Origin of the sequence: Sphingomonas parapaucimobilis NBRC 15100, from assembly GCF_000787715.1 — a bacterium.
Classification (GTDB): Bacteria; Pseudomonadota; Alphaproteobacteria; order Sphingomonadales; family Sphingomonadaceae; genus Sphingomonas; species Sphingomonas parapaucimobilis.
Genome location: NZ_BBPI01000034.1, coordinates 57,672 through 115,342, shown reverse-complemented (window position 1 = coordinate 115,342; position 57,671 = coordinate 57,672). Strand labels below are relative to the sequence as shown.

41 protein-coding genes and 1 tRNA gene (1 of these 42 only partly in view) are annotated in these 57,671 nt (G+C 67.5%); 17 read left to right on the top strand and 25 right to left on the bottom strand.

The window, feature by feature from the left end; genetic code table 11:
* Positions 1–283: 283 nt before the first annotated feature.
* Entirely contained in the window at positions 284–1,699 is a 1,416-nt protein-coding gene (locus SP5_RS06040) for a DEAD/DEAH box helicase (RefSeq protein WP_042485522.1), read from the top strand.
* 4 nt (positions 1,700–1,703) lie between these two features.
* Positions 1,704–1,925, top strand: coding sequence for a DUF1289 domain-containing protein (locus SP5_RS06035; protein ID WP_042485521.1), 222 nt, complete (start codon positions 1,704–1,706; stop codon positions 1,923–1,925).
* A 148-nt stretch (positions 1,926–2,073) separates the two neighbouring features.
* On the opposite strand, the gene SP5_RS06030 is transcribed toward SP5_RS06035, so the two are convergent.
* The gene (locus SP5_RS06030; protein ID WP_042485517.1) at positions 2,074–2,841 is read right to left on the bottom strand and encodes an enoyl-CoA hydratase/isomerase family protein; all 768 of its coding nucleotides are present in this window, start codon (positions 2,839–2,841) and stop codon (positions 2,074–2,076) included.
* A 372-nt stretch (positions 2,842–3,213) separates the two neighbouring features.
* Here SP5_RS06030 and SP5_RS06025 point away from each other — a divergent pair, with 372 nt between their 5' ends.
* The gene (locus tag SP5_RS06025) at positions 3,214–3,993 is read left to right on the top strand and encodes an SDR family NAD(P)-dependent oxidoreductase (RefSeq protein WP_052811438.1); all 780 of its coding nucleotides are present in this window, start codon (positions 3,214–3,216) and stop codon (positions 3,991–3,993) included.
* Between the two features lie 150 nt (positions 3,994–4,143).
* Here the strand turns inward: SP5_RS06025 and rarD are convergent, their stop codons facing one another.
* From rarD to SP5_RS05990, 7 genes are all read right to left on the bottom strand, one after another.
* Positions 4,144–5,028, bottom strand: a complete 885-nt coding sequence (rarD, locus tag SP5_RS06020; RefSeq protein WP_042485513.1) for an EamA family transporter RarD — start codon at positions 5,026–5,028, stop codon at positions 4,144–4,146.
* A 45-nt stretch (positions 5,029–5,073) separates the two neighbouring features.
* A complete protein-coding gene (locus SP5_RS06015; protein ID WP_042485510.1) occupies positions 5,074–5,304 on the bottom strand; it encodes a hypothetical protein in 231 nt (76 codons plus the stop codon).
* A gap of 161 nt (positions 5,305–5,465) precedes the next feature.
* On the bottom strand, positions 5,466–6,776 hold the full coding sequence (locus tag SP5_RS06010; RefSeq protein WP_042485506.1) for a dihydrolipoamide acetyltransferase family protein: 1,311 nt from the start codon (positions 6,774–6,776) through the stop codon (positions 5,466–5,468).
* Between the two features lies 1 nt (position 6,777).
* Complete coding sequence (locus SP5_RS06005) at positions 6,778–7,785, bottom strand: alpha-ketoacid dehydrogenase subunit beta (RefSeq protein WP_042485779.1); 1,008 nt, start codon at positions 7,783–7,785, stop codon at positions 6,778–6,780.
* Positions 7,786–7,963: 178 nt separating this feature from the next.
* Positions 7,964–9,259, bottom strand: coding sequence for a 3-methyl-2-oxobutanoate dehydrogenase (2-methylpropanoyl-transferring) subunit alpha (locus SP5_RS06000; protein ID WP_042485504.1), 1,296 nt, complete (start codon positions 9,257–9,259; stop codon positions 7,964–7,966).
* A 256-nt stretch (positions 9,260–9,515) separates the two neighbouring features.
* Entirely contained in the window at positions 9,516–11,450 is a 1,935-nt protein-coding gene (locus SP5_RS05995; RefSeq protein ID WP_042485502.1) for a sialate O-acetylesterase, read from the bottom strand.
* A gap of 270 nt (positions 11,451–11,720) precedes the next feature.
* A complete protein-coding gene (locus SP5_RS05990; RefSeq protein WP_052811426.1) occupies positions 11,721–12,590 on the bottom strand; it encodes an endonuclease/exonuclease/phosphatase family protein in 870 nt (289 codons plus the stop codon).
* Between the two features lie 175 nt (positions 12,591–12,765).
* On the opposite strand from SP5_RS05990, the gene SP5_RS05985 reads away from it, so the two are divergent.
* Positions 12,766–14,862, top strand: a complete 2,097-nt coding sequence (locus tag SP5_RS05985; RefSeq protein ID WP_245613421.1) for a TonB-dependent siderophore receptor — start codon at positions 12,766–12,768, stop codon at positions 14,860–14,862.
* Between the two features lie 126 nt (positions 14,863–14,988).
* Here SP5_RS05985 and SP5_RS05980 read toward each other — a convergent pair whose 3' ends face one another.
* From SP5_RS05980 to SP5_RS05955, 6 genes are read right to left on the bottom strand one after another with little or no spacing between them, the layout of a single operon-like run.
* A complete protein-coding gene (locus SP5_RS05980; RefSeq protein WP_245613420.1) occupies positions 14,989–15,951 on the bottom strand; it encodes an FAD:protein FMN transferase in 963 nt (320 codons plus the stop codon).
* The gene (locus tag SP5_RS05975) at positions 15,948–16,793 is read right to left on the bottom strand and encodes a DUF4198 domain-containing protein (protein ID WP_042485499.1); all 846 of its coding nucleotides are present in this window, start codon (positions 16,791–16,793) and stop codon (positions 15,948–15,950) included. Before SP5_RS05975 ends, SP5_RS05980 begins: the two co-directional genes overlap by 4 nt.
* A gap of 17 nt (positions 16,794–16,810) precedes the next feature.
* A complete protein-coding gene (locus tag SP5_RS05970) occupies positions 16,811–17,293 on the bottom strand; it encodes a DUF2271 domain-containing protein (RefSeq protein ID WP_174435513.1) in 483 nt (160 codons plus the stop codon).
* Between the two features lie 14 nt (positions 17,294–17,307).
* Positions 17,308–17,946 carry a PepSY-associated TM helix domain-containing protein gene (locus SP5_RS05965; RefSeq protein ID WP_042485493.1) on the bottom strand — a complete coding sequence of 213 codons (639 nt, stop codon included), beginning with the start codon at positions 17,944–17,946 and terminating at the stop codon, positions 17,308–17,310.
* Complete coding sequence (locus tag SP5_RS05960; protein WP_042485490.1) at positions 17,943–18,626, bottom strand: Fe2+-dependent dioxygenase; 684 nt, start codon at positions 18,624–18,626, stop codon at positions 17,943–17,945. Before SP5_RS05960 ends, SP5_RS05965 begins: the two co-directional genes overlap by 4 nt.
* 18 nt (positions 18,627–18,644) lie before the next feature.
* A complete protein-coding gene (locus SP5_RS05955; protein WP_042485488.1) occupies positions 18,645–21,029 on the bottom strand; it encodes a TonB-dependent receptor in 2,385 nt (794 codons plus the stop codon).
* 252 nt (positions 21,030–21,281) lie between these two features.
* On the opposite strand from SP5_RS05955, the gene SP5_RS05950 reads away from it, so the two are divergent.
* The 3 genes from SP5_RS05950 (at position 21,282) to SP5_RS05940 (ending at position 24,721) form a co-directional block, all read left to right on the top strand.
* On the top strand, positions 21,282–22,562 hold the full coding sequence (locus tag SP5_RS05950) for a cyclic di-GMP phosphodiesterase (RefSeq protein WP_042485483.1): 1,281 nt from the start codon (positions 21,282–21,284) through the stop codon (positions 22,560–22,562).
* 174 nt (positions 22,563–22,736) lie between these two features.
* The gene (locus SP5_RS05945) at positions 22,737–24,353 is read left to right on the top strand and encodes an NAD(P)/FAD-dependent oxidoreductase (protein ID WP_042485768.1); all 1,617 of its coding nucleotides are present in this window, start codon (positions 22,737–22,739) and stop codon (positions 24,351–24,353) included.
* Positions 24,350–24,721, top strand: coding sequence for a reverse transcriptase-like protein (locus SP5_RS05940; RefSeq protein ID WP_245613419.1), 372 nt, complete (start codon positions 24,350–24,352; stop codon positions 24,719–24,721). The genes SP5_RS05945 and SP5_RS05940 overlap by 4 nt, the downstream gene beginning before the upstream one ends.
* A 191-nt stretch (positions 24,722–24,912) precedes the next feature.
* On the opposite strand, the gene SP5_RS18710 is transcribed toward SP5_RS05940, so the two are convergent.
* On the bottom strand, positions 24,913–25,347 hold the full coding sequence (locus SP5_RS18710) for a nuclear transport factor 2 family protein (protein WP_084220582.1): 435 nt from the start codon (positions 25,345–25,347) through the stop codon (positions 24,913–24,915).
* Between the two features lie 79 nt (positions 25,348–25,426).
* Entirely contained in the window at positions 25,427–26,326 is a 900-nt protein-coding gene (locus tag SP5_RS05935) for an alpha/beta hydrolase family protein (RefSeq protein WP_245613418.1), read from the bottom strand.
* 145 nt (positions 26,327–26,471) lie between these two features.
* Here SP5_RS05935 and SP5_RS05930 point away from each other — a divergent pair, with 145 nt between their 5' ends.
* The gene (locus SP5_RS05930) at positions 26,472–27,320 is read left to right on the top strand and encodes a LytTR family DNA-binding domain-containing protein (protein WP_084220581.1); all 849 of its coding nucleotides are present in this window, start codon (positions 26,472–26,474) and stop codon (positions 27,318–27,320) included.
* A gap of 603 nt (positions 27,321–27,923) precedes the next feature.
* Positions 27,924–28,094, top strand: a complete 171-nt coding sequence (locus SP5_RS19460; RefSeq protein ID WP_167334681.1) for a hypothetical protein — start codon at positions 27,924–27,926, stop codon at positions 28,092–28,094.
* Between the two features lie 53 nt (positions 28,095–28,147).
* Here the strand turns inward: SP5_RS19460 and SP5_RS05925 are convergent, their stop codons facing one another.
* The 4 genes from SP5_RS05925 to SP5_RS05910 are packed head-to-tail and all read right to left on the bottom strand — an operon-like array spanning position 28,148 to position 34,816.
* Positions 28,148–29,488 (bottom strand): chloride channel protein, encoded by a 1,341-nt coding sequence (locus SP5_RS05925; RefSeq protein WP_042485476.1) that lies wholly within the window; start codon positions 29,486–29,488, stop codon positions 28,148–28,150.
* A 56-nt stretch (positions 29,489–29,544) separates the two neighbouring features.
* Positions 29,545–32,502, bottom strand: coding sequence for a DUF2135 domain-containing protein (locus SP5_RS05920; RefSeq protein WP_042485473.1), 2,958 nt, complete (start codon positions 32,500–32,502; stop codon positions 29,545–29,547).
* Positions 32,503–32,555: 53 nt separating this feature from the next.
* The gene (locus SP5_RS05915) at positions 32,556–33,266 is read right to left on the bottom strand and encodes a SapC family protein (protein WP_042485471.1); all 711 of its coding nucleotides are present in this window, start codon (positions 33,264–33,266) and stop codon (positions 32,556–32,558) included.
* The gene (locus SP5_RS05910) at positions 33,263–34,816 is read right to left on the bottom strand and encodes a tryptophan halogenase family protein (RefSeq protein ID WP_439645603.1); all 1,554 of its coding nucleotides are present in this window, start codon (positions 34,814–34,816) and stop codon (positions 33,263–33,265) included. The genes SP5_RS05915 and SP5_RS05910 overlap by 4 nt, the downstream gene beginning before the upstream one ends.
* 148 nt (positions 34,817–34,964) lie before the next feature.
* Here SP5_RS05910 and SP5_RS05905 point away from each other — a divergent pair, with 148 nt between their 5' ends.
* Both SP5_RS05905 and SP5_RS05900 read left to right on the top strand, forming a co-directional pair.
* Complete coding sequence (locus tag SP5_RS05905; protein ID WP_052811425.1) at positions 34,965–37,796, top strand: TonB-dependent receptor; 2,832 nt, start codon at positions 34,965–34,967, stop codon at positions 37,794–37,796.
* A gap of 118 nt (positions 37,797–37,914) precedes the next feature.
* Positions 37,915–40,395 (top strand): glycoside hydrolase family 95 protein, encoded by a 2,481-nt coding sequence (locus SP5_RS05900; protein ID WP_217995680.1) that lies wholly within the window; start codon positions 37,915–37,917, stop codon positions 40,393–40,395.
* Between the two features lie 162 nt (positions 40,396–40,557).
* On the opposite strand, the gene SP5_RS05895 is transcribed toward SP5_RS05900, so the two are convergent.
* Genes SP5_RS05895 through SP5_RS05885 form a run of 3 tightly spaced genes read right to left on the bottom strand, consistent with a single transcriptional unit; the run spans position 40,558 to position 46,667 of the window.
* Complete coding sequence (locus tag SP5_RS05895) at positions 40,558–43,158, bottom strand: carbohydrate-binding protein (protein WP_084220580.1); 2,601 nt, start codon at positions 43,156–43,158, stop codon at positions 40,558–40,560.
* A gap of 20 nt (positions 43,159–43,178) precedes the next feature.
* Positions 43,179–44,573 carry an MFS transporter gene (locus SP5_RS05890; RefSeq protein WP_042485468.1) on the bottom strand — a complete coding sequence of 465 codons (1,395 nt, stop codon included), beginning with the start codon at positions 44,571–44,573 and terminating at the stop codon, positions 43,179–43,181.
* Positions 44,574–44,618: 45 nt separating this feature from the next.
* Positions 44,619–46,667 (bottom strand): glycoside hydrolase family 31 protein, encoded by a 2,049-nt coding sequence (locus SP5_RS05885; RefSeq protein ID WP_042485465.1) that lies wholly within the window; start codon positions 46,665–46,667, stop codon positions 44,619–44,621.
* A 147-nt stretch (positions 46,668–46,814) separates the two neighbouring features.
* Here SP5_RS05885 and SP5_RS05880 point away from each other — a divergent pair, with 147 nt between their 5' ends.
* Positions 46,815–47,840, top strand: a complete 1,026-nt coding sequence (locus SP5_RS05880) for a LacI family DNA-binding transcriptional regulator (RefSeq protein ID WP_042485462.1) — start codon at positions 46,815–46,817, stop codon at positions 47,838–47,840.
* A gap of 18 nt (positions 47,841–47,858) precedes the next feature.
* On the opposite strand, the gene SP5_RS05875 is transcribed toward SP5_RS05880, so the two are convergent.
* Positions 47,859–47,949: transfer RNA gene (locus tag SP5_RS05875), tRNA-Ser, on the bottom strand.
* 96 nt (positions 47,950–48,045) lie between these two features.
* Between SP5_RS05875 and SP5_RS05870 the strand changes: the two genes are divergently transcribed.
* Positions 48,046–48,912 carry a peptidylprolyl isomerase gene (locus tag SP5_RS05870; protein WP_042485460.1) on the top strand — a complete coding sequence of 289 codons (867 nt, stop codon included), beginning with the start codon at positions 48,046–48,048 and terminating at the stop codon, positions 48,910–48,912.
* 148 nt (positions 48,913–49,060) lie between these two features.
* Here SP5_RS05870 and acs read toward each other — a convergent pair whose 3' ends face one another.
* Positions 49,061–51,013, bottom strand: coding sequence for an acetate--CoA ligase (gene acs / locus SP5_RS05865; RefSeq protein ID WP_042485457.1), 1,953 nt, complete (start codon positions 51,011–51,013; stop codon positions 49,061–49,063).
* 287 nt (positions 51,014–51,300) lie between these two features.
* On the opposite strand from acs, the gene SP5_RS05860 reads away from it, so the two are divergent.
* The 4 genes from SP5_RS05860 to SP5_RS05845 form a co-directional block, all read left to right on the top strand.
* Positions 51,301–53,829, top strand: a complete 2,529-nt coding sequence (locus SP5_RS05860) for a PAS domain-containing hybrid sensor histidine kinase/response regulator family protein (RefSeq protein WP_042485455.1) — start codon at positions 51,301–51,303, stop codon at positions 53,827–53,829.
* A 163-nt stretch (positions 53,830–53,992) separates the two neighbouring features.
* Positions 53,993–55,645 carry an MFS transporter gene (locus SP5_RS05855; RefSeq protein WP_042485453.1) on the top strand — a complete coding sequence of 551 codons (1,653 nt, stop codon included), beginning with the start codon at positions 53,993–53,995 and terminating at the stop codon, positions 55,643–55,645.
* Positions 55,642–56,814: an HlyD family secretion protein gene (locus SP5_RS05850; RefSeq protein ID WP_042485451.1), complete on the top strand. Its 1,173-nt coding sequence runs from the start codon at positions 55,642–55,644 to the stop codon at positions 56,812–56,814. The genes SP5_RS05855 and SP5_RS05850 overlap by 4 nt, the downstream gene beginning before the upstream one ends.
* Positions 56,811–57,671, top strand: the 5' portion of a protein-coding gene (locus SP5_RS05845; RefSeq protein WP_042485449.1) for an efflux transporter outer membrane subunit. Its footprint extends 528 nt past the window's final position; 861 of the gene's 1,389 nt are visible here — the first part of the coding sequence; its start codon is at positions 56,811–56,813; its stop codon lies beyond the right edge, outside the window. The genes SP5_RS05850 and SP5_RS05845 overlap by 4 nt, the downstream gene beginning before the upstream one ends.

Genomic DNA, 57,671 nt, shown 5'->3' with positions numbered 1-57,671 from the left:
CGCTGGAATTAGCACTGGCTCTCGCCACAAGCACGCCCCTCCCGCAGGCGGGAGGGGATGGGGGAGGGAAGGCCACAGGCGACAGGCTCGGTGAGACCCCCTGCCCTTCCCCGGCCCCTCCCGCCTGCGGGAGGGGAGGAAGAAGAAAAAGGCGGGAATTTGCGGGACTGCCATCCCTCCCCCATGTGGAAAACTTGACTTTTGCCCCCAAATCCGCAAGCGGCATAAGCTGCTGGGCGCGTGCGGGGCGATTCCCATTCCGCACCAAATTCCGGAAAATTGCATGAGCTTTGCCGATCTCGGCCTCTCCGATGAACTTCTCAAGACGGTCACCGACGCCGGCTATACCGAGCCGACGCCGATCCAGGCCTCCGCCATCCCCTCCGTGCTGATGATGCGCGACATCATCGGCATCGCGCAGACGGGCACGGGCAAGACCGCCGCCTTTGTCCTGCCGATGATCGACATCCTGGCGCATGGCCGCAGTCGCGCACGGATGCCGCGCAGCCTGATCCTGGAGCCGACGCGCGAACTCGCCGCGCAGGTGGCCGAGAATTTCGAGAAATACGGCGCTGGCCAAAAGCTCTCGATGGCGCTGCTGATCGGCGGCGTCTCGATGGGCGACCAGATCAAGGCGCTCGAAAAGGGCGTCGACGTGCTGATCGCGACGCCGGGCCGGTTGATGGACCTGTTCCAGCGCGGCAACATCCTGCTGACCGGTTGTTCGATGCTGGTCATCGACGAGGCGGACCGGATGCTCGACATGGGCTTCATCCCCGATATCGAGGAAATCTGCACCAAGCTGCCCAAGCAGCGCCAGACGCTGCTGTTTTCCGCGACGATGCCGCCGCCGATCAAGAAGCTGGCCGACAAGTTCCTGGAAAATCCCAAGACGATCGAGGTCGCGCGTCCCGCCTCGACCAACATCAACATCGCCCAGTTCGTGGTGCCCGTCGCCCCCCAGTCGTTCGAGAAGCGCAAGCGCCTGCGCCAGCTGCTCGGTCAGGAAGAGGTTCGCAACGCGATCATCTTCTGCAACCGCAAGACGACGGTGCGCGAGCTGAACAAATCGCTCAAGCAGCACGGTTTCCGCTCGGGCGAAATCCATGGCGACATGGAACAGCCGCAACGCCTGGCCGAGCTGGAGCTGTTCAAGCGCGGCGACATCAACATCCTGGTCGCCTCCGACGTCGCGGCGCGCGGGCTGGACATCAAGGGCGTCAGCCACGTCTTCAACTTCGACGCACCCTGGCACCCGGACGATTATGTCCACCGCATCGGCCGCACCGGCCGCGGCGGCGCGACCGGCACCGCCTATACCTTCGTCGCGCCCGATGACGCCGAGAATCTCGAGAATATCGAGAAGCTGACGGGGCAGAAGATCGACCGCCTCGAACTCCCCGCCCCCGCCGAAGAGGAACGCCCCGCCCGGCGCACGCGCCGCGATCGCAGCGTCCGCCCGGCCGAGATCGAGACGGTGGAAGCGGAAACCGAGACCGTCGAGGAAGCCCCCCGCGCCCGTCCTGCCCGGACGCGTGGCGAAGAGCCGCGCCGCGAACAGCCTCGCTTCGAAGAGCCGCGGGCACCGCGTCGGGACGATCGCCGCGATCGTCGCCGTTCCAATGCAGACGAAGCACCCGATGATGGCGGCTGGAACGGCCCGATCCCGGACTTCCTGAAGGTCTCGTTCGGGATCTGATCCGATGTCGCTCGACATCATCAGCTTCGTCGAGCCGCAACCGACGAGCCTCGCCAGCCCATGCGTCCTGGTCTGCACGATGGACAAGGCGACCGGCTGGTGCCTGGGCTGCGCGCGCACCATCCGCGAGATTTCGAACTGGAGCGCCAAGCCCGCCGAGGAACGCCGCGCGATTCTGGCGGCCCTGCCCGCGCGTCAGGCTGAAATGGCGACGCGCAAGGGCTGAGGCCTTCCCGGCCCCCGTTCAGCCTGAGCGAAGTCGAAGGCCAAGGGAAAACCTCGCCGAGAGGGATTTGGGCTTGGCCGCTATGGGGCAGCGTGGCCTTCGACTTCGCTCAGGCTGAACGGAGGGCGGTCATAGGGACGGGGGGCTTTTACCGCCCCACGAACCGCCCCGGCCGCCGCTCGGTCACCGCGCGCACGCCTTCGGTAAAATCCTCGGTCCGCATCAGCTTGGCCTGCTCGGCCAGTTCATGATCGGTCGTCGCCTCGACCAGCGCGCGCAGATCGCCGCGCAGGGTCCGCCGCGTCGACGCCACCGCCAACGGCGCGGCGGCGGCGATCTCCTGCGCCAGCGCCAATGCGGTCGCCTGCAGCGCTTCGGCCGATACCAGCTGGTCGACCAGCCCCCAGCGCTCGGCCTCCTCGCCCCGGATGCGCCGCCCGGTCAGCAGCATCATCGCCGCGCGCTGGCGCCCGATCACCCGTTCCAGCACCGCCGAGATGCCAAAGCCCGGATGCAGCCCGAGCTGGACGAAGTTCGCCACGAAACGCGCCTCGGGCGTCGCGATACGGAAATCGGCGACCAGCGCCAGCCCCAGTCCGGCCCCGACCGCCGCGCCTTGCACCGCCGCGACCACCGGCGTCGCTACGCCGAACAGCCGCGCCGCCGCCATGTAGAAGGGGCTGCGCTTGCCCGGCGGCAACGGCTCGGCGACCGGGTTCGCATGGACCAGGTCGGCGCCTGCGCAGAATACCCGACCCTCTGATCGAAGCAGGATCGCACGAATCGCGGGGTCCGAATCCACATCGTCGAACGCATCCGCCAATTGCGAAATGGTTCCCAGCCCCAGGTGATTATTGGGCGGATTCCGTAACGTCAGGATGGCGACAGGCCCGTCATGGCGGATTTCGATAGTCATGACCTTCTATTAGACCGGCTTCGGCACCAGAGGCCAGCGCCATACCCGTTGCTCGAAAGACACAGCAACGAAGCATAGTGCGGGCGGGCAGGAAGAGGTACTTGAGCCCGTCCCCCCGACCGGACTAGACAATGGCCATGTCAGGTGATCGGCCGATAACGGGACGACGCCTAGGCGTCGGGAGCCCTCGGGCTCCGTGCCGGGAGGGGATGCCGGGCGGCCTGGAAAACGGGCCGCCCTTTCCCCCATTCTCGCCCCGCCCGATCTCCCCATGTCATCCGATGGAACCCGTCCGCCAGATGCGGATTGCTAAGGACCTGGATTGACCGGCGGCTGGCCGAAGGGATGGCCGCCCCTTTTGGGGATATGGCGATGCCCGACACCATCCTGATTACCGGCGCCTCCGCCGGGCTGGGCGCGGATTTCGCGCGGGCGCTGGCCCGCAAGCCGGCGACGCTGGTGCTGACCGCCCGGCGAACGGACCGGCTGGCGGCCCTGGCACAGGAACTGGGCGCGCGGCCGGATGTCGAGGTGCATGTCATCTCCGCCGATCTGGGGCGGCCCGAAGGGGTCAAGACGCTGCTCGACGGGATCGCCGACCGGGGCCTGGTTGTGGACACGCTCATCAACAATGCCGGCTTTGGCGCGCTGGATGACTTTGCCGACAGCGATCTGGCGACGCAGACGGGGATGATCGACCTCAATGTGCGGGCGCTGGTGATGCTGACCCACGCCATGCTGCCGCCGATGCTGGCACGCGGGCGCGGGCGTGTGCTGAACGTCGCCTCGACCGCCGCGTTTCAGCCGGGGCCGTATATGGCGGTCTATTATGCCAGCAAGGCGTTCGTGCTGCACTTTTCCGAGGCGCTGCATGAGGAGGTGAAAGGGCGTGGCGTAGCGGTGACGGCGTTGTGCCCTGGGCCGACCAGGACCGAGTTCGCCGATGTGGCGGGCATGGCCGAGACACCGCTGTTCGAGCGCTTCGCCGCCGGGTCGGAACAGGTGGTGCGCGACGGCCTTGCCGCGCTGGAGCGGGGGCAGGCGGTGATGGTGTCGGGGCTGCTCAACCGACTGACCGCCGCCAGCACGCGGGTTGCGCCGCGCGGGGTGCTGCGGCGGGCCGTCGCCAGGCTTCAAAGCGGGCGCAAATAGGTTTTGTTCGCGCGGAGGCGCGGAGGACGCAGAGATGTCTGGAAGAGACACACCAGCCTCCGCCCTATCGATCGGCAGACAAAGCCGCGCCGATGAAAAAGGAAGGCAGTTCGCGACTGGGCGATCTCTCCCTGCGTCGTCTGCGCGAACCTATTGGTCGCTGCGGCTGCCCCGCACGCTGTCGAAGGCGTAGAGCCCGCACCCCAACCAGATCAGCACGAAAGTGACGATATGGACCGGCTTGAGCGGCTCGCCGAACAGCAGCACCGCCTGCGCGAATTGCAGGGTCGGGGCGATATATTGCAGCAGGCCGAGCGTCGTGTAACGCATCCGCCGCGCGGCCGCCGCGAACATCAGGAGGGGGGCCGCCGTCACCGCGCCCGCCAGGATCAGCAGCATGTCGAGATGCCGGTCCACCCCGAATGCCGCCGTGCCATCGCCGCTCGCCTGGAACAGCACGAACAGCGCAGGCGCGGCGAGCAACAATGTCTCGACCGTCAGGCCGCCCAGCGCATCGATCGCCGCGATCTTGCGGACGAAACCATAGAAACCGAAGGACAGCGCCAGTGCGAGCGAAATACCGATCGCGCCGCCGCCATTGATCGCCAGCACCGCCACGCCGGCGCCTGCGATGCCGACCGCGATCGCCTGCCCCCGCCGGATTCGCTCGCCGAGCAGGGTGACGCCCAGCACGACATTGACCAGCGGGTTGATGAAATAGCCCAGGCTGGCTTCCAGAACATGGTTGTTCTGCACCGACCAGATATAGACCAGCCAGTTGAGCGCGATCAGCGCCGCGCTGGCGCAGAGCAGCAGCAAGGTACGGCCACGCGCCGCCGCGACGATGGCCTTGCCGCGTCGCGCGACCAGCACGACGACCGCGAGCAGAAGGAGCGACCACAGGATGCGGTGCGCCAGCACCTGAAGCGCGGGCACGCCCTTCAGCAGCTTGAGATAGAGCGGCAATATGCCCCAGCTGACATAGGCGCCGATGCCCAGCAACAGGCCGGTGCGCGCGGGTTGAGCGGTCGTCATGCCGCCCCCTCTTCACGCTTGGGGGACCGATGGCAAGCCGGGGGGTTAGCCCGCGACCATCCCGTCGACCTCGACCGCGCCGCCCAGATTGACGACCCGGCCCGATACCATGCCGGTGATCCGCACCGATGCGCCGCGCTCGACGATGACGTCGCCTGCGACCATGCCCTTGATCGTGGCGTGGACACCGGAGGCGACGAGAACGTCACCGCCGACCATTCCGCGCACCGTCCCGTCCGACGTCATTTCCAGCGATCCCGCCGTCATTCCGCGCATGGCGTCCTCCTGTTTCGGGGGGAGGACGCATGCCTGGCGGATAGGTTCACTCATGGCCTTCGACTTCGCTCAGGCTGAACGGATGTTGGGAAAAAACACCAACAGCCGTTCACGCTGAGCGAAGTCGAAGCGCACGCCCCGCCTTCGCCCAGCGCGCAACCTCAATCCGCGAACAGCATCACCGGCGTTTCCAGCAACTTCTTCAACGCCTGGACATAGCTCGCCGCATCGTAACCATCGACGACCCGGTGGTCGCAGCTGATCGACAGGTTCATCAGCTTGGCGCGCGCGATCGTCTCGCCGCCGCGCCCGTCGGAGCGGAAAACGGGCCGCTCGACGATGCGGTTGGGGCCGATGATCGCGACCTCGGGCCGGTTGATGACCGGCGTCGTCGCGATCCCGCCGAGCGGCCCGAGCGAGGTCAGGGTGATCGTGCCGCCGCCCATGTCGCCGCTGGCGATGCTACCCGCGCGCGCCGCTTCGGCGAGACGGCCGATCTCGGTCGCGAGTTGCCAGACATTGCGGCTCTCGGCGTTGCGGATGACCGGGACCATCAGCCCGGCGGGAGTCTGCGTCGCCATGCCCATATGGACGGCCCCCGAGCGGTTCACCACGCCCGCCTCGTCGTCATAGCGCGCGTTGAGCATCGGGAAGTCGGGCAGGGTCTTGCAGATCGCGACGATCAGCAGCGGCAGCATCGTCAGCTTGGGCCGGTTGCCGCGCCCTGCGTTCAGCTGTGCGCGTGTCTCCTCCAGCGCGGTGACGTCGATTTCCTCGACATAGGTGAAGTGCGGGATGGCACGCTTGGAGGCGGCCATATTCTCGGCGATGCGGCGGCGCATCCCGATGACGCGCACCGCTTCGTCGGCGCGGGGGGCACGGGCGGGGGTGTAGCCCTGGCCCGCCCCATAGCGCAGGAAAGCGTCGAGGTCCGCATGGCGCACCCGGTCGCCCTCGGCGGGCTTTACGCTGGCGAGGTCGACGCCCAGATCCAACGCGCGCGCCCGGACGGCGGGCGAGGCCAGCACCTTCTTCTCCTGCTCCCTCTCCCCTTGTGGGAGAGGGTCGGGGTGAGGGGTGGCGACAGGGGATTCGGCAGGGGGCGTAGCTTGCGACGCCCCCTCACCCCGGCCCTCTCCCACGAGGGGAGAGGGAGTGGGCGCTTCTTCGACGCCGGGGTTTTCGGCTTCCAGCACCGCCTCTTGCGTCGCGGGTGAAGCCTCTTCCACCGCATCGGTTTCGATCACCATCAGCGCCGATCCGATCGGCACCTGGTCGCCGACCTCGCCCGCCAGTTCGACGACGGTGCCCGACACGGGGGATTCCATCTCGACCGTGGCCTTGTCGGTCATCATGTCGGCGACCGACTGATCCTCCTCGACCCGGTCGCCGAGTTGCACGTGCCAGGCGACGATCTCGGCCTCGGAAATGCCTTCGCCGATATCGGGCAGGCGGAAGGTGAAACGAGCCATGTCAGGCGTCCTTCAACAAGGTCTTGAGCGCCTGGCCGATACGGACCGGGCCGGGGAAATAGGCCCATTCCAGGCTGTGCGGATAGGGCGTGTCGAAGCCGGTCACGCGCGCGATCGGCGCTTCGAGATGGTAAAAACAGCGTTCCTGGACCAGCGCGGACAGCTCGGCGCCGTAACCGCCGGTGCGCGTCGCCTCGTGAACGATCATGCAGCGGCCAGTCTTCTTCACCGACGCCTCGATCGCCTCGATGTCGAGCGGGACGAGGGTGCGCAGGTCGATGATCTCGGCATCGACGCCCAGATCGGCGACCACGGCGGCGCAGACATGGACCATCGTGCCATAGCACAGGATCGTCACCGCTTCCCCTGCGCGCACCGTCGCCGCCTTGCCCAGCGGGATCTTGTAATAGCCGGTGGGGACCTCGCCACCGGGATGCTTCGACCAATTCTCCGCCGGGCGATCCCAATGGCCGTTGAAGGGGCCGTTATAGATGCGCTTCGGCTCGAAGAAGAGGACGGGGTCATTGTCCTCTATCGCGGCGATCAGCAGGCCCTTGGCGTCATAGGGCGTGGCGGGGATCACCGTCTTGATGCCCGAGACATGGGTGAAGATGCCCTCTGGCGACTGGCTGTGCGTCTGGCCGCCGAAGATGCCGCCGCCGAAGGGCGAGCGTACCGTGATCGGCGCGGTGAACTCGCCTGCCGAGCGATAGCGCAGGCGTGCCGCCTCCGACACGAGTTGGTCGAGCGCGGGATAGATATAGTCAGCGAACTGAATCTCCGGCACCGGGCGCAGGCCGTACGCCCCCATGCCGACCGCGACGCCGATGATGCCGCATTCGGTGATCGGCGTGTCGAACACGCGCGTCTTGCCATATTTCTTCTGCAAGCCAGCGGTGGCGCGGAAGACGCCGCCGAAATAGCCGACATCCTCGCCCATCACGACCACATCCGGGTCGCGCGCCATGACCACGTCCATGGCGGAGTTGATCGCCTGGATCATGTTCATGCGGGTGGTTTCGCCCGTTTCCGGGGCGGTTTGGGTGCTGAGATCGCTCATCGTTTGTCTTCCGCCCCGGCGAAGGCCGGGGTCCAGGTGCGAGACGACAGGAGGCGCGCGATGCCTTGCGGTCGCGAGGACGGGGCGACTGGACCCCGGCCTTCGCCGGGGTGGTGCTGGATGGGGTTCATTTCCGCGCCCATGGCCGTCCGCTCGCTTGCTCTTCGTCGAGCATCTGCTGGCGCTGCTCGCGCAAATGCCAGGGCATCTCCTCGAACACGCCGTCGAACAGGCTGTCGAGCGGCTGGTGCAGACCGTGGCCGAGAATGCCGTTCGCCTCGGCCGCCTTTTGCGCGGCGCGGACTTCCTCGGCGACTTCCCGGTCCTGGGTCGCGTGGCGCTCTTCGTCCCACTCGCCCAGGCCGACCAGGTGATCCTTCAACCGCCGGATCGGATCGCCCAGCGGCCAGGCGGTCGGCTCGCCCGCCGAGCGATATTGGGTCGGATCGTCCGAGGTCGAATGGCCTTCGGTGCGATAGGTGAAATGCTCGATCAGCGTCGGCCCCTGGTTGGTCCGCGCCCGCTCGGCCGCCCATTGCGTGGCGGCATAGACCGCCAGCGCGTCGTTACCATCGACCCGCAGGCCCGCAATGCCATAGCCGATCGCGCGCGCGGCGAAGGTCGTCGCCTCCGCGCCCGCGAAGCCGGAGAAGCTGGAGATCGCCCACTGGTTGTTGACGACGTTCATCACGACGGGCGCGCGATAGACGGCGGCGAAGGTACAGGCCGAGTGGAAGTCGCCCTCCGCCGTCGAGCCCTCGCCGCACCACACCGCCGCGATCCGGGTATCGCCCTTGGCGGCGGAGGCCATCGCCCAGCCCACGGCTTGCGGATATTGCGTCGTCAGATTGCCCGAGATCGAGAAGAACCCGGCTTCCTTGGCGGAGTACATGATGGGTAGTTGCTTGCCGCCCAGCCGATCCGCGCTGTTGGAATAGATCTGGTTCATCATGTCGACCAGCGACCAGTCGCGCGCGATGAGCAGCCCCTGCTGGCGGTAGGACGGGAAGCACATATCCTCATAATCCAGCGCATGGGCGGCGGCGACGGCGACCGCCTCCTCGCCCAGCGCCTTCATGTAGAAGCTGGTCTTGCCCTGCCGCTGCGCGCGGAACATCCGTTCGTCGAACGCGCGGAGCAGCACCATGTGGCGCAGCATCCGGCGCAGGCCATCAGGCGAGAGCTTGGGGTCCCAGGGACCGACCGCGCGGCCCTCGTTATCCAGTACGCGCACCAGCGTATAGGCGAGTTCATGGAAGCTGTCGGCGGGCGCGGCGGTATCCGGGCGGCGCTGGGCACCGGCGGGCGGAACCTCGACACTGGCGAAGTCGACCGCATCGCCCGGCCGGAATTTCGGCTCGGGAACGTGCAGTTGCAACGGGGCCAGGTTGGCGCGCGAAATGCCTTCTGGCGGCACGGCCATGCTCTCTCCTCAACGCTTCGCCCGATTCCGCTCGGGTCGTTGCTATCTTTCAACCGGATGACATTTTATTTCAAGCGCATTTTGGGGGCGTTGGTCGGTCGAACGCGTCGGGTGGTGGTGTTTTTCCCACTTTTCCTCCCCTGCAAGGGGAGGTGGCAGGCGAAGCCTGACGGAGGGGTGTCCCGCTCTCGATAGGGGTGACACCCCTCCATCAGCTTCGCTGGTCCCCCTCCCCTTACAGGGGAGGAATTTTAGGTCAGTTCCCCGTGATCGCCATCTCGAACGGCACCACGGGATGCGGCGCTTCGTCATAGAAATTGACCACTGGGGCATCGGCCCAGGCATAGCGCACGCGCACATCGCCGGGCTTCGCATCGGCCAGCCGTACCTCCGCCCCGTTCACCGTCGCATTGGCATAACGACAGGCGGAGGCGTCGCACAGCTCGAACCCGATCGGCGAGTCTGCGCTCCACGCATGAAGCGCCCCCTGCACCCCGTTGAAACGCAGCAGCACCTCACCCCCCGCGCGGGTGGCCGAGGCGATCATCGGCCCGGACGCATTGGCGCGGTCGCCCGCCTCCAGACGGGCTTGCGCAAAGACCAGCCGCTTGGCGAGTTCGTTCTTGTCCGCCGGGTGGATGTCGTTGCGCACGCCGATATCGATCGTCGTCGCGAGCGCCGCATGGGCATCGCGCAACACCGCCAGCCGCTGCGTCTCGCGCAAGGCCGCCCAGCCGCTGTCGCCGATCTTGACCGGCGGCGATCCGAAATTGGCCAGTTGCACGATCAGGAAAGGCAGGTCCTGGCTCTGGAACTGCCGCCGCCAGCCGGTCATCAGTGCCGCAAGACGATCGCCATAGCTGGCCAGGCCGACATCCGACTCACCCTGATACCAGGCCACGCCCTTCAACCCGATCGGCCCCAAAGGCGCGATCATGCCATTATACAGCGTACCCAACCCGGCATGGCTTTCCCAGGGGCTGCGCGGATAACTCTGGTCGTTCGCCTTGTAGATGGAATAGCGCCAGCTGGTGCCGAGCGGGATCGGCGCACCGCCCGCAGGGGTGAACCGGATCCGGTCGGCCGGACCGAACATGCCGCCCGGACCATAGGTATCGCCCAGCCCGACAAGGATCTCGTTGCGGCCCTTCTTCAGCGCCGAGCGCGGCACGGTATAGCGCCGCCAGTCGCCCCAGCCGAAGGTCGCCCCGACGACCACGCCATTGACCCAGACGGTATCCAGCTCGTCGATGCCCGCCAGCTCGATCACGCCATCGCCGGTCGGCGCGGTCGGCAGGTCGAAGCCCTGACGGAACCAGACCAGCCCGTTATAATCGGCGAGCGCGGGCACGCCCCATTCCTCCCAGGGAGAAAATTTGGGCACCGGGGTCCAGCTCAGCCGGTCGGGGGCGTTCCACGGCTCCTGCCCGCGTTTCGTCCCGCTCGCCTTGCGCCACCAGTCGCCCCAGCGCTCGCCGAAGCTACGCAGCCCCGCCGCATGATCGCGCGCATAGAGCGCCAGCAGGTCGGCATCGGCGCTCAGGCCGGGCAGCTTGCGCGCGTCGATCGCGTCGATCCAGGGCAGGATCTTGGTCCCGCCCCAGCTCGAATCGATCGCACCCATCGGCACATTCGCCTTGGCCGCCAGGTCCTTGACCATCAGGTAACAGGCCGCGGAGAAATCGGCGACGCTGGCGGGCGAGGCGGCGGCCCAGACCGGGCGCTTCTCCAGCGGCTCGTCGGCGGACAGGCCGACATGATGCGCCACGTCGAGCAGGCGGATACGGTCATTGGCCGCGCCCTGGACCAACCCCTCGCCGTTCAGCGCCTGCTTGGTCGGATATTCCATGTTGGACTGGCCCGAACACAGCCAGACATCGCCGACCAGCAGGTCGCCCATCGTGTCGGCCGTACCGTCCCTGCCGGTGGCGGTCAGGGTCAGCGGCGTCGCGGTCGCCGCCATGGCGGGCAGCGTCGCGCGCCAATGGCCCTTGCCATCGGCGGTCGCGGTGGCGCTGGCGCCGCCCAGCGTCACGGTGACGCCCTCGCCCGCCCCGGCCGCGCCCTCGACGATGATCGGGCGGTCGCGTTGCAGGACGGCGTGTGCGCTCATCGGGGTCAGGATTCGCGGCCGCGCCTCCGCCATGGCGGGCCACGCCGCCGCCGTGCCCAGCAACACCATCAAACCCATGCGCCGTCCGACGCCGGACCATGAATGCCCCATCCGCATCTCATCCCTCTCCTATGCCCGCGGCCGCGCGATTCCGCGCCGCGATCAACTGTCTCGTGGACCATAGGAGCGAGCAAATGATAACGCTATCGGGAAACGATTCTCATCATTCCTCCCCTGCAAGGGGAGGTGGCAGGGCGAAGCCCTGACGGAGGGGTGTCACCCTCTCGATAGCGGGACACCCCTCCGACGCGCTGCGCGCGCCACCTCCCCTTACAGGGGAGGAATAGCTTACTTAGCAAACGTCAGCGTCGCCTCGATCGGGAAGTGATCCGATGGGTACGTCCCGCCCTGATGATAGGTATCGGTCGCAATCGCGTCCGCCTTGAACCCGCGCAGGAACAGATAATCGATCCGCCGGTCGGGCGTGCCGGTGAAGTCGTGGAAGGTCATCTCCGGCCCCTCGCGTCGCGCGGCGGCGGGCCAGGCGTCGGTCATCGCCGCCGCAAAGCGGCGATAGGCCGCCGTGTCGGGCCGCGCGTTCATGTCGCCCGCCACCACGACCGGCAGGCCCTTCGCCAGCGCAGGGAGCCGCGCCAGGATCAGCGCCGCCGCCTTGTCGCGCGCCTCGGCATCCTCGTCACGGTGCGCCAGATGGGTGTCGAGGAACAGGAAGCGATGCGGCTTCGCCCCCTTCGTCTCGAACACCGCCCAGTTCGCCATGCGCGGCAGGTCGGTGCCCCAGCTCTGGCTGCCGACGACGTCCGGCGTCTCGGACAGCCAGAAGTCGCCATGCTCGACCAGGGTCAGCCGGTCGGGACGATAGAGAATGCCCATATGCTCATTGGCATGCCCGCCCATCCGGTCGCGCCCGAACCAGCGATAGCCGGGGAGCGCACGGGTCAGGTCGTCGCCCTGCCGCTGGAGCAGTTCCTGCGTCCCGATCACATCGGGCGCGGCACGGCGGATCAGCGCCACCATCACCGGCCGCCGCACGGCCCAGCGCGTCGCGCCCTCGTCCGAGGCATAGCGGACATTGAAGGTCATGACCTTGATCGGCCCAGTGAGGGGCTGGGCCATCGCCCCTGCCGCCGCCAGCAACCCCGCCGCTGCCAGAGCCACACCACGAATCGTCCGCCGCACCACCGTCATTTCGATCATCCTTCATAGACTTATGCCAAGGCGCAACGCCGCCCGAGGCCCATGGCTGCGTCGCATGGCAGGCGCGTGACACGCTACGTCATCCCACCGACCAAACCAAAACAGATCCAATTTCCGATTGAGAGTTATTAGCATTATCGATATTGGCCGCGTCGAAATCGATTGGGGGCCGTATATGTCGAAGGTGATCTGGCGGGCGATGCTGCTGGCCGGGGTGGCGATGAGCCAGGATGCGGCGGCGCAGACGCTGGCCGCCCCGGTCGATGGCGGCAGCGACGCGCAGAAGGATATCGTCGTCACGGCCTTGCGCGATGCCAATGCCAGCATCACCGGCACCGACACGCCCCCCAACCGCTATCCGCAGTCCCTGCGCGTCATCGACCGTGCGATCATCGACCGGACCGGCGCGACGCGGCTGGACGACACGATCGACCTGGCGGGCGGCGTGTCGCGGCAGAACGACTTTGGCGGGCTGTGGGACAAATATGCCATTCGCGGCTTTGCAGGGAACGAGAATAGCGGCCCCGACATCCTCATCAACCGCTTCAGCAGCAATCTGGGCTTCAACGCCCCGGTCGATGTCGCCACGGTCGAGCGCTTCGAGTTCCTGAAGGGCGCCGCCGCCGCGCTGTCGGGCATGGGCGAGCCGGGCGGGTCGCTGAACATCGTCACCAAGGCGCCGACGCCCACGCCACGGGGCGAAGCGTCGCTCAGCTATGGCAGCTGGAACCGGGTGCGCGCGACGGGCGATATCAGCGGCCCGGTGACAAGCACCCTGTCCGCGCGACTGATCGGCGTGGCGGAGGAAGGCGACAGCTTCCGCGACCATGTCCACACCGACCGCCTGCTGATCGCACCCTCGGTCTCGTTCACCCCGACGCAGGACCTGCGCTTCCTCTATCAGGGCGAGTTCATGCGCAACCGCGCGCCGATCGATCGCGGCGTGGCGGCGATCAGGGGCGATGCGCGCGCCATGGACCGCGACACCTTTCTGGGCGAGCCCGCCGATGGCCGCATGACCCAGCGCATGCTGTGGCAACAGGGCAGCGTCTTTGCCGCGCTGACCGACCGCATCTCGCTGGAGGCCGGGCTGTCGAGCCGTGACGGCTTCCTGACCGGCTATGCCACGCAAGTCGATTTCGGCGCGCGCGGGGTGCAGGCCGATGGCCGGACGATCGGTCGGTCGCGCCGTTTCCACGATTTCCGCTGGCAGGACCTGACGGCGCGGGCCGAGCTGACCGCCAAGGTCGACTGGCTGGGCCTGTCGCACGACATCCGTGTCGGGGTCGACCGGGTGCGGCATGGCCTGGACTTCCGCATGGACCAGGCGCGCGGGCGACCGGGCGCGCCGATCCTGACCATCGACGCCTTCAACCCCGTCTATGGCCAGCCGCTGCCGGTGCCGACCGCGTTCCAGGACCGTCACCACGCGTTCCGCAGCGAGAGCGTCTATGCGCAGGACCTGATCCGCTTCGGCGACTTCACCGCGCTGATCGGCGCGCGCTGGAACAATTTCCGCGAGACGATGACCAATTATGCGCGCGGCAACCTGGTGCTGAATACGGTCGATCGCGGCATCACCCCGCGCGCGGCGCTGACCTGGGCGGCGAGCCCGCACGTCTCGCTCTTCACCAGCTGGGGCCAGTCGCTGCGGCTCAACCCCCCGGACGGGGTCAGCAGCTTCGATGCCGAGCGCAGCAGCTCGACCGAGGTCGGCGCGAAGTACAGCCTGTTCGGCGGCGCGCTGACCGGCCAGACCGCGCTGTTCACCATGACCAAGCGCAACGTGCTGAACCCCAATGCCATCGACGTCTTCGTCAAGACGCAGATCGGTCGCCAGCGGTCACGGGGCGTCGAGACGGTCGCCGACCTGCATTTGGCCAGCGGCCTGACCGGCACCGCGACCTATAGCTATACCGATGCGACGGTGCGCAACGACAAGAATGCGGCGCTGATCGGCACGATGCTGTCCAATGTGCCCAGGCATCTGGCGGCGCTCGACCTGCATCAGCGGCTGGGCGTGGTGACGCTGGGCGGCGGGGTGACCCATGTGGGTGCGCGCAATGGCGATCCCTTCGCCAGCGGCTATCGCCTGCCCGCCTATACGGTGGCGCGACTGGATGCGAGCTGGGCGGTCAACCCGCGCTTCGACGTGCGGCTCGACCTCGATAACCTGTTCGATACCTATTACATCGCCAGCAGCTATGCCGATGTGTGGACGATGCCCGGCGCGCCGCGCAATGTGCGCGTGACGCTCAGGGGGCGGTTCTGAACCAAATTCCTCCCCTGCAAGGGGAGGTGGCAGTCCGCAGGACTGACGGAGGGGTGTCGCGCCATCGAGAGGGGGGACACCCCTCCACCAGCTTCGCTGGTCCCCCTCCTCTTACAGGGGGGAAAGTCAGGCGAGCATTGTCCGAAGCGGCTTCGTCAAAATTTCCTCCACTCCATCCCCCCTACGCACCACGACCCGCGCCGCCACCTGCATCGGCGCCAGCGCGGACAGGTCGGGGAACAGCACCGCGACGGCGGTCGCCAGCGCATCGGCCAGCATCGCGGTTTCGGCGACGACATGGACGGCGATCACCCCGTTCGTCGGCGCATACCCGGCACGCGGATCGAGGCCGTGCTCGCCCTTGCGATAGGTCCCGCTGCCCGCCACTGCCATCTGGTGCAGCGCCACCCGCATCGGCGGCAGATCGACGCCCGGCGGTGTTTCCAGATCGACCCACCAGGGATCGCCATCGGGCCGTGTGCCGCGCCCGACCAGTTCGCCGCCCACCTCGACCAGGCAGTGTCGAAAGCCCAAGCCTGCCAGCGTGTCGGCGACCGCATCGGCGGCATAGCCCTTGGCGATGCCTGACAGGTCGAGCGCGATGCCGCCCGGCTGCCACAGCGTCGCCCCTTCGGCATTCCAGCGCAGGTGCCGCCAGCCACTCACGGACCGGGCCTGCTCGATCGCCGCCGCATCGGGCACGGGCTGCGGCCCCTTCGGCCCATGGCCCCAGAGATCGACCAGATGCCCGATCGCCGGATCGAACGCGCCGTCGCTCAGCGCTGCGACGCGCAGGGCCGTGTCGATCACCGCTGCGAAATCGGGCGGCAGCGCGCTCCAGCTGCCCGGTGCCGAACGATTGAATCGCACCAGCTCCGAGTCGGTCGCCCAGTGGCTCATCTGCGCGACCAGATCGTCCAGTCGCGCCTGCACCGCCACACCCACGCCTTGCGCGCCGGGCACGTCGCGGGTGGCGTAGAGCACCCGCCACATCGTCCCCATCGTCTCGCCGCCCAATGTCACGACCGCCGCCGGATCGCCGTTCGCCACGGCAGCCGGGTCGATCCGGGGCGGCAGGACGATCCTCACGGAGTCATGACTTCCAATGTGGTGGTATAGCTCATCCGCCGCTGCGTGGCGCGCGGGGCGGTAGGCTTGTCGTCGGTCAGCGTGGCGTTCAGCCAGTACATGCCCGCCGCGGGCCAGGCATAGCTCAGCACGCCTTGCGCATCGGTCGTCACCTCCTTGGCGCCCTCGGCATCGCGGTAGCGCTTGCCGCCAGGGACGATCGTGACCTTCAGGTTCGGCGCGGGCTTGCCGTCGACCAGAAAGCGGAACCTCGCCGTCTCGCCCGCGACCAGCTCGTCCGGGTGGGTGACGGGATCGAGTTCCAGTCCCTTGCCCGTGGGTTTCAGGACGGTGCGGGTCGGCTCGCCCGCCGTGACGAAGATTTCGTTGCGCGCGCTCGTCTCGGTCAGCGTCACGTCGGTCGCATTGGCGGGAATGTCGGCGACGGTCAGCGGCGGCTGGCGCACGCCGTTCGGCCCTGGCGGGCCGCCGCGACCGCCGACGCGCTTCTCGACGCCGTCGACCTTGAAACTGCCCATGATGCCCGACATGGCACTGCTGATCTTCCAGGTGCCGGGCTTGTCGAGCTGCACGTCGAAGACCGAGCGATAGCGCCCCGTGGAGCCGTTCTGGATCCGCCCGGGCGTGCCGTCGGGCTGCCACACCTTCACCCATTCGATCCGGCCGGGCTGGTGGTCGGCATAGAACAGGTCGTTGGAGACGGCACTGTCGACCGTCACCCAGCTATCGGCCCCCGAAAAGATCGTGCCCGAGGGCAGCAGCCACATGCGATGCGCCGAGGCGAGGCCGGGGATCGCCAGCAGCGCGGCGGCGGCGAGCAGCTTGATGCGGTGGTTCTTCATGATGATCCTCCCCTGTGTCAGCGTGCCGAGACGGTCACGGCGCCCAGTTCATGGCTGCCGCTCGCTCGCGCGTTCGGATTGGGTATGGTCAGCGGCACCTGCACGAGTTCGCGTCCGCCGGTCTCGCGTGCGGCCTCGACGTTCAGGACATATTGGCCGGGCTTCAGGTCGGTGGGCAGCGGGATCGCATGGATGCCGGGCGCGCGGGTCGCGCCGCTGATGCCGCTGGCGGGCATCGCCATGCTCCGCCCGCCTTTCCGCCACCAGGCGCGCAGGTCGGACAGCCATTTGGTGCCCGGCTCGCCGCCCGTCTTCTTGACGTCGTACCAGATGGCGAGCGTGCGCGCCGGGCCGCCGGTCGCAGGCTCCAGCCAGACCGCGACATAGGGCTTGTGATATTCGGCGACGTTGAGGCGCGGAATGGTGACGTTCACCGTCGCGGCGCTCGCCGCCCCCGGCAGTGCCACCGCGCCCAGCGCCAGAATAGCGGTCGATCGCATCGCAAGATTCTCCATCAGTGCAGGAAGAAGACGGCGATCGCCGCCGGAAGCAGGAACCCCGCCGCCACCAGCGGCCAGGTCGAGGGCCGGTGCCGCGCATGCATCTGGAGCAGCAACAGCCCGGTCAGGGTGAAGACGATACAGGCGACCGCAAAGACGTCGATGAACCAGAACCAGGCGGTCCCGGCATTGCGCCCCTTATGCAGGTCGTTGAGATAGGAGACCCAGCCGCGATCGGTCCGCTCCGAGGTGATCGCGCCGCTCGTCCGGTCGATGCTGACCCAGGCGTCGCCGCCGGGGCGCGGCATGGCGACATAGACTTCGCCGTCCGACCATTCGCCCGGCCGCCCGGCGGGGTCGAGATCGACCGCGCGCTCCACGGCTTCCGCCACGCGAGGCGGCAGCGGTGCGTCATTGGCCTTGGGATGCGCCAGCAACGAGCGCAGGCCGGGGGCGAGCAGCCCGCTCTTCTGCACCGTCTTCGGGCTGGCCGAGATGCTGGCGGCGTGATTCAGCGTCAGCCCGGTGATCGCGAACAGCATCATGCCGACCAGCGACACGGCCGCGCTGATCCAGTGCCAGGTGTGGAACTGCTTCAACCACCAGCTGCGCCATTTGCGCTTCTTCGGCTTTTGCAGGACAGCGGCGCTCATGCGTCGGCCCAACGACGCAGCAGATTGTGGTACACGCCGGTCAGCTCGACCACCGAGCGATCCCCCTGCCCCTTGTCCGCGCCCACCCGCTGCACCGCGCGGTCCAGGTCGAACAGGATACGCCGCTCGCCATCGTCACGGACCATCGACTGGACCCACAGGAACGAGGCGACGCGCGTGCCCCGCGTGACCGGCTCGACCCGGTGCAGGCTGGAGGCGGGGTAGAGGACCGCGCTCCCGGCCGACAGCTTTACCCGCTGTTCGCCGTACAGATCCTCGACCACCAGCTCGCCGCCGTCATAGGCGTCCGGGTCTTCGAGGAAGAGGGTCAGCGACAGGTCGGAACGCATCCGGAAATCACTGCCCCGCTTCAGCCGCACGGCATTGTCGACATGCACGTCGAACGCCTGTCCGCCCGCATAACGGTTGAACAGCGGCGGATAGACTTTCAGCGGCAGGGCCGCCGCCACGAACAGCGGCGAGCGACCCAGCGCGTCGAGGACCATCCGCCCCGCCTCGACCGCCGCGCCTGAATCCTCCGGCAACTGCTCGTTGCGCTTGGCGAGCGCCGCCTGCGGGCCGGAGGTGGCGTTGCCGTCCGCCCAAGAGCCGCCGTCAATGACGCGGCGAACCTGGGCGACCCCGGCGGGATCGAGAATATCGGGAAGGACGATCAACATGGACGAAGGCTAGTCCGGTCAGAAGTTGTAGAACAGGCTCAGCGTCGCCTGACGCCGGTCGCCGGGGATCGCCCAGCCGCCGGTGATGTTGCCGGTCGTCGCATTGATATTGTTGCGCACGCCCGTGACGTATTTCTCGTCGGTGAAGTTCTGGACGTTGAGTTGCATCGTCCAGCGCTGGGCGATGGTATAGGCCAGAAAGGCGCGGTGGATCAGATAATCGTCCACATGGAACTGCACCCGGTTGCCCGCGACGGGGAAGTTGGTCGCGAACGATCCCTGATAGGTCAGGCCGTAACCGACCTCCAGGCCGAAGGGCAGCTTGTAGGTGGTGAACAGGCTGCCCGAATGCTCGGGCGTCTGGACCAGCTCGGCCCCCGCCTGCGGATCGAGCACACCCGCCGCCTTGTCGCGGTTGGAGATGCTCTGCAGCACCTTGCCGTCGAGATAGGTATAGTTGGCGAAGATCGTCCAGGCCGGGGTGATCGATCCCGACGCGCCCAGCGCGGTGCCGTCCACCCGGCTGCGCCCGTCCAGCACCTGCAAGCCCACCGGCAGCGCCGGATCGTTGGAGGGCACGCGGTAATTGGTCCGCTCGTTACGGAAGACGGCGGCGGTCAGCTCCAGCCGACGGCCGAACAGCCCGGCCTTCACCCCCGCCTCATAGTTCTTCGCGGTTTCCGGCGCCACGGCGCAGGGGTTCGCGGAGGTCGCGGTCGACGGCACGCCGCAACCCAGCCGGACGGTCGTCGAGGACGGCGTCTTGGCGTTGCCATAGCCCGCATAGACGCTGACATTCTCGACCGGGTGGAACACCGCGCCCGCCCGCCACGAGAACAGCTTTTCGCGGCTGATCTGCGGCTGATAGGCGAGCTGACCGGCATTGGCCGCCGCCAGCGGCAGGGCGCGGAAACTCGCTTCCTGATATTCCCAGCGCACCCCGCCGTTCAGCTCGAAGAAGCGGTTCAACGCCAGCGTGTCGAAGGCATAGACGGCCAGGTTGCGCGTCTCGCTGCGTGACTGGCCGGTGGCGACGAAGTTGATCGGCCCGGCATAATTGGTGTTCGGATTGGCGATGTTGATGGGGGGCAGCGTCACCGCGCTGCCGTCCACGTTGCGCAGCAGCGAGCCTTGCGTGATCCGGTAATTCTCGATTCCGCCCGACATGCCGATGTTCAGGACATTGTGCAGGCCGCCCTTGTCGCCTGCCTCATGGCGCAGGTCGATCTGGTTCATCAGCATCTGGTTCTGCTGATCGCGCACCAGCCCGCGCGGGCCGGAGGGCTGGTAGAAACCGGCGGACAGATTGGCCGGGCACGCCGCGCCGATAGTGGCACCCGGCGTCGCCGTCACAGGCTGTCGGTTGGTCGCGGCCAGGCAGAAAATGCCCTGCGGCGCGGAGGTGACGCTGTTCTGCGTGACCTGCTGCCAGCGGGTCAGGTTACGGACGCTCCAATGCTCGTCGATCTGGTGGCGGAAGGTCGCGGTGAAGCGGTCCACCGTGCTGTCCTGCCGGTCGAGATTGGCGATGCCGAAATAGCTGGAGCGCCTGGCGCCCGGCACGAAGCCGTCGACCAGGCCATTGTCGAACCACGGAATGCCGTACACGGGCGTGTTGCGGTCCTCCTGATGGACATAGGCGAGCGTCAGGCTGGTCGGCCCGCCGATGCCGATCGTGACCGAGGGCGCGATGCCCCAGCGCTGCATCTTCTCTACATCGCGGCCGGGCACGTCGTTATGGTGGTAGGCCCCGTTCAGGCGCACCGCGACCAGATCCGACACGCGGACATTGCTGTCGATCGCGCCGCGATAATAATTGTCGGTGCCGACCGAGCCCTGCATGATGGTCAGCGTCTCGGGCGTCGGCACCTTGGAGACGAGGTTGATCGTGCCGCCGACCGACCCCGATCCGTTGAAGACACTGTTCGCGCCGTTATAGACCTCGACCTGTTGCAGGTTGAACGGGTCGGTGCGGCTATACTGCGCGCTGTCGCGCACGCCGTCGATGGTGATGTCGTTGCTGGCCGAATAGCCACGCAGGTTGATCGAGTCGCCATAACCGCCGCCGCCCTCGCCCGCGCCGAAGGTGATCCCCGGCAGAGTCTGGAGCACATCGCGCAGCGTCTGGAGATTCTGTTTACGGATGGTCTGTTCGCTGACCACCGTGATCGTCTGCGGCGTATCGAGCAGCGCGGCGGTGGCCTTGGGGCTTTCCAGGACAGCGGCGCCGGTGCCGCGCTGGCCGGTGACGATCACGTCGCGCCCGCCGGTCGAATCCTGTGTCTTTGCCGCGGCGGCGGGCGGCGTCATGCCCTCGGTGCGGGGGCCGGTCTCTGCGGCGGCGACATGCGGCGCGGTGGCCAGAAAGCCCACGCACGACAATGCGATGAACGAATGCGACATGAATATTTCCCCTTCGAGGGGCTCGGCTATTGCGAAACATTCTCACTGTCAATGCGATTGCTAATGATTATCATGCTGAAATTAGAGGCGGTGGTCGCGACATAGCCGTCGCTCGTGCCGGATTGGCCCATTGGAACTGCCGGAAATGGACAATGGGCCGCGCCCCTGCACGTCGCCCTCCGCCTTCCCCGAAACGCGGAATCCGATCGTCCCGAAACGAAAATTTTACGACACGAAGCTAGGATTTCCGGGATGAAAGAGCAGCCGACCACGAATCGATACCTCCAGATCGAGAGCCAACAGGTCACGCTCGGCATGTACATCCAGGCGTTGCACTGCTCGTGGATCCACAATCCATTCTGGCGAAAGTCCTTCCTCCTGACCGAGCCGGACGATCTGGAGAAGATCCGCGCATCGGTGCCGTCCGTCACCATCGACCTGACCAAGGGGCGCGGCCCCGTGACGATCGCCGCCGTCGACACCCCCGAATCCTCGCCCGCCCCGGTCGTCGAGGCGATCACCCAGCCGATCGTCACGACCCTGCGTCCGCGCCGCGCCAAGCCCGCGACCGAGGTCGAGCGGGCCAGCGCCGTCTCCGCGCGCGCCGCCGCCGCCGTCGCCCAGCTGTTCGGCGAAGCCCGGCTGGGCCGCACCATCCGCACCCGCGACCTCGTCCCGATCGTCAAGGACATTGCCGAGACGACCGCCAAGTCCGCCGCCGCGATGATCGCGGTCACGCGGCTGAAGGACCGGGACCAGTATATCTATATCCATTCGGTCGCGGTCGGGACCCTGATGATGAACCTCGCGCGTCATCTGGGCCTGAGTGAGGAGGATGTGCATGTCGCCGGCATGGCCGGACTGCTGCACGATATCGGCAAGATGCAGATCGACGCCGATGTCCTCGACAAGCCCGGCCGCCTGACCGCCGAGGAAATGGTGGAAATCCGCCGCCATCCGGGTCTCGGCCACCGGATCCTGGGCGACATGAACGATCTCGACCCGCGCATTCTGGACGTGTGCCGCCATCATCACGAGCGGATGGATGGCGCCGGCTATCCCGACGGCCTGCGCGGCGACGAGATCAGCCAGTTCGTCCGTATCTCGTCCGTCTGCGATGTCTATGATGCCGTGACCTCGATCCGCCCGTACAAGCGGGCCTGGTCGCCGCACGAGGCCCTGGCGCAGATGCTGGAATGGGACGGCCATTTCGACCCCGAGACGCTGCGCGCCTTCATCGCCAATCTGGGGATCCAGCCCTTTGCCGCGCTGGTCCGGCTGCGCTCCAACCGGCTGGGCATCGTGGTGCGCGAAGGGGAATGTCCGACCACGCCGGTCGTGCGCGTCTTCTTCGACATTCCCAGCCATGGGCCGGTCGCGATCGAGGATGTCGCGACCGCACACGACCCGATCCTGCGCGCCGAACGCGGCGATTACTGGTTCGGCGAACGCTGGCCCGCGCTCCAGGCCGAGATCCTGGCGGAACCCACCTTCCCCGAAACCCCGCTGAGCCGCGCGGTCGGCGGGCGATAGATCCGACGGATAGTCCCGATGCGTCGGCGACCAGAATTCGGTCGCCCTTCACAGCGCGCCCCCCTCTTCTCTGCAAGGCGCGGGAAGAGCAGGTGTCCACGAACGTCGCCCCCCAAGCCCCCCCGCCGCACAGCGCGATGGCGGGAGCGCCCGCAATTCTATATGGCGCGCGGGATGATCCGCCTCAGTGAATTGAAACTGCCTCTCCACCATGCGGACGAGGCGCTGCCCGCCGCCATCTGTCGCCGGTTGCGGGTGACGCCGCGCGAACTGGTGCGATTCGTCGTCGCCCGGCGCGGGCATGATGCGCGCGACAAGAACAATATCCAGCTCGTCTATTCGGTCGACGTGAACCTGAAGAACGAGGCCGCCGTGCTGGAGCGCTTCCGCCGTGATCGCGATATTCAGAAGACACCCGACACCCGCTATCACCTTCCCTCCGCGCCGCCGCCCGGCACGAAGCGGCCGGTCGTCATCGGTGCAGGCCCCTGCGGCCTGTTCGCCGCTTTGGTGCTGGCGCAGGCGGGATACCGCCCGATCATCCTGGAGCGCGGCAAGGTGGTGCGCGAGCGGACGCAGGACACCTGGGGCCTGTGGCGGCGCAGCGTGCTCAATCCCGAATCCAACGTCCAGTACGGCGAAGGCGGGGCGGGCACCTTTTCGGACGGCAAGCTCTACAGCCGGATCAAGGATCCCCGCCACCTGAACCGCAAGGTGCTGACCGAGTTCGTCAAGGCCGGTGCGCCGCCCGAAATCCTGACCGAGGCGCATCCCCATATCGGCACCTTCCGCCTGGTGACGATGGTCGAGAGCATGCGCGCGACCATCGAGGAACTGGGCGGCGAATATCGCTTCTCGACCCGCGTCGACGGGCTGGACGTCGAGACGGACGGCGAGGGCCAGCGCCGGGTGCGCGGGCTGCACCTGAACGGCGGCGGCTATCTGGAGGCCGATCATGTCGTCCTGGCCATCGGCCACAGCGCGCGCGACAGCTTCGCGATGCTCCAGGCGGCGGGCGTGTATGTCGAGGCCAAGCCCTTTTCGATCGGCGTGCGCATCGAGCATCCGCAAGGGTGGATCGACCGCGCGCGCTTCGGGCATCAGGCGGGCCACCCGATCCTGGGCGCGGCCGAGTACCATATCTCGCACCACTGCCAGAACGGGCGCACGGTCTACAGCTTCTGCATGTGTCCGGGCGGCACGGTGGTCGCCGCCACCAGCGAAGAGGGCCGCGTCGCGACCAACGGCATGAGCCAATATTCGCGCAACGAGCGCAACGCCAATTCGGGCTTCGTCGTCGCCATCGATCCCGAACGCGACTTTCCGGGCGATCCGCTGGCGGGCCTGGCGCTGCAACGCCATTGGGAGGAGCGCGCCTATGTCGCGGGCGGATCGAACTACAAGGCCCCGGCGCAGCGGGTCGGCGACTTCCTGGCCAAGCGTCCCTCGACCAGCCTGGGATCGGTCACCCCCTCCTATCGCCCCGGCGTGACGCCGACCGACCTGTCCGAATGCCTGCCCGACTTCGTGGTCGAGGCGATGCGCGAAGCGATTCCGGTCTTCGGAAAGCAGATCGCCGGATACGACCATCCCGACGTGGTGATGACCGGCGTAGAGACGCGCACGTCGTCGCCGGTCCGCTTCACGCGCGGCGAGGACGGGCACAGCCTGAACACCTATGGCCTGTACCCGGCGGGCGAGGGCGCAGGCTATGCGGGCGGCATCCTGTCGGCGGCGGTCGACGGCATCAAGACGGCCGAGGCGGTCGCGCGAAGCATCGGGGCGGTGTGAAGATCTTCTTCGACGGCGGCTGTCGACCCGGCGGGATGGAATATGCCTTGGTGCTGGGCGGACAGGCGCTGATCGAAGGCGACCTGGGGCCGGGATCGGCGATGGAGGCCGAATGGCTGGCCCTGATCGCCGCGACCCGCCTGGCGGTCGAGCGCGGCGTGAGCGATGCGATCCTGCTGGGCGATGCCCTCGCCGTCATTGCCCAAGCTAACGGCAAGGTGCGCGTGCCACCGCTCTGCCGCCCCTATTTCGAACGCTGGTCTGCCCTGCCCCGTCCCGCGCGGTTGCGGCTGCGTTACGTCAAACGGACGCAGAACCTGGCGGGGATCGCCTTGGAACGACTGCGGCAGAAAATGGGGAGCGGATAGGCCATTCCCTGATCGCGGCATGTCCGATTAGGGTGGGAAGCCGACATTCCGCTTAGGGGAATAATGCCCCATGGCCGACGCTGCGCCATCCCTCCTTTCCCGCAAAGGATCGTGAATTGGGAATATAACAGGCTTCTCAAAACTCACCGTTCTGAGAAGCCTGCTTGGTGCGAGCAGATTGGCGCTGTAAATCAACTCGCCTTTGCTGGCGGGATCGGGGTGTACTGCGCCGAAACCAACAGCCATTTGCCCGCCGCCCGCTCGGCGACGTAACGAATACGAACGGACCGAGCTACTCCACCTGGAAGAGTGAATGACTTACGTGTGGTGATAACAGCAACGTCGCCGCGCGACCGAATGACCAAAGGTTCACTCGTCATAGCCGGCGCAGGACGCTTCAATTCGGGAGCGTAGAACCCTAGCACCTTCTCTCGAGCATCGACTTCGCCAACTGGTGAAATCTCCTCATAATCCGCAGCCAGGGTCTTCGTAAGCGCGGCAGGATCGTGCTGCATCCGAGCGGTTTCGAAGCGGTCGACCAAAGACTGGACTTCTCGATGCTGTGCATTTGCCGTCGATGCTATCGACAAGGCCATCGGACCGATCGCCCAAATCACCAAACGCATATGTCCCCCTGTTATAAGATTCACGCTGACCCGATAAAGCTTTCGATCAGTATCGATGTTCGGGCAAGCGGTCGCCCCCTCAGCGGCCGCTGGCAAGCTTGGTCGAGAAGAAGCGCACCACATGCCGATCGAAGCGTTGATGGAACGCTACTCGATCGAAGCCCGACGCGCTCTGGCAAAGCTGCGGCATTGTGGCCGGGTCGGCACATGGGGCCAGGAAGTCGAAGTGTCCGGCGCCGCGCACCGCATGGAACTCGGGCTTGTGCGGCAACGCTGCGCGAACCGCATCCGCATAGAATGGCGCAGGTAGAATCCGGTCGTCGTCGGCGCGCCACAGCTGCACCGGGATACGCACGCCGGCCAGCCCGGCACGATCGAAGGTGAAACCGATCGCCGGCGCAGCGACGACGATGGCCTTGATGCGCGGGTCTGTCATCGGCGGCCAGGCGCTCGTTAGCGCCCGAGGCTGCGACCTGAGGAGTGTGCACACGAAGAAGGAGGGATGCTGCACGCAATGATCGGCAAGGCGCGTCATGTCAGGCTTGCCTCCGGCCGCAGCGAGCACCGTAAACCCGCCGGCCGAAAAGCCGAAAGCGCCGATCCGATCAGGATCGATCGCTGCGTGCCCCGGCCATGTCTGCAACATATACGATATGGTGGCGCTCAACGCTGCCGGACGGCCCTCGATCCGGGTCGCCCGGCTGTTGTCCCGCCAATTGTCGCCGGGATGGGTAAGCGCGGCGACGATGAAGCCGGCGCGGGCGAGCGATACCGCCGTATCGACATGACCGGCGAAATCGCCGCCCGTGCCATGCGAGATGACAACCAGGGGATGCTTGCCCTTCGGCACGGGGGCGGCGGTCACCACGTCCTGCGCATAGAGACCAAGCCGCTGGTGAACCGCTGTGCCGGTTGCGGGATACCAGACACCCACCTCGACGCCATCCGGGGTCGTCAGGTGCTGGAACCCGGCTTTCATGGACTGGGCATGAGCGGCAGGGACGATAGCGGCAAGGAACAGGGCAGCGAGAGCGAGGCGTAACGACATGGCGGACTCCGATGTGGCATGTCGCCGCTGACCCGACACAGCCCCCGGTGGAAAGCCGCTATTCGTGAACGGGCGAATGGGTTCGCCAGTCGGCAACCGGGTTTGGCTCGCTGCCGTGGTCGCGGTAAAAGAAGGCGTGATCCGTTCGCCCTTCCTCGCTTCCACCCGTCGTCGCTTGGCGATCCCCGCCGTGCGCTGGATCGGCCTCGCGATAGTCGCAGGTGTCATCCTGGCCATCCTCGGACCTTTCGGCAGCTACATGAATGGCGGCTTGGTCGAACTGCTCAGCTATTGGATCGGCGCGATGGTGCTCGGTCTCGCGCTTTACGGCACGGCCTACAGGCTCGTCGGCAGGTCGACCGTGACGGGTTCGCGACGATGGTGGCTGGCATTGATCGCGGCCGTGTTGCTCGCCAGCCTGGCTGAGGCCCTGGCGACCCGCATGGCTGCGTTCTGGCTTTGGCCTAAGCTGGCTCGGCTCGGCCCTTCGTTCCCGTTGTGGTTCGCGCAAACGGCAACGATCGGGGTGATCGCGACGGCAGCTATCGGCTTTGCGTTGCGTCGTTCCGTGCCGATCTCGCACGAATCCGCCTCACAGCCGTCGATCGATCCGATCGTAAATCCGCTAGGCGGGGAAGTGCTGGCTCTGCAGATGGAGGACCATTATGTCCGCGTACACCGCCCCGCCGGCTCCGAACTGATCCTCATGCCACTCGGCCGAGCGATCGAGGCGGTCGACGCAGACGGGTTACGCACGCATCGATCCTGGTGGGTGGCGGCCCACGCAGTTGCCGCTGTCGAAGGAAACGCCCGCGCCATGCGCCTGCGACTATCAAACGGCTTGGTCGCACCAGTTGCGCGCTCCGCCGTGACGCACCTTAAAGCTGCCGGGTGGATCGAGGATACCACGGGCACCATCGCCTGAAGGCAGGACTGGCCTTCACCGGTTAGCAGCGGCAATCAAAAGGACCGGAGCCTTCCCATTGGGATCAAGTTTCGGGAAGCGCGGATTGTCTGCTAACGGGGTGACGATCGGATGGCTCCGATGGGCGACATGATCGGTATGTCCAACGTTAGGAAAAATGCGGGGGGTTATTGAACCCGAAAGAGATTCAACCTATTGTTGAATCGCTACGTCGATGGGTGACACGATTACTCTTCCGGCAAACGATGGCCCCGAACCGTTGCAGCGGGTCGGGGCCAAATCGTTTTAAGAGAAGGCGGTTCATTGCAGTTCCCCGCCTTCTCTCCCGCTAAGCGGCCATAGTGGCCTTACTTATTGCGGACCGCCTGCACGACCTGAACCGTGAATGCGGCGACGCTGATAATCAGCATAGCTACGTCGAGTATGGGAAACACCCCCTTTCGTGCGGTTGTTTTCGCCTCCACTTGCAGGAAGAGGCGACCCGCCATGCGTATTTAGGTCAGTAGTGCGATTTCGCTACCAACATTTAGATGCACCACCGCGAACCATCTTGGGAGGCGGTTTTGATAGCGGTGCTGCCAACCTGTCGTCACTTCGAAGGTTGTGAATGACGCCACCTTCCCGAAAACGAACGTGATGCGGGAAGGCTGCCCTGCCGTTCGTGTCCATAAGGGGTCCGAAGCGTCCGCTTTCCCAAAATCTGTTCCCGATTGCTTTTTCCCGAAACTGGCGCTTGAGGATGGGAAAATGGGAATGATCGCGCTGAATGAATGACTGCTTTCGGGAAGCCGGAGTGTCCGCAAGTGGGCGTTTCCCGACCCAAACCGCTATCGCCCAACGCCTTCATCCCCCCGCCCCATCGCGAAGGTCCGCGACAGGCCGTGGTACAGTTTCTCGCGGCACACCAGCTGGCTGACCCCGTCGGCGATGAAGGCGGTGGCGAACATGGGCAGCATCAGGCCGCGGCTGGCGGTCGTCTCGGACAGGATGATGACGGCGGTCAGCGGCGCGCGGACCACGCCCGCGAAATAGCCGACCATGCCCAGGATCACGATCGCCGAGGCGGGCGAGTCCGGAAACACCGAGCGCAGCAGATTGCCCAGCCCCGCGCCCACCGACAGCGACGGCGCGAAGATGCCGCCGGGCAGCCCCGCCACCGCGGTCGACAGGGTCGCCAGGAACTTGGCCGGGCCGAACCAGAGCGGCGCATCGACCCCGACGATCATCGCCCGTGCCGCGCCATAGCCGGTGCCCCAGGTCAGGCCGGTGCCGACGCCCAGCCCGGCGACGATGACGCCGCACAGCGCGGCGAACAGGATCGGCCGCTGCCTGCTCCACCGGGTCACGCGGTTGGTGCCCGTCGCCATCATCAGCATCAGCCGGGCAAAGCCGCCGCCCGCCAGCCCGCCGACGATCCCGGCGACGGGGGCCGCGACCAGCGCGGTGACGATCGGCATATGGGCGCCGATCAGCCCGAAATAGACATAATCCCCCTGCGCCGACTGGGCGACCATGCCCGCGATCGCGATGGCCGCGATGACCAGCAGCGTGACCTTCTGCTCATAGGCGGAGGCCAGTTCCTCGATCGCGAACAGCAGCCCGGCCAGCGGCGTGTTGAACGCCGCCGCGACGCCCGCCGCACCCCCCGCGATCAGCACCGCACCGCGGAGCGGCACGCCCAATATGCGATGGGTCAGCCCCATGATGGCGGCGGCGATCTGCACCGTCGGCCCCTCGCGCCCGACCGAAGCGCCGCCCAGCACCGCCGCCAGCGTCAGCCCCGCCTTGGCGACCACGGTGCGGATCGACACCAGCCCACCGGTCGCCCGCTCGGGATCGGCCTGCGCGGCCATCACCTGCGGGATGCCCGACCCGCGCGCGAGCGGCGCGAAGCGGCGCGTGATCCAGACCAGCCCCGCGAACAGCAGCGGCGTCACGACCAGCGGCGCCCAGTGATAGCGATGCGAGAAATGGGTGAAGACCTCGCCCGCCGCATCCGCCGCCTCGGCAAAGACCGTCGCGGCCAGCCCGATCGCAACCGCGCCGATCAGGATCGCCAGCCGGGTGCGGAACTTGACCGATCCCGGCCCCTGCGCCCGCAGCAGCGCACGGTAGCGCGAAGGCGTCCATTTGCGGAACGACGGAAAGGGCGGACTCTGCTCGGCCATGGTCCGCCCTTACACCCTTATCGCTTCGTAAAACCAGCCATAGCGCGCCCTCCTGATCAGGGTAGCGGCGCCATGTCCTTCACCGGTGCCTTATCGGACACCGGCTTGCCCGGCACGACGACGCGACCGATCATCCGCGCGCCCTTTTCATCGCGCTTCAATTCGATATCCACGCTGTCGACCGTCTCGTTCGCCCGCCCGAAATTCCGGAACAGGTGCGCGGTCAGGATGGTCGCGCCGTTCGGATCGATCCGGTCAGGGGCAAAGACATTGGCCTGCGCCGTATAGGTGCCCGGCGGCGCGACGCGGATCATATATTCCTCCGGCCCATAGCCGCGCGTCATGTCCCGCGACAGCCGCCCGCCGATCGCGGTACGGTTATTGTTGTAGATCGCCCGCTCGCGTGTCGGTTCGTCGACCCACAAATCCATGTCCGAGGCATCGGTGGTCCAGTCGATGACGACCCGCACATCGACATCGAGCAGCATGACCAGGCGCGGGTCCATCTCCACCTTGCCGCCCAGCTTGCGCAGGCGCGGCAGCATCGCATTGGCCTCGTTCAGCGCGATCAGGTCGATGCCGTCCCATTGGTCCGCCTGCGGGCTGGTCGCGATGGCATAGAGCAGCGTGATCGCGCGGGTCAGGTCGGCCCTGGCCTGGGCCGGGCGGACGGCCGCGCGGCGGGCGAGGGTCAGCGCGAGCAGACGGCGCGGCTGCGGCCGGTCGGGGTCCAGCGCCGCCTGTCGATCGCGCAGTTCGACCGCGCGGTCCCAGTCGCCGTACCGCTCCAGCCGGTCGGCGACCATGCCCAGCGTCGTGTCGTCGGCGGTCGGCAGGTCCAGCGCCGACAAGACCATTTCGCTGGCCTCCGCCACACGGCCCCGCCGGGCGAGCCAGGCGGCGGTGTCGAGATAGAAGATCGGCAAGGCCCCGTGCCGCGCCTCCGCCTCGCGGAAGCGTTCGGCAAAATCGGCGGGCTTTCCGTCATACAGCTCCAGATAGGGCCGATCGGGCTGCCACGCGTCGATCTGCACCGACGGGACCGCCGGGGCCGTGCGCGACGTGCTTCCCGTCACCACGATATTCCCGGTCGCCTGGCTGACGCGCGGGGCCGGGGGTGCGGCAGGCGCCGGAGGGGCGCCAGGGGCCGACATGACGAATGCTTCCGGGGCTGGCGGGGGAGGAGGCGGCGGAGGCGGAGGCGGGGGAGGCGGCGGCGCGGTCCGGTCGAAACTGTGCGAGGTCGCGATCCGCTTGGGACGCGAAGCCAGGTCGAACTTCGTCTTCCACCAAGCGACTTCGTCCTGCCACGCTTTCAGCAACTGATCGAAATGGCGCTGCGCGATGCGGGCGTCATCCGCCTCCATCGCCTTGCGCTGGCGGGCATAATCGTCGCGCCACTCGGCCGGCAGGGTCGCGGGCGGATCGATCTTCGCGTTCAGATAGTCGCCCACGCTCTCCAGCACGAGGAAGGACAGGCTGGGGCTGGCGATGCCGTAGCGGCGGCTGAGCGCCACATAGGCGTCGCGCTGCTCGGTCGCGCCCAGCGTCGCCAGCGCATCCTGCGCCAGCAGTGCGCCCGGACCGTCAAAGGCCGGGGCCTCGCCGCCGCCATCGATGGCGCGGACAACCTCCTGCCCCGCGCCCAGCCGGATCTTCACCGGCCCGAAGCCCGGCGCACGGACCAGCACCGCCCAGCGTCCCCCGGCTGCGACAAGCGGCACGAAGGGCAAGGGCCGGTCGTCGCGGTCGGTGACGGCGATCACGCCAGCCGTACCCGCCTGCAACAGCGCCAGCGCCGCCGCCGGATCGTCGCCGAGCGGGATCAGCCGCCCGCCATGGGCGCGCGCCAGATGGCCCAGCCAGGCACGGTCGTCGCCTCCAGCGCTGCTGACCACATCCAGCGGGCAGCGCGGGGTGATCGCGGCATTGCGGTCGATGGTCGCGCGGCCATCGGTGAAGACCAGGCAGCGGTCGGCCGGGCCGCCCAGCGACAGCGGCGCAAAGCTCGTCGCCCCGCGATAGTCGAGCGCCCCCAGCCAGGCGGCGGCTTCCGCAGCGGTCGTGACGCTTCTGGTCTGCGCCCCGCTGCTGTTGAAGGCGACCAGCTCGACCTTGCCGGGGTGCCAGCGGTCGATCGCCGCGCGGACCAGTGCGATCTCCCGCGCCGTATCGGCCTTCAACCGCGAGCGCGAACGATCCCAATAGATGCGCAGATGCGCCGGAGCCGCCGCATTCCCCGCGACGGCGGGCAGGTCGCCGCCCAGTTCCAGATCCCGCTCGCCATTATGATGGGTGCTGGCGACCAGATCGGCGGCGCGACCGGGGGCGATCGCCAGCGCGCCCGACAGCGGCTTGTCCTTGCCGCTCACCGCACCGCCCCAGCCCTCGCCGTCCGCCGTGATCGCCATTGGCGTCTCGCCCAGCGTCACCAACGGCCTTGCCGCGGTGCCGCTGCCATGGACGCGGATCGACCAGTCGCCGACCGCGCCGTCGAACCCGAGCGGCAGGCGCCAGCCCCCCGCCCCGACGGGCGATACGAACCGCACGCGGATCGTCCGCCCGCGACCGGGCCAGATCGGATAGACGCGCGTCGAAAAGACATTGTCCGCACTGACCTCGGCCAGGCCGGGATCGATCCGCTGGCGGACCCGCGCTTCATAGACCGCCTTGGCGCGCGGGCGGTCGACCAGCACGCCGTCGACCATCTGCCCGCCGATATCCAGGGCATAGCCGGTGACGACCGCGCCTTCGGGCAGGGTCAGGCGAAAATCGCCCTCCAGCTGCTCCGCCTCGGGGTTGACGAAGGCGGCGGTGATGGTCGTCTCGACGATGCTGCCGCGCTGTTCGACCGCAATGTCCAGTCGTCCCAGCGACAGGTTGCGTTCGTGCGCAGCGTCGCGGATGCCCGCCGCATGGGCCTTCAGCATGGGGTTGGCGGTCTGCGCCCACGCCCCCTGCCCCATCACAAGGGCAAGCCCCAGCGCCACGAGTCCCCGCCACCGTGCCAGCATCTTCGCCCCCTCCGATCGCCCGGAGGCTAACCCGCCACCGAGCACCGGACAAGCTAATCCAGCGAATAGCCGGTCAGCGCGGGCGCGAAGCGGGCATTGTGCAACTGGCGCAACCGCTCGACCTGCGCCAGCGACGCGGTCAGGACCGCAGCGGGGGCCAGCCGGTCCGCCCGGTGGAGCGCGATCAGATCGGCATCGGGCAGCGCCTGCACCGCCGCCTCGTCGATCCTGTAGAGCCCGGCCAGATCATGTGCGCCCCCATCCGCCTTGGACAGCGAGAGGCCAAGCGGGCGGATCAGGCCATGCGCGGCCCAGGCATCGACCAGCGCCTGTGCCCCCTCGACATCCGCCACCAGCCGTTCGAACGCGCGGGCGATGTCGTGCGACAGCGGCGTCGGTTGCTCCCCCGCGAACAGCGGCGCTCCGGCATCGCCCAGGCTGGGATCGGCCGGATCGACGGCCAGCCCCGCCGCCCCGCGTGCGTCGAGCCGGAACCCGCCCAGCATCACCGCGCGGGGCACATAGGTCGCCTGGAAGCCGCCGCCGAAGACGAACAGATTGGCGGGCTCGACCAGGCTCATCAGCGCGATCAGGTTGAAGCGCCCGGTCTGGCCGTCCTTGGCGAGGCACAGCGGCATGTCGGCCGCCGCGACCGCGATCTCCGACAGGCCGATCCGGGCAAAGCGGCGTGTGCCGCCTGCGGCATGGCGGTCATAGCGCAGCCCGCGATGCGCGGCCGGGGAAAGCGGGGTGATGCCGGTCATACGCGTTGCAGACCATGTTCGCGGATCGCGCGCAACAGGTCGCGGTGGCGCGGCGCGCGGGTGCGCAGATCGTCCCGGGCGCGCGCCATCCGCGTCACGAAACGCTGCGCCAGCGCCGTGTCGGGGGCGGCCGGGTCGATCCGCGGCTGGCGGCTGGCGAAACCCATGCCGTGCAGGACGTACTGATAGCTGGGCCAGGAAAACACCTCGCGGGCGTGGGTGAAATCCTGCGGGCCGGGCGAGTGGTGCCGCCACAGCTCCAGTTGCTCGGCGAGACCGTCGGGGATGGAGGACGCCGCGACATTGTCGCGCCAGAAATCCGTGTCAGTGCGCCGGGTCAGGACATAATGCAGCTTCAGGAACTCGATGATCCGCATCCAGTGATGGGTGAAGGTCGCATTGAACTGGCGCGCCATCACGTCCATCGCGGCGCGGGTGCGCGGCAGGCGGTCGGCGATCGCGTCCATCGATGCCTCGATCAGCATCAGCGCGGAGGCCTCCAGCGGCTCGATGAACCCGGCGGACAGGCCGACCGCGACGCAGTTATTCTGCCAGAAACGCGTCCGGTGCCCGGCATCGATGGTGATCCGGCGCACGTTCAGCCCTTGGGCGGCGGGACCGACATAGCGACGCAGCGCCGCCTCGGCCGCATCGTCGCTGCTATGGGCGCTGCTATAGACATGGCCGACACCGCGCCGGGTCCACAGCCCGATATCCCAGATCCAGCCCGATCCTTGCGCCGTCGACACCGTATGACAGGTGATCGGCGCATCCTCGTCCTCATAGGGCACCTGAAGCGCCATCGCCCGGTCGGCGAACAGCACGTCGCCGCAACGCCGGAACGGCACCTGGTACACCCCGCCGATCAGCCGCGCGGCAAAGCCGGTGCAATCGACGAACAGGTCGCCCGGCACGATCCGCCCATCGGCCAGTTCCAGATGCACGATATCGCCATGGTCGCTCATTTCCGGGCGCACCACGTCGCCCAGCACATGGTCGATGCCCAGCGTGCCGACGCCATGTTCGCGCAGCAGCGTGGCGAACTTTCCCGCGTCCAGATGATAGGCGTAATTCGCATGACCCGCATATTCGGGCATCACGATCGTCTTGGGTCCCAGACCCGCGTCGCACAACATCGCCTGATAATCGACCCAGTCGGCGAAGCTGGCCGTCTCCGCCGCCCCGTGCAGCCAGTGCGGCGCCAGATCGATCTCGGTCGCGCCCGCAGGCGGGTTGAGCGGATGGTAATAGCCATCGTCCGCCGTCCCGTCGGTCCAGCCGACGAAGCGCGCGCCCTGTTTGAACGCGGCGTCGCAGGACCGGATGAAGTCGGTTTCGGTGATGCCGATCCTGGCCAGCGTGTTGCGCATCGTCGGCCAGGTCCCCTCGCCCACCCCGACCGTCGGCACATGGCGCGACTCGACCAGCGTGACCTGCACTCCGCTTCCGATCCGGCGGGCCTGCGCCGCCAGTCGACAGGCCGCGATCCAGCCTGCCGATCCGCCGCCGACCACGACGACCCGCCGAACTTCCGTCTCGACCACCTGCACCTCTCCCGCTGCGCTTCTGGCCTTTTATACCGAAACTTCCGGCGCCTAGAAGAACCGGCGCCCTTGTACTTGTCAGACATAGCTTCTAACAAGAGCGACATAGATGCTCGCCAAGAAGCATCGGACATCGGTTTCATAGGGGAGAGCCATGCTGAAGAACGCCCGGAATCCAAAGACCAGCGCCCGCTATGCCGCCCAGGGGCTGGCCAGCGCACTTGTCGCACTTATCGCGGCCACACCGGCCCTGGCGCAGAACCAGACGCCACCGGCGGATCAGACCGCCACCCTGCCCAGCCAGAGCGAAGCCGACGGCACCTCCGCCGACATCGTCGTCACCGGCATCCGCCGCAGCATCGAGTCGGCCGCCGCGATCAAGCGCGACGCCGCCGGTATCCTCGATGCCATCTCGTCCGAGGATCTGGGCAAGTTCCCCGACGCCAATGTCGCCGAGTCGCTGCAACGTATTCCCGGAGTCGCCATCGATCGCAGCAACGGCGAAGGCGCATCGGTCAGCGTGCGCGGCCTGGGTCCCGCCTTCAACACCGTGCTGTTCAACGGGCGCAGCTTCGCCTCGGACAATTACAACCGCGCCTTCTCGTTCGACCTGATCCCGGCCGAACTCATCAGTGGTGCGCAGGTCTACAAGAGTTCGCAGGCCTCGCTCCAGGGCGGCGGCATCGGCGCGACGATCAACGTCCAGACGCCGCGCCCGCTCGCGCTCAAGGAGTTCAAGGGCGTCTTCACCGCCAAGGCGCTGTACGAGGGCAACAGCAAGAAGGTCACGCCGCAGCTGTTCGGCCTGCTCAGCGACACCTTCGCCGATGGCAAGCTCGGCCTGCTCGCCTCGCTGTCGTACCAGAAGCGTATCGCCTCGATCCGCGCGATCAGCACCGATGGCTATATCCCCGGCACCTCGGTCGGGCCGAACAACGCGCCGCTCTACACCAATGTCTACGCGCCGCGTAACCAGGACGTGAACGAGACGCGCGACGACCGTACCCGCCTGGGCGCGACGCTGGTCGCGCAATATGCGCCGACCGACGAGCTGACCTTCACCGTCGACGGCCTCTACAATCGCTTCAAGAGCGACACGACCACGCGCGGCCTGGGCAGCTGGTTCGAGCCGACCAGCTATACCGCGGCGGGCATCGATTCGAACCGCACCGTCACCTCGCTGACCACCAACGGCAATGCCGACTTCATCGCCTCGGGCGGGGTGCGCGAGACGACGACCTATGAGGCCGGGTTCAATGCCGAATGGCGACCGGCCGACAATGTCCGCATGGTCTTCGACGCCACCTATTCGCAGGCCAAGAATGCGGGCGGCGGCAAATCCTATTTCACCGTCATCGGCGTGCCGACGCAATATTCGTTCAACGCCGCGCAGGGGAACGGCATTCCGTCGACCTCGGGTTACGCAAATGGCGTGCTGACCAACCCGGCGCTGGGCCGCACCCATATTGCCGGGCGCAGCGGCAACGACGTGACCGAGAAGGTCCAGGAATATCGCTGGAACACCGAATGGAAGCCGGGCTGGGACATCGTCACGGCGCTGCGTTTCGGCCTGACCGGCACTTCGCGCGACAAGCGCAACGTACCCTTCTCGTCCGATCCCAATATCGGCTGCCTCTATTGCGGTTATCCGACGCTGGCCGATCCGTCGCTGCTCTCGCCCTTCACCCTCGGGTCGCTGGGGCAGAAGGGCGGCAGCGTGCCGACCACCTTCCTGACCTATAACCCGCAGGCCTATTTCAACTATCTGACCAGCACCGCCGCCACGACCGCGCTCGACCTGGCGCGCGGCCAGCCGGTGGGCACCACGGCGGCGATCTTCGCGCGCACCAACGGCTATGCCGTGACCGAGCAGCCCTCGGCCCGGGTCCGCGAAAAGGTCTTCGCCAGCTATGCCGATATGGATCTGGAGGGCACGGTCGCAGGGCTTCCCTGGTTCATCAATGTCGGCGGGCGGTATGAATATACCGAGCTGGTCTCGGCGGGGCAGCAATTGCAGCTGACCGACCTGCTGCCGGTGCCGGGCGATCCGACCACCTATACCGGCGTCTTCGCCAACAACCGTGCGGCGGTGTCGGTCAACCGGCGTTCGTCCTACAGCAACTTCCTGCCCAATCTGAACGCGAAGCTGAACCTGACGCCCAAGTTGCAGGCACGCTTCGCCGCCTACAAGACGCTGACCCGCCCCGCCATCGGCGATCTGGCGCCCAGCCTGGACATCGGCACGCTGCGCCCCGCCACGCTGACCGCCAGCGGCGGCAATCCGGCGCTGAAGCCCTATCGTGCGACCAATTTCGACCTGTCGCTCGAATGGTATCCGACGCCCACCACCACCCTGTCGGCGGCGGTGTTCCACAAGACGGTCGACGACTTCATCGTCCAGACCTTTGGCGAGGAACTGTTCACCATCGCCAATGCGGGCAACTTGCCGGTCGGCGGGCTGATCGTCGGGCAGAACACCGCAAAGTTCAGCGTCCGACGTCCGCGCAACGCGGAATCGCTGAAGATCAAGGGGCTGGAGCTGAACCTGGTCCACACGCTCGACTGGCTGCCCGGCGTGCTGAGCGGCTTCGGCGTGCAGGCCAACGCGACCTTCGTGACCACCAATCGCGAGTTCGACGTCACTCAGGTCGGCCAGTCCTTCGCGGCGGAGGGCATCGGCAATTCGCAGAACGCGACCCTGTTCTACGAAAAGTTCGGCGTGTCGGCGCGTATCGCGTACAATCGGCGCGAACGCTTCCTGCAACAGCTGGCGGGCGGTCCGGGCAACGAGCCGGTGTTCGTGCGCGATTACGGCCAGTTCGACGGCAGCGTGGCGGTGAACATCACCCCCTTCGCCCAGGTGTTCGTCGAGGGTACGAACCTGTTCAACGCCAAATACTTCGCCACCGGCCGGTTCGACAACCAGCTGCTGCGCTACCAGAATTTCGGGCCGCGCTATGACGCGGGCGTGCGCTTCTCGTTCTGATGCGCGGGCGGTGCGGGAGGGTTTGGACGCTCCCGCACCGAACCTTTATTTTGTCCTTTCTTCATGCATTTGAATACGCCACCGTCCTGACATCAGGGATAGGACGGAAGGGGAATGCATGGCCGATCTGACGCGACGCGGCGTATTGGAAGCGGGTGCGTTCGCCATGGCGGCGAGCGGGATCGGCACCCTGCCCCTGCGGGCGCAGCCGGTTGCGGCCGATGATTCCCACCGGCTGTGGTTCGATGCGCCCGCGACCCGCTGGGTCGACGGATTGCCGGTCGGCAACGGGCGGCTGGGCGCGATGGTGCGCGGCGGCCCCGCGCGCGAGATCATATCCCTGAACGAGGACAGCCTGTGGTCCGGCTATCCGGGCAGCGACGCCCGGCCGGATGCGCAAGGGTCGCTGGCGGAGGTGCGGCAGGCCGCACTGGCGGGCGATTACCACGCCGCCGACATGCGGGCGAAGAAGCTGCAAGGCGCCTATTCCAACAGCTATGCGCCGATCGGCGATCTGGTGATCGCGCTGCCCCATGACGGCGCGACGCCCGACGACTATCGCCGGGCGCTCGACCTGGATCAGGCGGTGGTCGACATCGCTTATACCGCGGGGCGGACGCGCTACCGACGCGAGGTGTTCGTGTCCCACCCGGCGCAGCTGGTGGTGGTGCGGATGACGGCGGAAGGCGGGGCGATCGACGCGGACGTCTCGCTGGCGACGCTACTGAAGGGATCGGTGCGGGCGGAGGGCAACCGGCTGATCCTGCACGGCAAGGCCCCCTCCTATGCCGCGCCCAATTATCATTCGGTCGCCGATCCGGTCCGTTATGACGATGCCGCCGGACGCGGCATGATGTTCGCCGCCGTCGCCGATGTCATGAACGAGGGCGGGCGCGTCACCGTATCGGGCGACCGGATCGTGGTTCGCGGTGCCCGGAGCGTCGAGATCCGCCTCAACGCCGCCACCGGCTTTCGCGGCTTCGACCAGTCGCCCGACCTGCCGATCGAGGCGATCGAGGCCAAGGCGGTGGCGGCGCTGTCGGCGGCGCGAGGAACCGATTATGCGACATTGCGGGCGGCGCATGTCGCCGATCATCGGACACTCTATCGCCGGGCCGGATTGCAGCTGGCGGGCGGCGCGACGGGTACGACGGCGGAGCGCCGCGCGGGCAATGCGCGGGCGAGCGATCCGGGGCTGGCCGCATTGCTGTTCCATTTCGGCCGCTATCTGCTGATCGCCAGCTCGCGCGCCGGGACCCAGCCCGCCAACCTCCAGGGCATCTGGAATGCCGAGGTGCGGCCACCCTGGAGCAGCAACCACACCACCAACATCAACACCGAGATGAACTACTGGCCCGCCGAAGTCGCCAATCTCGCCGATTGCCACACCCCGCTGTTCGACTGGCTGGAGCGGGTGGCGGTGCGCGGGGCGCGGGTCGCGCAAAGCTATTACGGGATGCCCGGCTGGTGCCTGCACCATAATAGCGACATCTGGGCGATGGCCAATCCGGTCGGCGAAGGCAGCGCCGCGCCGATCTGGGCCAACTGGCCGATGGGCGGGCCGTGGCTGATGCAGCATCTGTGGCAGCATTATGCGTTCGGCGGCGACCGGGCGTTCCTGCGCGACCGGGCCTGGCCGCTGATGCGCGGCGCGGCCGAGTTCTGCGCGGCGTGGCTGGTGGCGAACGGCACGGACGGGCGGCTGACCACCGCGCCTTCCATCTCGCCCGAGAACGAGTTCCTTGCCCCCGACGGCAAGCCCGCCTCGATCAGCACGGGCTGCACCATGGACCTGGCGCTGATCCGCGAGCTGTTCGCCAACTGCATCGCCGCCAGCGCCCTGCTGAAGACCGATACGGCCTTCGCGACCAAGCTGCGCGGGCTGGTCGAGCGGCTGGAGCCGTATCGGATCGGCCGCCACGGCCAGTTGCAGGAATGGTCGCGCGACTTTGCCGAGGCGGAGCCGGGTCATCGCCATATCTCGCACCTCTATCCGCTCTATCCCGGCGACGAGTTCACGCCCCGCCGCACGCCCGAATGGGCCAGGGCGGCGGCGACATCGATGCAGCGGCGCGAGGACAATGGCGGGGCGCAGACCGGATGGAGCCGCGCCTGGGCGACCTGCATCTGGGCGCGGATGGGCGATGCCGCGCGTTCCGGCCGTTCGATCGACGCCTTCTTCAAAGGCAGTACGCTCGACAACCTGTTCGACACGCATCCGTCGAACAACGGGCCGATCTTTCAGATCGACGGCAATTTTGGGATCACCGCCGCCATTGCCGAGATGCTGCTGCAAAGCCATGACGGCGCGATCGCCCTGTTGCCCGCCCTGCCCCCGGCATGGCGCGACGGCCGCGTCCACGGCCTGCGCGCACGCGGCGGCGTGACCGTCGATCAGCGCTGGGCGGCGGGGCAGCTGGAACAGGCCGAGCTGCTGTCGGCGCTGGGCGGTGACCTGGTTGTCCGACTGCCCGCCGGTCGCCGGGTCCGCGCGGCCATGCGGGGCGGCCGGGCGGTGGCGATCCGTGCGACCGGGGACGCCATGCGCATCGCCACCCGCGCGGGGGACCGGATCACCTTGACCATCGGCGCCGCCTGAGCGCGGCGCCTGCTGGCGGCGGAACGGCCAGCGATCGCCTTCGAGCCGTTCGCCGCCATGGCCTGCGTCACCCCGTCCAAGGCGTCGCCGCCGGTTTCCTTTCCACCCCTTGCAGGGATGGTTGCGAACAGCCCGAGACAGGTGTTCCGCTCGGCTCCGCCCTCAGGGCATCGGCGTGATGGCGATCCGGTCGATATTGGGCGCATAGGCCGAGCGGAGCTGGACGCTTGGCCAGATCTGCGACGCATAGGTGCGCCCGTCCCAATTGGGCTGTTCCTCGCCCGCGATGCGGATGGTGTTGGCACCCGCCTTCAGCGCCACCGGCACGGTCATCTCCCACCAGTTGTTGGCATTGAAGCTGTGCGGCGCGCTGACCAGCATCGGCTTTCCGCCATTGATCGCGATGCGTGCGATCCGGGCGAGCGGATCGGGATTGTAATGCGTCGCCTTGGCCTGTTCCTCGTTCGAGAAGCGCAGGGTCAGCGCATAGGTGCCTGCGCGCGGCGCCATGACCCTGGGGAAGGTCAGCGTGTTGCCATTGCCCGGCGCGCCGCCGATGGCGAACACCGCCCGGCCGCCGCTGGCCCGCGAGGCCGCGCCGATCCGCGCGGTCCCGGCGACCTGCGCGTCCTCCGCCTCATAGACATGCGGTGCGGGGCCGTTATCGGGCGTCACCGACAGGCCGCGAACGGCCGACGATCCCGTGGGGGTCAGCACCACCTTGTTGATCCCGCCGAGCAGGAAGGCGCGGCCTTTCGTCTCGCGGCCATTGACCACCATGCGCACCGCGCCGCCGCCGGTTTCGGGGCTCAGGCGCGCCAGTCCGTCCTTCGCGGCATAGACCCAGAAGGTCGCGCTGCCGCCCTTCACCACCGCGTCGGCCACATCGTAGTGCGCTCGGCCAGCGGCGGGATCGGCGGCGGTCAGGGTGATCCGGTCGACCATCGCATTGCCCAGCATCCGCCCGTTGCCGTCCAGGCTGCGGGTCGCCAGCGTCAGGACATGGCGGCCGCGCGTCAGGTCGACGACCGTATCGGCATGGTCGAGCACGGCGGGCTTGTAGCCCAGAGGCAGGAACAGCTCGCCCGCCGCCTTGCCGTCGATCCGCAGGAAGACATTGGTCGCCCCCTGCGGCTCGACCAGCGGGTCCTTGTTGAAGCTGTTGGCGAGCACGCTCAGGTCATAGCGGCCATCGCGCGGCACATCGACCGCGAAGTCCAGCGCGGCATCGGCCCCGGTCCTGAACCCGTCGACCAGATAGCCGTTCGAGACATGGAAGCGATCGACGTGATCGGGCGAGCCCTCCGGCCCGCGCACGGCGAGCCCCTGCCCCTGACGGGTCGCCTTCTCCGCTTCGTAATCCTGCCGCCAGCGGGGCGCGACGGCGGCGGGACGCACCCCCCGCCCGGGGGAGAGGACCAGTTCATAGGCGGCTTCCTCGCGCAGGGCGGGCCAGCCGTCGCGGCCGAAGGTCAGGTCGACCTGCCCGTCCTTCACCGGCACCACGCGGTCGCCGATCACCGCCGGCGGCGGCGAGTCGCCCAGCTGGCCGGTCCAGTCGATCTCGCGCACGCGGACGCGCACCGTCTCGCCGAAGCTGGCGGGCACATGGGTCAACGCGACGGTGGCATCCCCCGACTTGCCGCCGAACAGCAGCCGCATCTGCTGCCGCGCCGGGTCGAGCGTCGCCACGCCCTGCAGCGTATAGCTCTGGTCGGGATGCGGCGGGGTGACGGCCAGGGTGTGGCCGCCCATCGTCGCATAGGCGTTCAGCAGCCACCATTGCCCATTGCCGCGATTGGCCTGGACGGCGGAGTCGCTGAGATTGCCGTCGATATTCCAATAGGCGATATCGGCATCGACCTTGGAATCCTCGATCGCCGCGACCCACTGCACCATCTGGCCGGGGACCGAGGTGTGGTAGTTATAGGCATATTCGTTGATGTTCACCGGCAGATGGCGGCCCTGCCATTTCGTGCCCTTGAACAGCCGGTCCTCCCATTCGCGGTATCTGCGCACGCTGGTCCGCACCACCGCCGGGTTGCTGAGTTCATGCCACGTCACCACGTCGGGCATGGTATCGGCGGCGATGGCGTGGCGCAGGAAGCCCTCCACCTCGGGATAGAGGACGCTGGTGTTCGGCCCCGCGATCCGCGCGCCGGGCAGTTCCTGGCGGATCATCCGCACCGCCCGGTCCCAGGCGTCGTTGAACGCGGTCGGGTCCTTCTGCCACCGCACATTGTTGCAGCTCTTCGGCCCTTCGGCGAACATGTTGCCATCGGGCTCGTTGAAGGGGACGAAGACGATCCGGTCGCGGTATCGCGGCGCCATGCCCTTCACCTGACGCACCTGGGCGCGCAGCTTTTCGATATAGTTCGCCACCGATTGCGCGCAGTCCCCGGTCTTCCAGTCATAGGGGAATTCGCGGTTGATGTCGGTCATGTAGATATAGGTGTCGCCGCCCGACGCATCGGTGAGCAGCGTCGAGATCTCCAGCGCGTCGGCGCCGGGATGCTGCGGCCCGTCCTGCGCCTTGGTCGAGACGGTGCGAAGCCCGATGCCCTCGACCAGATTGGGATGCGGCAGCCGTGCGTCATAGAGGCCGTAGAGCGTGCCCGACGCGCCGCCATGGAAAGCCCCGGTGTCGCTGGCGAGGTCGACCGTCATCCGCTCCTGCGCGAGCGCGGGCATGGCGACCGAGCCGAGCAGCGCGGCGAGAAGGATCGGGGCGAAACGAAGGGGCTTGGTCTGTGTCTGGGCCATGAGGGGTTCCGGGATAAGAGTCATGCGAGGCGCGCAGCGGTCATGCGTGCGATGGTGGTGCGGTTGAGGATCAGTCGGGAAATCGCAAAGGCCAGCGCCAGGTGCATCAGGCCGGGGATGATCGTCGAAAGCAGGCGAATGCCGGTCAGCGACAGCGGCGTCTGGTTGCCCGCCCCCGCCTTGTAGGAGACGAGGACCAGCACCAGGCTGATCAGCGCCCCCGCGACCGCCCAGGCCAGCTTCACGAAGAACTGGTTGAAGGCGAAACTCATCCCCGAGGAGCGCATCCCCAGCTTCCATTCGCCATATTGGTCGGCCAGCTGGATCAGGGTGAAGTGCAGCGGCAGGGTGCAGCCCAGCACGATGCAGCATAGCCCGACCAGCACCAGCCACAGGGTCGGATAGTCGCCCGGCACGAAAAAGGCGGCGAAGTGGCCTGCGACCAGGATCAGATTCACCCAGATATAGATGCTGCGCACATCGTAGCGCCGCGTGAACGCCTGCACCACGATCGACCCCAGGAAGCCCCCGGCGGTCGCGGTGCCGAAGAACAGCGCCTGATAGGTCGCGTCGCCCTTCAGCACATAGGTGATGAAATAGAGCGCCGCGCCGCCCTTTGTATTGAAGATCGCGATCAGCAGCAGCGTCATCAGGAAGGTCCAGCGCAGCTGGTCGTTCTTCAGCGTATTGGCGATCGCGACCTTCAGCGGCACGTCGGCGGTATCGGCCGCCACCACCCGCTCGCGCACGAACAGGAAGCAGATCAGGAACATGACGATGGCGGCCGCACTCAGGATCGCCACCCCGTCGCGATAGCCGCGCGCGATGTCCGCGCCGCCCAGCTGGCGGACCAGGATCGGCAGACCGACCGAGACGCAGAAGGAGGCGATCGCCACCATCGCGAAGCGCACCGACTGGCACGATACGCCCTCCCGCTCGCTGTCGGTCATCCGGGTGATCAGCGCGCAATACGGCACGTTGTTGAGCGAATAGGAAAGCGCGAGCAGGAAATAGGTGATCGCGGCATAGGCGACCTTGCCGTCATAGCTGAAATCGGGCGCCTGAAAGGTCAGGAAGCAGCTGAGGCCCACCGGAATCGCGGTCCAGAGCAGATAGGGGCGGAACCGCCCCCAACGGGTCGTGGTGCGATCGGCCATGATCCCGATCAGCGGGTCGGACACGGCATCGAAGATGCGCAGCGACAGGAACAGCACGCCGACGATGCCCGGCGCCAGTCCGAAGACGTCAGTGTAATAGAAGGTCAGGAAATTGGCGATCAGCCCGGTCACGATGGTGCCGCCCGCGTCACCGAAACCATAGCAGATCTTCTCCACGAACGGGATGCAGGCGACCTGCGCGTCGCCGCGCGTGCGCCCTTCCCGGATCCCGTCCCCGGCCTGTGCCGCTGTCGCCATGCCCCTATCCTCCATTTTCCCGGCCCGCCTTGTTGACGGTGACGGTCATTCGTTCGCTTTAAAGACCTTCGCCACGGCGGCCCCGTCGCGGATAAAGACCGGAATCCGCTTGACCGGCGCATGGCAGATCACGTCGCCGCCGCCCTCCACCCGGTCGCCGGTCCAGGCATCGCGCCAGATGCCCTTGGGTAAATAGACGCTGCGCTCGCCGACGCCCGGATCGGTCACGGGCGCGACCAGCAGGTCGGGGCCGAACATATATTGATCGTCCACCGTCCAGGCACGCGCATCGGCCGGATAGTCGTAGAACATCGGCCGCATCAACGGATCGCCCCGCTCATGCGCCGCGCGCATCAGCCCCGCGACATAGGGCCGCAGCCTTTCGCGCAACGCCGCATAACAGCGCAGCACCGCAAAGACCGGCTCGCCGAAGCTCCACAATTCATTGCCCGCCCCGGTGTCGCATTGCGCCACCCCGTCGCGGAACGGCTCGGCGGGCGGCGTCACGGGATCGCGGTGGCCGTGCATCCGCAGGACGGGGGTGAACACCGCCCATTGGAACCAGCGGATCATCAGCTCATGAAAGGCCGGATCGTCGACATGGCCGCCATGGAAGCCGCCGATATCGGTCGTCCACCACGGGATACCCGCCATCCCCATGTTGAGACCGGCGCTCAGCTGGTTGCGCATCGCCTCGAACGAGGAATGGATATCGCCCGACCAGACGAGCGCGCCGTAACGCTGGCTGCCCGCCCAGGCGCAGCGGATCAGGCTGACGATCTCGGTCTCGCCTTCCGCGCTCAGGCCGTCGTAAAAGGCTTGGGCGTAATGGAGGGGATAGGCGTTTCCAACCTCCAGCACGCTGCCGCTGTGATAGCGATAATTGTCGAAATCATAGGCGCTATATTCGGGCTCCGCCTCGTCCAGCCAGAACAGCGCCACGCCCTTGTCGCGGTAATTGCGCTTCGCCCGGTCCCACAGGAAAGCGCGCGCGCCGGGATGGGTGACGTCGATGAAGCGGGTATTGCCCAGAAACTCCTGCTGCACGTCCAGCCCGCGTGCGGAGCGCACCAGATAGCCCTTCTCGACCATCTCGGGATAATTTTCCGACCGATGGTCGACCGTCGGCCAGATCGAGACGAGCAGCTCGGTGCCCATCGCCTTCAGCTCGGCGGTCATCGCGGCGGGATCGGGCCATTCGCGTTCGTCGAACCGCCAGTCGCCCTGAACCGGCCAGTGGAAGAAGTCGGCGACGATCACCGCCAGCGGAATGCCCCGCGCATGATAGTCGCGCGCCACCGCCAGCAGCTCGTCCTGGCTCCGGTAGCGCAGCTTGCTCTGCCACAGCCCCAGCGCATAATCGGGCATCATCGGCACCGTGCCCGTCACCTGCGCATAATTGCGCACAATATCGGCGGGCGTATCGCCCGCGGTGATCCAGTAATCGATCTCGCGCGCGGCCTCGGCGGTCCAGGTCGCGCCATTGGCGGCGAAATGCACCGCGCCGACCGCGGGCATGTTCCACAACAGGCCATAGCCATGGCTAGACACGACAAAGGGCACGCTCGCCTGCGAGTTGCGCTGCGCCAGTTCCAGCGTGCATCCGGCCAGGTTCAGATTGGGCTGCTGATACTGGCCCATGCCATAGAGCCGCTCGCCGGTCTTCGCCTCGAAGCGGACGGTGATGCGCGCGGTGTCGCCGGTCAGCGGCTTGAACTCGCGCCCCGCCAGCCCCAGCGCGCTGATCGTGCGCACCTCGTCGGTGCCGACCGTCCAGAATTGGCTGATCGTGTCGCGCTGCCGCCACTTTTCCTCCAGCAGCAGCTCCCCGGCCGCATTCAGGAAGCGGACACGGCCTTGCAGGTCGACTTCGGCGGTGATCCGGCCTTGCGTGATCCGCGCGGTCGCGCCGTCACGGGTGACGATCGGATCGGCATCGGCACGGTCGTCCAGCAACGCCCCGGCGCGTGATCCGGCGTCAGGAAAGGGCGATGCGCGCAGCCGCAGACCGTCCGGCCCGTGCGCCTCGATCCGCAACCAGACCCCGTTATAGCGCCACGCGATCGCGCGGGCCTCCAGAACAAGCGTGTCCAAAACGACTCGGTCCTCCCACCGCCACTCTTCGATGGCCGTAAACGTTTACGGGTTTTCGGCCGATTGGGCGCGTCTGTCAATGATCTTGTTTGCGATCACCGCGCTCGGGGACTTGTGCGAAACCGTTCGCGCCGCGATCACGAGCGGATGGATATACGCGAACTTGCGCATCACCTGGGGCTGTCGATCGGCACGGTGTCGCGTGCGCTGAACGATCGCAAGGACGTCAGCCCGGCGACCCGCCAACGGGTGGTCGAGGCGGCGGCGAAATATGGTTATATTCCCAACCAGTCGGGGCGGACGCTGCGCAGCGGTCGGACCGGCACGGTCGGCTTCATGCTGACGCTGGAACATGACAGCGCGATCCATGGCGACCCCTTCTTCATGGCGCTGCTCGAGGGGTTGCAGAACGGCCTGGGCGAACATGATCTCGACCTGGTCGTGCTGCTGGCCCGCAAGGGCGAGGATGCCCTGACCTTCCTGCGCCGCCATGTCTCGCGTGGGACGGTCGATGGCTGGGTGCTGTCGGGGACGCAGCATCACGATCCGCGCATCCCCTTCCTGCTCGACCGCGAAATCCCCTTCGTCGCGCTGGGCCGCACCGCGATCGCGCGCGATTATGCCTGGATCGACCTGAATTTCGAGGGCGTCACGGCCGATGCGATGACGCTGCTGACCGAGGCCGGGCACCGCCGCATCGGACTGGTCGCGCCGCCCGCCACGATCAACAACAGCCATATCGTGGTCGAATGCTATCGCGATGCACTGGCGCGCGCGGACATCCCCTATGACCCGATGCTCGTCCATCACGGCGAAACCGACGAGAGCGACGGCGAGGCGACGGCGAGCGAGTTGATGGCACTCCCCGACCGACCGACCGCGCTGCTGCTGATGGGCGAGACCGCGCCCGTCGGGGCCTATCGCGCGCTGCGCCGCCTGGGCCTGGAGCCGGGGCGCGATGTCGCGGTGATCGGCCTGCGCGACAACCCCGCCTGCCGCGCCCTGTCCCCCGACCTGACCTGCTTCTCGCTGGACCTGGGCGATCTGGGGCTGGCGCTGGCGCAAGGCCTTGTCGCGATGCTGCCCGGCCCGTCAAAGGCTGCGGGGCCGTCGGTCCAGACCCTGTGGGACATGACGCTGCGCCCGGGGCAGAGCCACAGCGTCCAGCGTTAAGACAAAATGTCAGGGACATGGCGGAGCGGGAGGGATTCGAACCCTCGATACGGTTTTGCCGTATACTCACTTTCCAGGCGAGCGCCTTCGACCACTCGGCCACCGCTCCGCATGAGTCCATGCCTGGAAGACGCGGCCCTAATGCGCTTCCTCGCGGCGCGCAAGCGATTGCGTGTGCCGTTGGGCTGAGGCAGTCTGTGCGGCGATGACGATCGCGCTTCTGCTCGCCGCGCTTCTGGCGCAGGCTTCGCCCTCCCCCGCCCCTGCCGCGCAGGCCGGCGATCCGCTGCCCGGCGACTGGATCGCCGTGCCCGATGACGAGTTGCTGGTCTTCACGCTGTCCAATGGACGGACGGTGACGCTGCGGCTGGCATCGGCCCAGGCGCCGGTCCATGTCGCCAATATCCGCGCGCTGGCACGGGCGCATTGGTGGGACGTGGGGACCAGCGTCTATCGCGTGCAGGAGAATTACGTCGCGCAATGGGGCGACGCGACCGAGAAGAAGCCATTGCCGACCGGCATCGTCGCCAATCCTCCGGCCGAATATGTCCGCTCGGGCAACAGCGCGGTGGCGCGGCTGACCAAGTCCGATCCCTATGCCGCCTGGGCCGGCTATAGCCGTGACGGCTGGCCGCTGGCGGGGGATGCGACAGCGGAGTGGATGCCGCATTGCTATGGCATGGTCGGCGTCGCGCGCGACCTGGCGCCCAGCACGGGGTCGGGGGCCGAGCTTTATACGATCATCGGCCATTCGCCGCGGGTGCTGGACCGCAACATCGCGGTGGTCGGCCGGGTGGTCGACGGCATGGATGCGCTCTCCACCCTGCCGCGCGGGACCGGCGACCTGGGTTTCTACACGGATGAGGGGCAGCGGCTGGCGATCGTCTCGGCGCGGCTGGCGAGCGATATCCCCGCCGCCGAGCGGCCGCATTTCCAATATCGCGAGACGGTGTCGCCACGCTTCGCGGCGTGGATCAAGGGACGCGAGAATCGGAAGAACGATTTCTTCACCGTGCCTGCGGGGGGTGTGGATATTTGTGCGGCCCTGCCGCCGGTTCGCAAGACGCCTTGAGTTTGGGGGTGGGGCGTGGCCTTCGACTTCGCTCAGGCTGAACGGAGCGGATGTTTTAAAGGCAAGGTTCCCAACCCCGTTCAGCCTGAGCGAAGTCGAAGGCCACAGGAAAACGGGGCGGCTGGATACCCGGCCGCCCCGTCCCGAATCACGCCGCCTTCTTGCCCGGTTCGATCCGGTTGGCGACCAGGTGATCGACCACCGCCGGATCGGCGAGCGTCGAGGTGTCCCCCAGCGCATCGACCTGGTTCTCGGCGATCTTGCGCAGGATGCGGCGCATGATCTTGCCCGAGCGCGTCTTGGGCAGGCCCGGCGCGAATTGCAGCGCATCCGGCGTGGCGATCGGGCCGATCTCGCGGCGGACCCACTGGACCAGCTCGGCGCGCAGCGCCTCGTCTTCCTCGACGCCCGCGTTCAGCGTGACGAAGGCATAGATGCCCTGCCCCTTCACGTCATGCGGCATGCCCACGACGGCGGCCTCGGCCACCTTGGCGTGCGCGACCAGCGCGGACTCGACTTCCGCCGTGCCCATGCGGTGGCCCGAGACGTTGATGACGTCATCGACCCGGCCGGTGATCCAGTAATAGCCGTCCTCGTCGCGGCGGCACCCGTCGCCGGTGAAGTATTTCCCCGGATAGGTGGTGAAATAGGTCTGGAAGAAGCGGTCGTGATCGCCCCAGACGGTGCGCATCTGCCCCGGCCAGCTGTCGGCGATGACGAGGTTGCCCTCGACCGCGCCGTCCAGCACCTTGCCCTCGGCATCGACGATCTGCGGCAGCACGCCGGGTAGCGGCAGGGTGGCCGAGCCGGGCTTGAGCGCCACGGCGCCCGGAATCGGCGCGATCATGTGGCCGCCGGTCTCGGTCTGCCACCAGGTGTCGACGATCGGGCAGCGCCCCTCGCCCACGACCTTGTAATACCATTCCCAGGCTTCCGGGTTGATCGGCTCGCCGACCGAGCCCAGCACACGCAAGCTGGAGCGGTCGGTCTTCTTCACCCATTCGTCGCCCTCGCGCATCAGCGCGCGCAAGGCGGTCGGCGCGGCATAGAAGGTCGCGACCTTGTATTTGTCGACGATCTGCCAAAAGCGGCTGAAATCGGGGTAGTTGGGCACGCCCTCATACATCAGCGTCGTCGCGCCGTTCGCCAGCGCGCCATAGACGACATAGCTGTGCCCCGTGACCCAGCCCACATCGGCGGCACACCAGAACACCTCGCCCTCGCGGTAATCGAAGACGTGGCTGTGGGTATAGGAGGCCCAAAGCAGATAGCCGCCGCTGGTGTGCAGCACGCCCTTGGGCTTGCCGGTCGAGCCGCTGGTATAAAGGATGAACAGCGGGTCCTCCGCGCCCATCGGCTCGGGCGCGCAATCGGTGGCGGCGGCGTCGACCAGGTCGCCATACCATTGGTCGCGGCCCTCGGTCATCGTCACGTCGACGCCGCTGTGCTTCACCACCACGACATGGTCGACCGTGACGCCGTCATGCTCCAGCGCGGCGTCGACATTGGCCTTCAGCGGCACCGCCTTGCCCCCGCGACAGCCGCCGTCCGCCGTGATGACGATACGCGAATCGCAATCGACGATGCGGTTGACGAGGCTTTCGGGCGAGAAACCTCCGAATACGATCGAATGGATCGCGCCGATCCGCGCACAGGCCAGCATCGCAAAGGCCGCCTCGGGGATCATCGGCAGATAGAGGGTGACGCGATCGCCCCGGGCGACGCCCAGGTCCTTCAGCACATTGGCGAGGCGGCAGACCTGCTCATGCAGTTCGCGATAGGTGATGCGGCGATCGGTGCCGGGGGCATCGCCTTCCCACAGGATCGCGACCTGATCGGCGCGGGTTTCCAGATGCCGGTCGATACAGTTCGCCGCGACGTTCAGCTGTCCGTCGGCGAACCAGTTGATGCGGAAATCCGCCTCGTCGAAGCTGGTGTCCTTCACGCTGGTGAAGGGCGTGATCCAGTCCAGCCGCTGGGCCTGTTCGCGCCAATAGCCGTCCGGATCGGTCTTCGCCGCCTCATAAGCCCGGGCGTAGCGTTCCGCATCCATGGACGCGCTATCGGCCCATTCGGGAACGGGGTGAACATGGGCGCTCATGCCTGTCTCTCCTTTGTCTTTATCGGACCTTTTAGCAGCCCAACATCACTATTGCCTATCGGCTCCGTGACAAAGTGCGTCCTGCGATCGGGCGTGGATGCCCGGCCAAAATGTCGCCGCCATGACGACCGTTCATCATAATGTCGGAGAGGTTGCGACAAGACCAAGGGCGGGCTGCGGACATTTGCATCCATCCAGCGCAAGATACCGTCCACCCCCTCTATTCCTGCCGCCAAAGCAACGCTACAGCGGCAGACATGCCAGGTTTCGAGGGGGACGGACCGAGGATGATCGCGACTGCCCACGACCGTGCCGACATCCCCGCCGGTTTTGCCGCTGTTCTGGCGCGCAGCGGCGAGATGGGTCGGCTGATCGCGGGGCATGACTGGACCGCAACGCCGCTGGGGCCGATCGCCACCTGGCCGCAGAGCCGGTTGACGGCGATCGCCATCGCGCTCGCCGCCGCGATCCCGATCGCGACCATCTGGGGGCCGGAGGGCATCCTGATCTACAATGCGGGCTATGCCGAATTTTCCGGCGACCGGCACCCGACGATGCTGGGTGTTCCCCTGGTCGAGGCGTGGCCCGAGGCCGCGACGTTCAATACCCAGGTCATCGCCGAGGGGCTGGCGGGCCGCACGCTGGCCTATCGCGACCAGGCGCTGATGCTGAATCGCAATGGGCGGTCCGAGCAGCATTGGCTCGACCTCGACTATACCCCCATCGCGGACGAAAGCGGGCGCCCGGCAGGCATCCTGGCGACCGTGATCGACAGCAGCGCGCGGATGCGCGACCGGCAGGACCGCGAAACCGCGCTGTCCGCCGCCCGCGAGAGCGAGGCGCGGTTCCGCAACGTCGCCGATCATGCGCCGATCGTCATCTGGGTGACCGATACCGACGGCCATTGCACCTATATCAACCGTGCCTGGCAGGTGCAGACCGGGCAGGACGTCGCGCAGGGCCTGCGTTTCGGCTGGGCGGAGATGCTTCATCCCGACGATCGCCCGATCGCGGAGCGGGCGTTTCGCGAGGCGATGGTCGCGCCGCGCGCCTTCCAGACCGAATATCGGCTGGCGCAGGTGCAGGGGGGCTATCACTGGGTGATGGCCTCCGCCGTTCCGCGCTTCGACGATGACGGCGTCTTTCTGGGGATGATCGGATCGGTCGTCGATATCGACGAGCGCCGCCGGGCCGAGGTGACGCTGCGCGACGTCAATGCGGTGCTGGAGCGCCGGGTGATGGAGGCGCTGGCCGAGCGCAAGCTGTTCGCCGATATCATCGATTCGACCGGCACGCTGGTCCAGGTGCTGGGCTTCGACCATCGCTATCTGGCGATCAACCGCGCCGCGGCCGAGGATTTCGAGCGCATCTTCGGCGCCCGCCCGCAGATCGGCCAGCACAAGGCCGAGGCGATGGCCGACCGGCCGGAGATCCTGTCGGTCATGCGCGACTATTGGACGCGCGCGCTGGCGGGCGAGGAGTTTTCGGTCATCCAGGCGCTCGAAGACCTGGCGGGGGAGCGGCGCCATTACGAGCTGCGCTTCAGCCCGCTGGTTTCCGCCGAGGGCACGCCGATCGGCGCCTATCAGTTCGCGACCGATGTGTCCGAACGGCTGGCGCAGCAGGAACGGCTGCACGACATGGAGGCGCAGTTGCGCCAGAGCCAGAAGATGGAGGCGGTCGGCCAGCTGACCGGCGGCATCGCGCACGACTTCAACAATCTGCTCCAGGTCGTGGTCGGCAATCTGGAGATGCTCGACCGTTTCCTGCCGGAGGGCGAGCATCCGCGCGCCAGGCGGTCGGCGACCAATGCGATGACGGGCGCGCGGCGGGCCGCCACCCTGACCCGGCGGCTGCTCGCCTTTTCGCGGCGGCAACCGCTGGCCCCGCAATCGGTCGATGCGCGGCGGCTGGTCGACGGGCTGTCCGACCTGCTGACCCGGACCCTGGGCGAGCAGGTGCGCCTGTCCGTCGAATCCGCCTCCGACCTGTGGGTGACAGAGGCCGATCCCAACCAGCTGGAAAGCGCGATCCTGAACCTGGCGGTCAATGCGCGCGACGCGATGCCGCATGGCGGCACCCTGTCGATCACGATGCGCAACGCGACGCTGGACGGGCTGGCGACGATGGCGGCGGGGCCGGTGCCCTATCCCACCGATCCGGGCGATTATGTCGCCATCGACGTCAGCGACACCGGCACCGGCATGGACCGCGCGACGCTGGGCCGGGTGTTCGAGCCGTTCTTCACCACCAAGGAGGTGGGCAAGGGCACCGGGCTGGGCCTGTCGATGGTCTATGGTTTCGCCAAGCAGTCGGGCGGGCAGGTGCAGATCGAATCGCGCCCCGGCGAGGGCACCTGCGTCACCCTGTTCCTGCCGCGCTTCCGGGGCGAGGCGACCGCGCCGCTGGACCCGCCCCCGGTCGCCCCGCATCCCGTTCGCGGGTCCGAGACGATCCTGGTGGTCGAGGACGATGCCGATGTCCGCAGCTATTCGACCGAGGCGCTGCGCGAGCTGGGCTATGACGTGATCGAGGCGGAGGACGGGGCATCGGCCCTCGCCCTGCTCGAGGCGCCCGACGCGTCGCGTATCGCGCTGCTGTTTTCCGATGTGGTGCTGCCCGGCGGCATGACGGGGGCCGACCTGGCCTCGGCCGCGCGGTCGTTGCATCCCGAGCTGAAGGTGTTGTTCACCACCGGCTATGCCCGCGACGTGATCGTCCATGGCGGGCGGCTGGACGCCGGGGTGGCGCTGATCACCAAGCCGTTCGACTTTGCCGACCTGGCGGCGCGGATCAGGGCGATGCTGGACGGGTAGCGAACCTGGTCGGCGGAGCGCTGGGGTGATCGCCCGATGGATGCCATGCAGCGCCACCAAGCCCCGAAATCCCCCGTTCTTCCAGGCGGATGACGGCGCGCTTTCCCCGACGCACCCGAGTCGGCGGGTTGCGCGTTCAGCGCGACGGGACGAAAGGACGGGGATGGCATCGCGGTTTCGGCAATTCTGGAGCGAGGAGGAATGGTCCTTCGCTCCCCATGAGCGGCCGACCATTCCCGGCTCGCCCGGCAATTTCGATCATCCCAACCGGCGGCGCATCGCCTACGGCGTGATCGCGGTGCTGATCGGGCTGACCGGCGGGCTGGGCAACGCGCTGGTCCAGGTGAATACCGTGCAGTTGCAGGGCGCGCTGGGGCTGGACCCGACCGAGATCGCATGGCTGCCCATCGCCTATGTGATGACCAACGCGTCGATCAACCTGCTGCTCATCAAGTTCCGCCAGCAATTCGGGCTGCGCCCCTTCGCGCTGCTGTTTTCGGGCCTCTATACGATCCTGGCCTTCGCCCATCTGTTCGTGCGCGATTTCGCCACCGCCATCGCGGTGCGCGGGGCCAGCGGCATGGCGGCGGCGGCGCTGTCGTCGCTGGGCCTCTATTACATGATGCAGGCGCTGCCGTCGAAATGGCGGCTGAAGGCGATCGTGCTGGGCATCGGCGTACCGCAATGCGCCGCGCCGCTCGCCCGGCTGTTCTCGCCCGAGCTGCTCGCCATGTCGCATTGGCGCACACTGTATCTTTTCGAGTTCGGGCTGGCGGCGATCAGCCTGGCCTCGATCATCGCGCTGCGCCTGCCCCCGACCCAGCGGCTCAAGGCGTTCGAGCCGCTCGATTTCCTGACCTTCGCGCTCTACGCCCCCGCCATCGGCCTGTTCTGCGCGGTGCTGGGCCAGGGGCGGCTGGTCTGGTGGACGCAGGCCGCGTGGATCGGCTGGGCGCTGGTCATCGCCATCCCGCTGCTGGCGCTGGCGCTGTGGATCGAGCATCACCGCGCCAATCCGCTGCTCAACACCCGCTGGCTGGGGTCGATCGACATCGTGCGCTTCGCCATCGTCACGCTGATGGCGCGTATCGTGTTTTCCGAGCAGAATTTCGGCGCGGTCGGCCTGTTGACCGCGCTGGGCCAGAATAACGACCAGTTCGGGACGCTCTTCACCATCGCCTTTATCGCCTCGGTCGCGGGTGTGATCGCCAGCGCGGTGACGCTGGACGTGACGCGGCTGACCCATCCGGTGATGTTCGCGATCGGGCTGGTCGCCATCGCCGCCTATGCCGACAGCTTCTCGACCAACCTGACCCGCGCGCCGGAGCTGTATGCGACGCAAGCCGTGATCGCCTTTTCGACCACCTTCTTCCTCGGCCCGTCTCTGTTGTTCGGCATGACCCGCGCGCTGCAACAGGGGGCGGGCCACGTCATCAGCTTCATCGCACTGTTCGGGATGCTCAATTCGGTCGGGAGTCTCGGTGGCACCGCGCTGCTCGGCACCTATCAGGTGGTGCGTGAAAAGACGCACAGTGCCGCCATCGTCCAGAATATCGACCCCACCGACCCACAGGTGACGCAGCGTATCGCGGCGGGCGGCGCACGGGTATCCGGCGTGATCGGCGATCCCACGCTCGCCCGCGCCGAGGGCGCCGCGCTGCTGTCGCAGGCCGCCACGCGCGAGGCGAATATCCGCGCCTATAACGACGTCTTCCGCCTGGTCGCAGCACTTGCGGCCGCCGTCACCCTTTTCCTCGCGCTGCTGACCTGGCGGCGCGCGCGCCGCGCCCGTGCCGCGGCCAAGGTACAGCCATGACCGACACACGATCGCCCGTCTCCGCCACCCCGATGACCGAAGAGGCCGCTGCCGAAGCGGGCGTGCCCCCGCCTGCCCCCGCCCCGGCGCCGCCGCCCGCCCCGTCTTCGGGCTGGCGGCCGCCCTCGGGGGGGTGGCGGTCGCGCGCGCTGATCGCGCTGCTCGTCATCGGCGGCATCGCGGCGGTGCTGGCGGCGTGGCGCCTGCCGCCCTTTTCCAGCGATCTCCAGTCGACCGACAACGCCTATGTGCGCGGCCGGACGACGGTGATCGCGCCGCAGGTCAGCGGCTATGTCACCGCCGTGCTGGTCAAGGATTTCGAGACGGTGCGCGCCGGGCAGCCGCTGGTGAAGATCGACGACCGCATCTATCGCCAGCGCGTCGACCAGGCGACGGCGCAGGTCAACGCCCAGGCGGCGACGCTCGCCAACAGCCGCCAGGCCCAGGCGTCGCGCACCGCCAGCCTCGCCGCACAGGACGCCGCCGTCGCCAATGCCGAGGCGCAGCTGATGCGTGCGCAGGCGGACATGGCGCGGGTCAACGATCTCGTCACCGATGGCTCGGTGTCCCTGCGCGAACGCGACCAGACGCTCGCCGCGCTCCGCCAGGCCCAGGCGCAGTTGCGTCAGGCCAAGGCCGCGCGCGCCATCGCGCAACAGGATGTTCGCACCGTCGTGGTCGGGCGCGGCGGCCAGCAGGCGGGCGTGTCGGGGGCGGAGGCCGCGCGGCGGCTGGCGCAGATCGATCTCGCCAACACCGTCGTCCGCGCGCCCGAAGATGGCCGCCTGTCCGAAGTCGGCGTGCGGCTGGGCCAATATGTGACGGCGGGATCGCAGCTGATGTTCCTGGTGCCGCCCGAAACCTGGGTCATCGCCAATTTCAAGGAAGCGCAGACCGCGCGCATGGCGGTGGGACAACCCGCCAGCTTCACCGTCGACGGCCTGAGCAATGCCCGGCTGAAGGGCCATGTCGAGCGTATCTCGCCCGCCGCCGGGTCTGAATTCGCGGTGCTGAAGTCCGACAACGCCACCGGCAACTTCACCAAGGTGCCGCAGCGCATCGCGGTGCGCATCCGCGTCGATCCGGGCCAGCCCCTGGCCGCGCGCCTGCGCCCCGGCATGTCGGTACAGGCCAGCGTCGACACGGCAGGCGGACCGAAGGTGCGATGAGACACGCCGCCCTCCCCCTTGCCGCCGTGCTGCTGCTCGCCGGGTGCATCGGCCCGCGTCCAGCCGCCCCCACGGCCAGTGCCGTCGTGCCGCCGCCCGCCTGGCGCACCGCGCTGGGACCGGGCAGCCCGATCGCGGCCGATTGGTGGCAGGCGTTCGGAGACCCGCAACTGACCGCGCTCGTCACCCGTGCGCTCGCCGACAATCCCGATCTGGGCAGCGCGGCGGCGCGGATCGAGGAGGCGCGCGCGCAGGAAAGGCTCGCCCGCGCGCAGCGGTCCCCCAACGTCACGGCGGGCCTGCCGCTGTCCGAGGGGCGCACCGTCAGCGCCTTCGGCACCGGGCTGGACCAGTTCGGCGCGCAGCCGCTGGTGCAGGCGAGTTACGACTTCGATCTGTTTGGACGGCTGCGCAATGCCCAGGCGGCGGCGCGCGCGCAGCTGCTGGCGACCGAGGCGGCGCGCGACACCGTGCGGCTGGCGCTCGCCGCCGGGGTGGCGAGCGGCTATGTGAGCTTGCGCGCACTCGACCACCGGCTGCACATCGCCGAGGAGACGCTGGCCGCGCGCGCCGACGCGCTGCGCATCGCCCGGCGGCGGGCGACGACGGGCTACACCTCCAACCTCGAACTGCGGCAGGCGGAGGGCGAATATCGCGCGACCGAGCAACTGGTCGCCGCCGCCCGGCTGGCGGTGACGCGGCAGGAAAACGCACTCAGCGTGTTGATCGGCGGCGCGCCCGGCCCGATCCCGCGCGGCCTGCCGATCGACAGACTGATCCGCCCCGCCATTCCCGATGGCCTGCCCGCCGACCTGCTGCGCCGCCGCCCCGACCTGTTCCAGGCCGAACAGGCGCTG

Excerpts from the sequence above, each read along its gene's own strand:
- SP5_RS06040 (WP_042485522.1), top strand. The coding sequence starts at position 284 with ATGAGCTTTGCCGATCTCGGCCTCTCCGATGAACTTCTCAAGACGGTC.
- SP5_RS06035 (WP_042485521.1), top strand. The coding sequence starts at position 1,704 with ATGTCGCTCGACATCATCAGCTTCGTCGAGCCGCAACCGACGAGCCTC.
- SP5_RS06030 (WP_042485517.1), bottom strand. The coding sequence starts at position 2,841 with ATGACTATCGAAATCCGCCATGACGGGCCTGTCGCCATCCTGACGTTA.
- SP5_RS06025 (WP_052811438.1), top strand. The coding sequence starts at position 3,214 with ATGCCCGACACCATCCTGATTACCGGCGCCTCCGCCGGGCTGGGCGCG.
- rarD (WP_042485513.1), bottom strand. The coding sequence starts at position 5,028 with ATGACGACCGCTCAACCCGCGCGCACCGGCCTGTTGCTGGGCATCGGC.
- SP5_RS06015 (WP_042485510.1), bottom strand. The coding sequence starts at position 5,304 with ATGCGCGGAATGACGGCGGGATCGCTGGAAATGACGTCGGACGGGACG.
- SP5_RS06010 (WP_042485506.1), bottom strand. The coding sequence starts at position 6,776 with ATGGCTCGTTTCACCTTCCGCCTGCCCGATATCGGCGAAGGCATTTCC.
- SP5_RS06005 (WP_042485779.1), bottom strand. The coding sequence starts at position 7,785 with ATGAACATGATCCAGGCGATCAACTCCGCCATGGACGTGGTCATGGCG.
- SP5_RS06000 (WP_042485504.1), bottom strand. The coding sequence starts at position 9,259 with ATGGCCGTGCCGCCAGAAGGCATTTCGCGCGCCAACCTGGCCCCGTTG.
- SP5_RS05995 (WP_042485502.1), bottom strand. The coding sequence starts at position 11,450 with ATGGGTTTGATGGTGTTGCTGGGCACGGCGGCGGCGTGGCCCGCCATG.
- SP5_RS05990 (WP_052811426.1), bottom strand. The coding sequence starts at position 12,590 with ATGATCGAAATGACGGTGGTGCGGCGGACGATTCGTGGTGTGGCTCTG.
- SP5_RS05985 (WP_245613421.1), top strand. The coding sequence starts at position 12,766 with ATGTCGAAGGTGATCTGGCGGGCGATGCTGCTGGCCGGGGTGGCGATG.
- SP5_RS05975 (WP_042485499.1), bottom strand. The coding sequence starts at position 16,793 with ATGAAGAACCACCGCATCAAGCTGCTCGCCGCCGCCGCGCTGCTGGCG.
- SP5_RS05970 (WP_174435513.1), bottom strand. The coding sequence starts at position 17,293 with ATGCGATCGACCGCTATTCTGGCGCTGGGCGCGGTGGCACTGCCGGGG.
- SP5_RS05965 (WP_042485493.1), bottom strand. The coding sequence starts at position 17,946 with ATGAGCGCCGCTGTCCTGCAAAAGCCGAAGAAGCGCAAATGGCGCAGC.
- SP5_RS05960 (WP_042485490.1), bottom strand. The coding sequence starts at position 18,626 with ATGTTGATCGTCCTTCCCGATATTCTCGATCCCGCCGGGGTCGCCCAG.
- SP5_RS05955 (WP_042485488.1), bottom strand. The coding sequence starts at position 21,029 with ATGTCGCATTCGTTCATCGCATTGTCGTGCGTGGGCTTTCTGGCCACC.
- SP5_RS05950 (WP_042485483.1), top strand. The coding sequence starts at position 21,282 with ATGAAAGAGCAGCCGACCACGAATCGATACCTCCAGATCGAGAGCCAA.
- SP5_RS05945 (WP_042485768.1), top strand. The coding sequence starts at position 22,737 with ATGATCCGCCTCAGTGAATTGAAACTGCCTCTCCACCATGCGGACGAG.
- SP5_RS18710 (WP_084220582.1), bottom strand. The coding sequence starts at position 25,347 with ATGCGTTTGGTGATTTGGGCGATCGGTCCGATGGCCTTGTCGATAGCA.
- SP5_RS05935 (WP_245613418.1), bottom strand. The coding sequence starts at position 26,326 with ATGAAAGCCGGGTTCCAGCACCTGACGACCCCGGATGGCGTCGAGGTG.
- SP5_RS05930 (WP_084220581.1), top strand. The coding sequence starts at position 26,472 with ATGGGTTCGCCAGTCGGCAACCGGGTTTGGCTCGCTGCCGTGGTCGCG.
- SP5_RS05925 (WP_042485476.1), bottom strand. The coding sequence starts at position 29,488 with ATGGCCGAGCAGAGTCCGCCCTTTCCGTCGTTCCGCAAATGGACGCCT.
- SP5_RS05920 (WP_042485473.1), bottom strand. The coding sequence starts at position 32,502 with ATGCTGGCACGGTGGCGGGGACTCGTGGCGCTGGGGCTTGCCCTTGTG.
- SP5_RS05915 (WP_042485471.1), bottom strand. The coding sequence starts at position 33,266 with ATGACCGGCATCACCCCGCTTTCCCCGGCCGCGCATCGCGGGCTGCGC.
- SP5_RS05905 (WP_052811425.1), top strand. The coding sequence starts at position 34,965 with ATGCTGAAGAACGCCCGGAATCCAAAGACCAGCGCCCGCTATGCCGCC.
- SP5_RS05900 (WP_217995680.1), top strand. The coding sequence starts at position 37,915 with ATGGCCGATCTGACGCGACGCGGCGTATTGGAAGCGGGTGCGTTCGCC.
- SP5_RS05895 (WP_084220580.1), bottom strand. The coding sequence starts at position 43,158 with ATGGCCCAGACACAGACCAAGCCCCTTCGTTTCGCCCCGATCCTTCTC.
- SP5_RS05890 (WP_042485468.1), bottom strand. The coding sequence starts at position 44,573 with ATGGCGACAGCGGCACAGGCCGGGGACGGGATCCGGGAAGGGCGCACG.
- SP5_RS05880 (WP_042485462.1), top strand. The coding sequence starts at position 46,815 with ATGGATATACGCGAACTTGCGCATCACCTGGGGCTGTCGATCGGCACG.
- SP5_RS05870 (WP_042485460.1), top strand. The coding sequence starts at position 48,046 with ATGACGATCGCGCTTCTGCTCGCCGCGCTTCTGGCGCAGGCTTCGCCC.
- acs (WP_042485457.1), bottom strand. The coding sequence starts at position 51,013 with ATGAGCGCCCATGTTCACCCCGTTCCCGAATGGGCCGATAGCGCGTCC.
- SP5_RS05860 (WP_042485455.1), top strand. The coding sequence starts at position 51,301 with ATGATCGCGACTGCCCACGACCGTGCCGACATCCCCGCCGGTTTTGCC.
- SP5_RS05855 (WP_042485453.1), top strand. The coding sequence starts at position 53,993 with ATGGCATCGCGGTTTCGGCAATTCTGGAGCGAGGAGGAATGGTCCTTC.
- SP5_RS05850 (WP_042485451.1), top strand. The coding sequence starts at position 55,642 with ATGACCGACACACGATCGCCCGTCTCCGCCACCCCGATGACCGAAGAG.